General features: G+C 58.5%; 51 protein-coding genes and 2 pseudogenes (2 of these 53 cut by a window edge). 28 read left to right on the forward strand and 25 right to left on the reverse strand.

The genetic code is table 11. From position 1 onward, the window contains the following. The 4 genes from IB279_RS27035 to IB279_RS27050 all read left to right on the forward strand — a co-directional run. Window positions 1-1,620, forward strand: partial view of a decarboxylase gene (locus IB279_RS27035; RefSeq protein ID WP_034798734.1) — the 3' portion only. Its footprint begins 1,107 nt before the window's first position; the window shows 1,620 of its 2,727 coding nt (coding positions 1,108-2,727); its start codon lies off the left edge, out of view; its stop codon occupies window positions 1,618-1,620. 148 nt (window positions 1,621-1,768) lie between these two features. Continuing rightward, on the forward strand, window positions 1,769-3,460 hold the full coding sequence (gene aspT, locus IB279_RS27040; RefSeq protein WP_060609836.1) for an aspartate-alanine antiporter: 1,692 nt from the start codon (window positions 1,769-1,771) through the stop codon (window positions 3,458-3,460). A gap of 133 nt (window positions 3,461-3,593) precedes the next feature. Continuing rightward, window positions 3,594-4,763, forward strand: a complete 1,170-nt coding sequence (locus tag IB279_RS27045) for a porin (protein WP_089045952.1) — start codon at window positions 3,594-3,596, stop codon at window positions 4,761-4,763. Window positions 4,764-5,020: 257 nt separating this feature from the next. After that, entirely contained in the window at window positions 5,021-5,740 is a 720-nt protein-coding gene (locus IB279_RS27050; protein WP_090302440.1) for a hypothetical protein, read from the forward strand. A gap of 219 nt (window positions 5,741-5,959) precedes the next feature. Here the strand turns inward: IB279_RS27050 and IB279_RS27055 are convergent, their stop codons facing one another. From IB279_RS27055 to IB279_RS27065, 3 genes are all read right to left on the reverse strand, one after another. Further along, window positions 5,960-7,756 (reverse strand): adenylate/guanylate cyclase domain-containing protein, encoded by a 1,797-nt coding sequence (locus IB279_RS27055; protein ID WP_090302442.1) that lies wholly within the window; start codon window positions 7,754-7,756, stop codon window positions 5,960-5,962. Between the two features lie 389 nt (window positions 7,757-8,145). Further along, window positions 8,146-8,406, reverse strand: a complete 261-nt coding sequence (locus IB279_RS27060; RefSeq protein ID WP_082936617.1) for a DUF982 domain-containing protein — start codon at window positions 8,404-8,406, stop codon at window positions 8,146-8,148. Between the two features lie 120 nt (window positions 8,407-8,526). Next, window positions 8,527-10,473 carry an ABC transporter ATP-binding protein/permease gene (locus IB279_RS27065; RefSeq protein ID WP_246802148.1) on the reverse strand — a complete coding sequence of 649 codons (1,947 nt, stop codon included), beginning with the start codon at window positions 10,471-10,473 and terminating at the stop codon, window positions 8,527-8,529. A gap of 487 nt (window positions 10,474-10,960) precedes the next feature. On the opposite strand from IB279_RS27065, the pseudogene IB279_RS37390 reads away from it, so the two are divergent. After that, window positions 10,961-11,151, forward strand: a pseudogene (locus IB279_RS37390) (hypothetical protein). A 243-nt stretch (window positions 11,152-11,394) separates the two neighbouring features. Here the strand turns inward: IB279_RS37390 and IB279_RS27070 are convergent. After that, a complete protein-coding gene (locus IB279_RS27070; RefSeq protein ID WP_112772201.1) occupies window positions 11,395-11,568 on the reverse strand; it encodes a DUF1328 domain-containing protein in 174 nt (57 codons plus the stop codon). 582 nt (window positions 11,569-12,150) lie between these two features. Here IB279_RS27070 and IB279_RS27075 point away from each other — a divergent pair. Further along, complete coding sequence (locus IB279_RS27075) at window positions 12,151-12,642, forward strand: ferritin-like domain-containing protein (protein ID WP_034798750.1); 492 nt, start codon at window positions 12,151-12,153, stop codon at window positions 12,640-12,642. Window positions 12,643-12,884: 242 nt separating this feature from the next. Here the strand turns inward: IB279_RS27075 and IB279_RS27080 are convergent, their stop codons facing one another. From IB279_RS27080 to IB279_RS27095, 4 genes are all read right to left on the reverse strand, one after another. Further along, the gene (locus tag IB279_RS27080) at window positions 12,885-13,097 is read right to left on the reverse strand and encodes a hypothetical protein (RefSeq protein WP_060516716.1); all 213 of its coding nucleotides are present in this window, start codon (window positions 13,095-13,097) and stop codon (window positions 12,885-12,887) included. 895 nt (window positions 13,098-13,992) lie between these two features. Further along, window positions 13,993-15,027, reverse strand: coding sequence for a DNA topoisomerase IB (locus IB279_RS27085; protein WP_060609823.1), 1,035 nt, complete (start codon window positions 15,025-15,027; stop codon window positions 13,993-13,995). Beyond that, window positions 15,028-15,183 carry a DUF3309 family protein gene (locus tag IB279_RS27090; protein ID WP_034798754.1) on the reverse strand — a complete coding sequence of 52 codons (156 nt, stop codon included), beginning with the start codon at window positions 15,181-15,183 and terminating at the stop codon, window positions 15,028-15,030. A gap of 139 nt (window positions 15,184-15,322) precedes the next feature. Next, window positions 15,323-15,565: a DUF1236 domain-containing protein gene (locus IB279_RS27095; protein WP_234798887.1), complete on the reverse strand. Its 243-nt coding sequence runs from the start codon at window positions 15,563-15,565 to the stop codon at window positions 15,323-15,325. A gap of 265 nt (window positions 15,566-15,830) precedes the next feature. Here IB279_RS27095 and IB279_RS27100 point away from each other — a divergent pair, with 265 nt between their 5' ends. Together IB279_RS27100 and IB279_RS27110 are read left to right on the forward strand one after the other, a co-directional pair. Then, on the forward strand, window positions 15,831-16,052 hold the full coding sequence (locus IB279_RS27100; protein WP_082566427.1) for a BON domain-containing protein: 222 nt from the start codon (window positions 15,831-15,833) through the stop codon (window positions 16,050-16,052). A gap of 429 nt (window positions 16,053-16,481) precedes the next feature. Then, the gene (locus IB279_RS27110; protein ID WP_051659462.1) at window positions 16,482-17,099 is read left to right on the forward strand and encodes a response regulator; all 618 of its coding nucleotides are present in this window, start codon (window positions 16,482-16,484) and stop codon (window positions 17,097-17,099) included. A gap of 796 nt (window positions 17,100-17,895) precedes the next feature. Here IB279_RS27110 and IB279_RS27115 read toward each other — a convergent pair. Then, entirely contained in the window at window positions 17,896-18,216 is a 321-nt protein-coding gene (locus IB279_RS27115) for a hypothetical protein (RefSeq protein ID WP_146243023.1), read from the reverse strand. 791 nt (window positions 18,217-19,007) lie between these two features. On the opposite strand from IB279_RS27115, the gene IB279_RS38210 reads away from it, so the two are divergent. The 5 genes and pseudogenes from IB279_RS38210 (at window position 19,008) to IB279_RS38005 (ending at window position 22,804) form a co-directional block, all read left to right on the forward strand. Beyond that, a complete protein-coding gene (locus IB279_RS38210; RefSeq protein WP_034798762.1) occupies window positions 19,008-19,238 on the forward strand; it encodes a DUF2934 domain-containing protein in 231 nt (76 codons plus the stop codon). A 454-nt stretch (window positions 19,239-19,692) separates the two neighbouring features. Beyond that, window positions 19,693-20,283 (forward strand): DNA-3-methyladenine glycosylase, encoded by a 591-nt coding sequence (locus IB279_RS27125; RefSeq protein ID WP_060609820.1) that lies wholly within the window; start codon window positions 19,693-19,695, stop codon window positions 20,281-20,283. Between the two features lie 1,296 nt (window positions 20,284-21,579). Next, a pseudogene (locus IB279_RS27130) lies at window positions 21,580-21,714 on the forward strand (DUF2934 domain-containing protein); the annotation flags it as partial. 23 nt (window positions 21,715-21,737) lie between these two features. Continuing rightward, entirely contained in the window at window positions 21,738-22,163 is a 426-nt protein-coding gene (locus IB279_RS27135) for a CBS domain-containing protein (protein ID WP_192340073.1), read from the forward strand. 2 nt (window positions 22,164-22,165) lie between these two features. Then, window positions 22,166-22,804, forward strand: a complete 639-nt coding sequence (locus IB279_RS38005) for an HD domain-containing protein (RefSeq protein WP_063894978.1) — start codon at window positions 22,166-22,168, stop codon at window positions 22,802-22,804. Between the two features lie 31 nt (window positions 22,805-22,835). Here the strand turns inward: IB279_RS38005 and IB279_RS37405 are convergent, their stop codons facing one another. From IB279_RS37405 to IB279_RS27160, 4 genes are all read right to left on the reverse strand, one after another. Further along, window positions 22,836-23,675, reverse strand: coding sequence for a sigma-70 family RNA polymerase sigma factor (locus IB279_RS37405; protein WP_234824498.1), 840 nt, complete (start codon window positions 23,673-23,675; stop codon window positions 22,836-22,838). A gap of 598 nt (window positions 23,676-24,273) precedes the next feature. Beyond that, entirely contained in the window at window positions 24,274-25,146 is an 873-nt protein-coding gene (locus IB279_RS27150) for an alpha/beta fold hydrolase (protein ID WP_192340032.1), read from the reverse strand. A gap of 297 nt (window positions 25,147-25,443) precedes the next feature. Then, window positions 25,444-26,670 carry a low temperature requirement protein A gene (locus IB279_RS27155; protein WP_083523794.1) on the reverse strand — a complete coding sequence of 409 codons (1,227 nt, stop codon included), beginning with the start codon at window positions 26,668-26,670 and terminating at the stop codon, window positions 25,444-25,446. Window positions 26,671-27,652: 982 nt separating this feature from the next. Continuing rightward, entirely contained in the window at window positions 27,653-28,213 is a 561-nt protein-coding gene (locus IB279_RS27160; RefSeq protein WP_113135570.1) for an NADPH-dependent FMN reductase, read from the reverse strand. Window positions 28,214-28,366: 153 nt separating this feature from the next. Between IB279_RS27160 and IB279_RS27165 the strand changes: the two genes are divergently transcribed. From IB279_RS27165 to IB279_RS27185, 6 genes are all read left to right on the forward strand, one after another. Then, window positions 28,367-28,675: a hypothetical protein gene (locus IB279_RS27165; RefSeq protein ID WP_090299791.1), complete on the forward strand. Its 309-nt coding sequence runs from the start codon at window positions 28,367-28,369 to the stop codon at window positions 28,673-28,675. Between the two features lie 365 nt (window positions 28,676-29,040). Next, window positions 29,041-29,595 carry a biliverdin-producing heme oxygenase gene (locus IB279_RS37410; RefSeq protein ID WP_234852905.1) on the forward strand — a complete coding sequence of 185 codons (555 nt, stop codon included), beginning with the start codon at window positions 29,041-29,043 and terminating at the stop codon, window positions 29,593-29,595. Further along, window positions 29,582-32,182 (forward strand): HWE histidine kinase domain-containing protein, encoded by a 2,601-nt coding sequence (locus IB279_RS27170; RefSeq protein ID WP_246802149.1) that lies wholly within the window; start codon window positions 29,582-29,584, stop codon window positions 32,180-32,182. Before IB279_RS37410 ends, IB279_RS27170 begins: the two co-directional genes overlap by 14 nt. After that, the gene (locus IB279_RS27175; RefSeq protein WP_082566423.1) at window positions 32,175-34,319 is read left to right on the forward strand and encodes a response regulator; all 2,145 of its coding nucleotides are present in this window, start codon (window positions 32,175-32,177) and stop codon (window positions 34,317-34,319) included. The genes IB279_RS27170 and IB279_RS27175 overlap by 8 nt, the downstream gene beginning before the upstream one ends. Window positions 34,320-34,647: 328 nt before the next feature. Further along, window positions 34,648-35,283, forward strand: coding sequence for a BA14K family protein (locus IB279_RS27180; protein ID WP_113554079.1), 636 nt, complete (start codon window positions 34,648-34,650; stop codon window positions 35,281-35,283). 180 nt (window positions 35,284-35,463) lie between these two features. Continuing rightward, complete coding sequence (locus IB279_RS27185) at window positions 35,464-36,684, forward strand: FAD-binding oxidoreductase (protein ID WP_127890973.1); 1,221 nt, start codon at window positions 35,464-35,466, stop codon at window positions 36,682-36,684. Between the two features lie 77 nt (window positions 36,685-36,761). On the opposite strand, the gene IB279_RS27190 is transcribed toward IB279_RS27185, so the two are convergent. The 7 genes from IB279_RS27190 to IB279_RS27220 all read right to left on the reverse strand — a co-directional run bounded on the left by IB279_RS27190 (window position 36,762) and on the right by IB279_RS27220 (window position 40,630). Next, the gene (locus tag IB279_RS27190) at window positions 36,762-36,968 is read right to left on the reverse strand and encodes a CsbD family protein (protein WP_034803410.1); all 207 of its coding nucleotides are present in this window, start codon (window positions 36,966-36,968) and stop codon (window positions 36,762-36,764) included. A 246-nt stretch (window positions 36,969-37,214) separates the two neighbouring features. Then, on the reverse strand, window positions 37,215-37,814 hold the full coding sequence (locus tag IB279_RS27195; RefSeq protein ID WP_060530547.1) for a general stress protein: 600 nt from the start codon (window positions 37,812-37,814) through the stop codon (window positions 37,215-37,217). 21 nt (window positions 37,815-37,835) lie between these two features. Then, the gene (locus IB279_RS27200; protein ID WP_060530546.1) at window positions 37,836-38,156 is read right to left on the reverse strand and encodes a PepSY domain-containing protein; all 321 of its coding nucleotides are present in this window, start codon (window positions 38,154-38,156) and stop codon (window positions 37,836-37,838) included. Between the two features lie 169 nt (window positions 38,157-38,325). Continuing rightward, window positions 38,326-38,577, reverse strand: coding sequence for a hypothetical protein (locus IB279_RS27205; protein WP_034794901.1), 252 nt, complete (start codon window positions 38,575-38,577; stop codon window positions 38,326-38,328). A gap of 245 nt (window positions 38,578-38,822) precedes the next feature. Further along, on the reverse strand, window positions 38,823-39,275 hold the full coding sequence (locus IB279_RS27210; RefSeq protein ID WP_034794899.1) for a pyridoxamine 5'-phosphate oxidase family protein: 453 nt from the start codon (window positions 39,273-39,275) through the stop codon (window positions 38,823-38,825). Between the two features lie 81 nt (window positions 39,276-39,356). Then, the gene (locus IB279_RS27215) at window positions 39,357-39,764 is read right to left on the reverse strand and encodes a TIGR02588 family protein (protein WP_162741099.1); all 408 of its coding nucleotides are present in this window, start codon (window positions 39,762-39,764) and stop codon (window positions 39,357-39,359) included. A gap of 8 nt (window positions 39,765-39,772) precedes the next feature. Continuing rightward, the gene (locus tag IB279_RS27220) at window positions 39,773-40,630 is read right to left on the reverse strand and encodes a TIGR02587 family membrane protein (RefSeq protein ID WP_060608044.1); all 858 of its coding nucleotides are present in this window, start codon (window positions 40,628-40,630) and stop codon (window positions 39,773-39,775) included. 315 nt (window positions 40,631-40,945) lie between these two features. On the opposite strand from IB279_RS27220, the gene IB279_RS27225 reads away from it, so the two are divergent. The 7 genes from IB279_RS27225 to IB279_RS27255 all read left to right on the forward strand — a co-directional run bounded on the left by IB279_RS27225 (window position 40,946) and on the right by IB279_RS27255 (window position 50,514). Beyond that, window positions 40,946-41,971: a PAS domain S-box protein gene (locus IB279_RS27225; protein WP_192340036.1), complete on the forward strand. Its 1,026-nt coding sequence runs from the start codon at window positions 40,946-40,948 to the stop codon at window positions 41,969-41,971. Between the two features lie 376 nt (window positions 41,972-42,347). Then, window positions 42,348-45,794: a response regulator gene (locus tag IB279_RS27230; protein WP_051659320.1), complete on the forward strand. Its 3,447-nt coding sequence runs from the start codon at window positions 42,348-42,350 to the stop codon at window positions 45,792-45,794. Then, a complete protein-coding gene (locus IB279_RS27235; protein ID WP_034794888.1) occupies window positions 45,791-46,630 on the forward strand; it encodes a protein-glutamate O-methyltransferase CheR in 840 nt (279 codons plus the stop codon). The genes IB279_RS27230 and IB279_RS27235 overlap by 4 nt, the downstream gene beginning before the upstream one ends. Beyond that, a complete protein-coding gene (locus IB279_RS27240; RefSeq protein ID WP_034794885.1) occupies window positions 46,627-47,193 on the forward strand; it encodes a chemotaxis protein CheB in 567 nt (188 codons plus the stop codon). The genes IB279_RS27235 and IB279_RS27240 overlap by 4 nt, the downstream gene beginning before the upstream one ends. 8 nt (window positions 47,194-47,201) lie before the next feature. Further along, entirely contained in the window at window positions 47,202-48,260 is a 1,059-nt protein-coding gene (locus IB279_RS27245) for a response regulator (RefSeq protein ID WP_060516671.1), read from the forward strand. A 335-nt stretch (window positions 48,261-48,595) separates the two neighbouring features. After that, complete coding sequence (locus IB279_RS27250) at window positions 48,596-50,110, forward strand: sensor histidine kinase (RefSeq protein ID WP_113186970.1); 1,515 nt, start codon at window positions 48,596-48,598, stop codon at window positions 50,108-50,110. Window positions 50,111-50,145: 35 nt separating this feature from the next. Further along, window positions 50,146-50,514 carry a response regulator gene (locus tag IB279_RS27255; protein ID WP_210188555.1) on the forward strand — a complete coding sequence of 123 codons (369 nt, stop codon included), beginning with the start codon at window positions 50,146-50,148 and terminating at the stop codon, window positions 50,512-50,514. Window positions 50,515-50,843: 329 nt separating this feature from the next. On the opposite strand, the gene IB279_RS27260 is transcribed toward IB279_RS27255, so the two are convergent. The 5 genes from IB279_RS27260 to IB279_RS27280 form a co-directional block, all read right to left on the reverse strand. Then, a complete protein-coding gene (locus IB279_RS27260; protein WP_192340038.1) occupies window positions 50,844-51,416 on the reverse strand; it encodes a hypothetical protein in 573 nt (190 codons plus the stop codon). Between the two features lie 133 nt (window positions 51,417-51,549). Then, window positions 51,550-52,014, reverse strand: a complete 465-nt coding sequence (locus tag IB279_RS27265; RefSeq protein WP_060516660.1) for a transposase — start codon at window positions 52,012-52,014, stop codon at window positions 51,550-51,552. 274 nt (window positions 52,015-52,288) lie between these two features. Then, window positions 52,289-53,677, reverse strand: a complete 1,389-nt coding sequence (locus IB279_RS27270; RefSeq protein ID WP_113186968.1) for an aspartate aminotransferase family protein — start codon at window positions 53,675-53,677, stop codon at window positions 52,289-52,291. Between the two features lie 37 nt (window positions 53,678-53,714). Then, entirely contained in the window at window positions 53,715-55,211 is a 1,497-nt protein-coding gene (locus tag IB279_RS27275; protein WP_113186974.1) for an NAD-dependent succinate-semialdehyde dehydrogenase, read from the reverse strand. Window positions 55,212-55,329: 118 nt separating this feature from the next. Continuing rightward, a complete protein-coding gene (locus tag IB279_RS27280; RefSeq protein ID WP_034794810.1) occupies window positions 55,330-55,812 on the reverse strand; it encodes an Lrp/AsnC family transcriptional regulator in 483 nt (160 codons plus the stop codon). Between the two features lie 67 nt (window positions 55,813-55,879). On the opposite strand from IB279_RS27280, the gene IB279_RS27285 reads away from it, so the two are divergent. Both IB279_RS27285 and ehuA read left to right on the forward strand, forming a co-directional pair. Beyond that, window positions 55,880-57,301 (forward strand): PLP-dependent aminotransferase family protein, encoded by a 1,422-nt coding sequence (locus IB279_RS27285; RefSeq protein ID WP_244546835.1) that lies wholly within the window; start codon window positions 55,880-55,882, stop codon window positions 57,299-57,301. 122 nt (window positions 57,302-57,423) lie between these two features. Further along, window positions 57,424-57,671, forward strand: the 5' end (the start) of a protein-coding gene (ehuA, locus tag IB279_RS27290) for an ectoine/hydroxyectoine ABC transporter ATP-binding protein EhuA (RefSeq protein ID WP_034794806.1). It continues 538 nt past the right edge of the window; 248 of the gene's 786 nt are visible here — the first part of the coding sequence; its start codon is at window positions 57,424-57,426; its stop codon lies off the right edge, out of view.

Here is a 57,671-nt window from a genome sequence, read left to right on the forward strand (position 1 = left end):
GTGACGAACGGCACCTCCACCTCCAACAAGATGGCCGTGCAGGCCCTTCTGGCGCCCGGCGACATTGCGGTAGTCGATCGCAACTGCCACAAGTCGCATCACTACGGCATGGTGCTGACCGGCGCGCAGCCCTACTATGTCGAAGCGTTCCCGATGACCGAGTACTCGATGTACGGCGCCGTGCCGCTTGCGACGATCAAGCGAGCGCTTTTGACGTTAAGGGCGGAAGGGCGTCTGGACCGGCTGAAACTGCTCGACCTCACCAACTGCACCTTCGACGGGCACATGTATAACGTCAGGCGCGTGATGGAGGAGTGTCTCGCCATCAAGCCGGACCTCATCTTCCTCTGGGATGAAGCGTGGTCCGGATTTGCCCGATTTTCACCCTTCCTGCGGCCACGCACGGCCATGGGGGCAGCAGCGGATATCGAAAGCTGGTTGCAGGATCCGGCGTCGGTCAGTGCCTACGAAAAGCAGCGTGCGGACCTTGGCGATGAGCCGTCCGACGAAGCGCTGCTCGCCGCACGCCTACTTCCCGATCCGCGTCTTGTTCGCCTTCGGGTCTATCAGACCAATTCGACGCACAAATCGATGTCAGCGATCCGGCAAGGCTCAATGTTGCTCGTCAAGGATGTCGATTTTCATACCGTCGAAGCCCAGTTCCACGAGGCGGTGTTCACCCATGCCTCGACAAGTCCGAACCAGCAGCTGATCGCCAGTCTCGACGTTGCACGCCGGCAGATGGAGCTCGATGGGTATGGGTTGGTGATGAACGCGATCGAGATCGCTCTCAAGATCCGTCGGGCGATCAACGAACATCCGCTGATTTCGAAGTATTTCCGCGTTCTCGGTGCGGATGAGATGATCCCTGCGCAGTATCGCCAGTCAGGGTTCAAGGACTACCTGGCACCGGGTGCGACCTGGGCCACGGCGGTGAAAGCCATGAACGAAGACGAATTCTACCTCGATCCCACGCGTATGACGCTGGTATGTGGAACGGCTGGCTTTGACGGAACCCAATTCAAGGGGCTGCTGGCCAACGAGTACGATATCCAGCTGAACAAGACGTCGCGAAACAGCGTGCTTTTGCAGTCCAACATCAACAATACCCGCAGTGATATCGCGCATCTCGTTCGCGTCCTGGTCGAGATCTGCCGTGGTATCGAAAAACGGCTTGCCGATGGCGGCGAGGGCGAGCGGGCTGCCTTCGCTGCACGGGTAAAGTCGCTGATGACGGATGTGCCGGACCTTCCAAATTTCAGTCACTTCCACGCGTTGTATCGCGGTGACGCGGGACGCACGTCGCCCGAAGGCGACATGCGAGCCGCCTTCTTCCACGCCTATGATGCTTCGGTCTGCGAATACGTACCGCTGATCGGAGCCGAGTGCGACAAGCGGCTGAAGGAAGGTCCGGAAATGGTCTCGGCTAACTTCGTCATCCCCTATCCCCCGGGGTTCCCCATCATGGTGCCGGGTCAGGTCCTGACGCAGGAGACGATCGACTTCATGCGGAAGCTGGATGTGAAGGAGATCCATGGCTACGAGAAGGCAAGGGGTCTGAAGCTAGTCAAACCTGATGCAGTTGCGGCCAAGGCGAAACGATCGGCGAAAGCACGGTAGTGCCGGAGCTTGCACGGGTCCGCGGGCTGCTACCCGGACGAATTCGACCCCCCATGCTTTTCATGGATTGCCGGTTTGCATGGACGTTTGGCGTCGGCGGTAAAGCTGCCTTGGCCCTTGATTGAGGTGGGAGGGAGTTCGTCTGGTCATGATTTGGATCGAGCAATTCCTGGTCAAGTATCCTGAGCTTGCCGTATTCCTTGCAATTAGCATCGGGTATCTGATCGGCGGCCTCAAGTTCGGAGGTTTCAGTCTGGGTCCGGTCACCGGCTCGTTGTTCGCCGGTATCCTCATCGGTCAGTTCGCCGATGTTCCGATTGCCGGGATGGCGAAATCGCTGCTTTTTCTCCTGTTCCTTTTCGGTATCGGCTACTCGGTCGGGCCGCAGTTCCTGCAGGCCTTGAAACGGGACGGCATGAAGCCTGTTCTGCTTGCGGTGGTCGTCTGTGTGACCGGGCTGGTCACAGCCGTTGTGGTCGCGAAAATCCTCGGCTTGGATCCTGGATTTGCGGCCGGGCTTTTGTCGGGCGCGCTCACTGAAAGTCCGGCAATGGGCACTGCCACCGAAGCGATCAACGCATTGCCGCTGCCCGAGGCGGATCGCGCACGGTTTGTCGCCCACATCGCCGTGGCCGACGCAGTTTGCTACGTATTCGGCGCTGTTGGCGTCATCCTGTTTTGCAGCGTTGTCGGTCCAAAATTGCTTGGCATCGACCTCGTCGCCGAGGCGCTAAAACTTGAGAAAGAATACGGGATAACCCGAAAGGCCACCGGGGTCGCGTCCGCCTGGCACAGGTTCGAAATTCGCGCCTACCGGATAGCGGAGGGCGCGCCCATCGCCGGTCGATCGGTCGTCGATGCCGAGGCAACATTTCCGGAGCATCGACTATTCATTCAACGCCTGCGACGCGGGGGCTTAATCCTTGAGGCCGCTCCCGAGCTTGTGATTGAACCTGGCGATATCGTTGCGGTGTCCGGAACACGAGAGGTGCTGGTCACCGTCCTTGGTCAGCGCTCCGAGGAAGTCGAGGATCGTGAGCTGTTGGACGTGCCGATATCGGTGACCGACGTGTTGCTGACGAGCCCTGAACTTAATGGCCGAAGCATTGCGGATGTGGCGACAGAAGGCTGGACAAGAAGCCTCTATCTGCGAACGATCAGTCGTGGCGGCCAGGAGATTCCTCTGGCGCCAGGGATCACAGTGCAGCGCGGGGATATCCTTCGCCTCGTCGGCCCGGAACCGGTCGTGGTGAGCGCCGCCAAGCGCATTGGTGTCGTGGTCGCGCCGGCCACTGCAACGGACTTCCTGGTCCTCGGCCTTGCGATCTTCCTGGGCGGGCTTGTCGGCGTTCTCGTCACGTTTCCCATCGGAGACATGAGGATTTCGCTGAGCACCAGTGTGGGCACACTCCTCGCCGGATTGGTGGTGGGGCACCTGCGCACGCGCTTTCCACTTTTTGGTCGCATACCGGATGCTGCGGTGTCACTCATGACCGCGCTTGGTCTTGCCGCCTTCGTCGCGATGACTGGCCTTCATGCAGGTCCGGTATTTGGCCCCGCTATCGCGGAAGCGGGTGTCGGGCTCCTGGTCGGCGGCATGATCGTCACAATGGTTCCATTGATCGTAGGCCTTTACTTTGGACGCTACGTGCTTGGCATGAACCCCATACTGTTGTTGGGTGGACTAGCCGGCGCGCAGACCATGACGGCCGGCATGGCCGCCGTCCAGGACAGGTCGGGGAGCTCGGTAGCAGTCCTTGGTTACACGCCTGCAGTCCCTATCGGCCATATACTGCTCACCACATGGGGGACGGTGATCGTGGGTATCATCGCCGGATAAGAAGCCAATAATCTAATCGATCAGCGGCAAAACAAGTGCACGACGAGAATTTGCAACAGACTTCTAAAGTAAAGTGGCGAATACTGACTGCGGACCGACAAGGCGAATCGCCCGTGACTGAAAGGTGCTTTTGATGCGGCATGTATTACACGTAGTCTCACCCGCACTTTTCAGCGTGGCACTGGGGGTTGCGGCACCTGCTTCGGCCCAGGAGCCAGCAAAGCCGGCGCAGGCCAGCAAGGAAGCCGAGCATTGGATACCGAAGCTGCGGCTCGGCGACGACAATGCTTATTTCGAATTCTACGGTCAGATCAACAAAGGCCTGCTGAGCTACGATGACGGCGGGCAAACGGATAACTATTTTCCGGCCGACAATGGGAACTCGTCGTCACGCGCGGGCTTTCGCATCTACAGCCTCATGGAAAACGACTGGTCTTTCGGGGCCAATCTCGAATGGGAGTGGAACCCTTACTCGACAACCAATGTGAACCAGTTGAACGAGGATCACTTCGACTGGGGGACTGATCTGCTGCGCAAGGCGGAAATCTATCTAAATTCGAAGGACTACGGCAAATTCTGGTTCGGCCAGGGCAGCATGGCGTCGGATACGACCGCCGAGGTGGATTTGTCCGGCACGGACGTTGTTGGTTACTCGCTGGTGTCGGATATGGCCGGCGGACCGTTTTTCCGAAACTCCGACGGTACGCTGTCGACGGTCCGCGTAAAGGACGCGTTCACCAACTATGACGGCCTTAGCCGCAAGCTGCGCGTCCGCTACGACACCCCGGCCTTTGGCGGCTTCAGCTTTGCGACGTCGGTCGGAACACAAGTCGTTCCGGAGGAAACCGACGTCACCGTCTGGGACGCGGCGGTTCGATACAATGAGACCTACGACGCCTTCAAGGTCGCAGCTGCACTTGCCTTTTCAAGGCCCGGCGATGGCAACTCGATATACGATGCGTCCGTTTCGGTCCTGCATCTCGATACCGGACTCAGCCTCACCCTTGCAGCGGGCTACTCGGACAAGGAGACGGTTGATGGACGCTACGGCTACGTAAAGATCGGCTATCAGGCGGATATCTTCGATGTCGGCAAAACCGCGTTTTCGGTCGACGCCTATTTTGGCAAGGACATCGCGGGCAGGGGCAGCAAGAGCGATTCCTTCGGCGCGCAGATTGTCCAGAACCTCGACTATCTACAGACGGAACTCTACCTTGGAGCCCGGACCTATTCGCTCGACCAGGAGACCGCCGATCTTCAAGATAGCTTCGCTGTGTTGGGTGGCGCCAGAATAAAGTTTTAAGGAACAAACCGGCGAAGCAAGATCGGTCCATGATCTTTCGCGCCGCTTCCTTCTTCCGCCGCTTATTTCCAGGATCTCGTTATCTGAGCAAATGGGTGATGAATTGACCACTGCAGGGACTGGTGTCTGCACAGCATTGATTGCTGCCGCGTTCCTCGTTCCAAAAACGGTTTCGGCCGCAACCGCAGAGGCAGATATCGTCGCTCAGCTTGCGTCTTGCGCGGCTCGATTGGAAGCAGGCAGGAGCTACGAGAGCTATGTCGACGGATTTGCCGACGCGCGGGACGCTGAGTGGCGCGCTCGCGTTCATGCGCAGCAGGGTTGAAACGTCCGAAGCCGAGGAAAATGCCGAAACCCTGAAGAAGGAGTTTTCTGCCGATCTTGTGAATAGCCCGATGCAGGCCCGGTCCCGTGTCTCCGCGCTTGTCGATGAGTGTTTGGCGCAAACGGCTGCGGTTGAAGCGATATTCAATGGCGTTGAGACAAGCCGTGTCAACGAACTCGAGGCCGCAACAAATGCGCAGCGTGAAGCAACTGAACGCGCTGAAAGCGAAGCCGAAAGGGCGGAGCAGGCGGAGCGGCGGGCGATCGCTGCGGAAGCCGCGGCAGAGCGAGCCAAGGCCGAGATCGCAATCCTCAAGGAACAGCAACGCGAACGGCAGGAGGCAAAGGCACCCACGACCGAAAGGAGCGATCCGCGCGAGGAGAATGAGAACTCCGTCTCACTAAACGTGCGGGAGAACGTCCAGCGTGCACTTCAGGCAAATGGTTACACCATTTTTGAAAGCGCCGAAGAGATGGAGTGCATGTGGACCGGTTCAGCGCACCAGTGCAGGCGGCCAACGGGTGGAACCATGATCAGCGTCATGTCCAGTCCATACAGAGTCCGCATCCTGAATGCAGGCAGCTCGATCGACTGTTTGAGGTTTCGCGAAGGTGAATTGGTCGCGCAAGGCAATGGTGACGATTGCCGGTAGAGGGCCTTCGCAGCCCGGTTTCAGGCAACGCGCCCGGCTTCGCTGGCGTGTCGAATAAGGCACAGCCCGGGAGCGAGTTTCGATCGCTCGGACTGTCCGACCCAAGTGACGAGCGGAAGCTCTCGAATGGCATTGCCGCGGCCACTGAATTGCGAAGTGCTCCTTGACAGGGCGATTAGGCTCTCCTTTGGTCGGGCCAGCCATCGCCAGACTTGATACTCAAGCCGGTAAGCCGGCGAGGCGCAGGCCCTCACGCAGTCGATCTGCATCCTCGGCCCTTTGGAGATACAAAGCGTCCACGAGCCAATCTACATGTTCGCTTGGGCCGGCAGCCGGATCGCCTTGCCACAACGCGCTGACTGCTGCGATGCAAGCCTTGCCACACTGCTGCGCCTCTTCGAGACGCCCCAAGTGACCGAAGGCAGCCGCGCGCAAAGCCATGTACCGCGGGTGTCGCCGGCCTGGTGCGTCCAGTATTAGTTGTTCCAATAGACTGGCCGCCTCTTGGTAGCGCCTGAGCCGAAACATGATGTGCGAAAGATAATAATTATACCAGGGCGGGTGGCATGGGTTGAGTCGAAAAGCAATCTCGGCTGCGTGCAGAGCCAGTTCGGGCTTTCCGATGCACGATTGGACCCAGGCCCAGAAAATCTGGATCAGCGGATCGTTAGGGTTTAGGGTCCGGGCAAGGCCCAAATGCCGCTCGGCCCGCTCGAAGTCGCGCCACATCAAGCACATGTATCCGAAGGTGGAGTGCACCCGGGCATCGTTGGGGTCTTTCGCCAGTGCTTCTTTGGCCTGGTGAAACGCCTCGATCCGGTTCTCGTCCTTCTCTCGTGGTACTCCGACGCTCATCTCGACCGAACGATTGAGATAAATCCAGGCGAGGCCCGCATGGGCGCGGGCAAAGCCTGGATCGATCTGGAGTGCCTCTTCGAATTGTGCTTGCGCACGTGCTTGGGCCTCAGGCGTGAATACGTCGGAAAATCTATTCCCCTGGAGGAAGAGGTCATAGGCCCGAATGTCTTCCGGCTGACGTCGCCGGGCTGTCACCTCGCTATCTTGGATAATTCGTTGGGCCACCATTGCGACAATGCTCTGGGAGATTTCTTCCTGAAGGGCGAAGACGTCCTCCAGTGCGCGATCGTATCGTTCCGCCCAGAAATGGGCACCGCTTCCAGCATCAATGAGCTGGGCCGTGATGCGAACGCGCTCGCCTGCGCGACGGACACTGCCCTCGACGAGGTATCGAACCCCGAGCGAACGCCCTATCTCGCGAGCGTCCACATTTTTCCCCCGAAACGAGAAGGAAGAGTTTCGCGCGATGACCATGAGCTCGCGAAAGCGCGACAGCTCCGTAATTATGTCTTCGCTGATACCGTCGCTGAAATAGACCTGTTCGGGATCGCCGCTCATGTTTTCGAACGGCAAGACCGCCACCGTAGGTCTATCGCTCGACGCCCAGGCGACTTTCGCACCCTCAAGGACGTTGTCGAATACCAAGCTGTAAGTCCGCACCGGCCGTGAAATATTCTTCAGACGCTGCTCGCCCGCGAACTCGAACCGACAGTCGAGTTTCCCAGAGAGCTGGTCGTAGACTGTCCCGGAGATAAGGAGACCGCCTGGCGGGCAACACTGTTCCAATCGGGCCGCCACGTTGACACCGTCTCCCAAAAGGTCCTGATCATCCACCAGTACGTCGCCAAGATTGATGCCGATACGCAAGACAATCCGGCGCTCAGCCGGTATTCGCGCCTGCCAATCAGGCAATTGCTTTTGAACCGCAGCGGCGCAGGCTACAGCCTCGACGACGGAACCGAATTCGGCGATCAGGCCATCGCCCGTCAGCTTGAAGAGACGCCCATGATGCTGCGCCAAGAGAGGCTCGAACAGTCTCCGGCGCAGGTCCGTGACTGCCACGAGAGTTGACGCCTCGTCCAATTCGACGAGACGTGAATAGCTGACAATATCGGCAACGAAGATTGCCGCCAGTCTGCGTTCTCCGAGGATGCTCATCTCCTCGCCCCTTGCTGCCAATTGCTCTTGGCTACACAAACCGAACCCAACAACAATAGCCCAGCGACGCCTCTGCGGCCATCTCCTGATTTGGAGACTGTGCTGGTCGAAGAGATCTGGAAGCGTGTAGGACTCGAATTCGGAACGGGCGCCGTGATCGATTTTGATTCACCCTGGGTCGAATGCCCCTATCTGGCCCACCTTTGGATCTGAACGCGATTAAATCGATCAGGAAATGCAAGCCCCCTTTGCCGCCAGGCAAAGCCCATGCAATTGCTCATCGGTCTGTTCGCCGATATTCAGGTGGTCAATGATCTCAGGTCAATTTCGCGCGAGCGATGGGAAGAGCTAGCGTCGACGGCGAGGGGCAAAATCGCCGTCACTCGTGATCAGGGTTCCCGAATAGCAGGAACGTCGTCATCGAGGATCGGGAATGAACCTTCAATCGCTGCGCCAATGAAGGCTTTCCGTGACAGATCCAGCGCTTCGCCGCGCTCTAATGCGCCATGGCAGCGATTCCTTGCGCGTTCATAGAACCATCCGCCCTGGGGCAACTCACTCAGATATTGCAGGGCATCCTGTGGTCCGTGGATACACCGCTCGCCATTCACGCCAATCCTGACAGGATTATCCCAAATGATGGTTTGCATTTGCGTTGACTCCGGTTCGGCACAGAACGTCTAGCGGGAAGCATTGTTCCAAGCATCGCTTTGGTAGTTGAGAGACACGGGTTCGCCACGATGGTCACGTGCCGCCGACGCCTTGCCGCATCACCGAAGTGGGGCGTTCGTCTGCGCAGAACGCCACGCCGAAATAGACATCTTTTCAGCAATGCCTCCTTCAATCACCAGCACGCTATCGAAGAAATCAATTCCGCCCTCCGATTGGATCGAGGAGGTATCGTGCATAATGGCAATAACCGTCGCCTCCGGGCAATTCTCTTTGATCGCTTGATAAAACGCTTGCACCGCCTGCCCATCAAGAGCGCTTGTTGCCTCGTCAAGGAAGAGCAAACCCGGCTTCAGCAACAGGACTTTCGCAAGAACGAGCTTCTGCTTTTCACCCCCGGACAACAGCTTGTCCCACTGCTGCCCCTCGCGTCCCTCATCAAAGAGCTCCCCAGAAATTTCATGGAGCCCCGCTTCTTCAAGCGCCGTGGAAACCGCAGCGTCCTTATGCTCACGGGCGTCATCCGGAAGACAGACGAGATCCTTCAGGCAAACGCCCTGTAGTTTGACCTCCTGGGCCGCAAAGAGAGTTCGCAAACCGTCCGGCAACGTGATCTTGCCCCGACCGTGCGGCCAAAGACCGTTTATCGCCTTGAGAAGTGAGGTCTTTCCACTCCCCGATTCACCCATCACCAAAGTCCACTCGCCCGGAGCGAAATTGAGTTCAATGGCGGTCAAAAAGGGCTCGTCCTCACCAGTATGGAGGAGCTCGACCGAATGGATGGTCAAGCCGCCTTCTACGGCTTCCGCTATGGTATATTCAAACGCGGCGGGTCCACTTTGAGCATAGTAGTCTTGTGGTCGCTGCACCGTTTCTATCGCTTCCGCAAGCTCTGTTATGCGCCGCGCGTCCGCCCGCAGTGTCGCGATGTCAGGCATCGCATGAATAAACCATGAGCATTCGTTGATGAGGGCCGTCGCTAGTTCGGCACCGGTGACATAGTCTTGTAGGCTGATGGTCTTGTCGACATAGGGAAGCAGGCCCGGCGCGTAAGCCACGATGCGTGAGCCGATGAAATTATGCACCAGCTCAAAGCCCATATAGCCGGCGGTAATCCGATTGAGCCTCGCCCATGTGTAGTCAATATCTTGATACCGGCGCACATTGAGCGCCTTTTGCGCTGGCTCCCCTCTGATAACCGCAACGTGAAAACTGCGGCGCAAGAACTGGTTGAGTTCGCTGCGATAACTGCCTTCCGCCGATTGAATGCGTATAGACAGACCCTGAAGGATACCTCCCAGCTTGGCCGCAATGAATGTGTTGAGGGGCACGTAGATCGCAATCGCCAGCAGCGTCAGGAAGGCGCTGCCGTAGCCCCCAAGAACGTCAAGCCCTCGGATCGGGCTCGACGTTTCGATCAGCTTACCGCCAACGAACGCGAGCGATAGCACCACCCCGGCGATGCCGATGCCCAGACCGATTGCACCGCCGGTCATGCCCTTTATTGCTTCCTGCACCCGCTGATCGATGTTGTCCGGCGATGACGTGTTCCCTTCACCCGCTCCACCAAAGACATTTTGTTGCAAGTGGAAGTGGGTGTGACTGGAATCGAGAAGTGCCTGATTGAAGCGTTCATCCAACCACTGGCGCCATTTTCGGTGTAGGCTGGTCGAAAGGAAGTGACGGACCGCAGTAAACCCCGCGTCCCTTGTGATCGCGATCGCAGCAAGCGTCGCTGCGGTCTTTAGAAGCGACGCAGGCGTTGTCGGTACCGTAGGGTGGTGGAAATTCGCGATCCGATTGACCAATTCGCCTGAGGTCAGCGCGAACCATACGCTTGCCTGAGCCGACAATCCGGTAAGCAGCAGGATGAGAATGGTCAGGCCCCAAGCGTCTCTCCAGCGATTAGAGAGCCAGTAAGCGAGCAACAGCCCCCAGAAGCTACGCATCGAGGATACGGGGCTGCTTGGGCGCCGCCGTTTCTCGCCGAAGAACCGTTTAAACCGTGCTGTTGCCCGATGCGCCTTGCCGCGCACGACTTCACTCAAGCTCATCTTCCTGAATTGGAGTAAGGATCGGACTTGTCAAATGCTGATGATCTGATGGCCGACGAAAAGCAGGGTCCTTGCAAGCGATTTGGTCGCGACAGGTGATCAGGAGGATCTTAAGGCCGGCAGCCTACTCGCCGTAGGGCCGATAGCTAAGCGGCGACGCCGGAACGTGAGTTCAACATCGGAGGCCAGACATCAAGTATCGCTACGTCGTAGTCGGCAACCGCGCGGTGCTGGACACTGGCACTCGTAGTGTCGTTCAGATTATCAACTGAGGCTGCTGGACGAGTTACAGAGGCTTCCCTGCGGGAATCGGTCCTCCACTTCGGCGCAGCGGATTTTTCGAAAGTGTCCGGCAAGCGGGCGCAGTTTCTGTTGAGGCGGGGAGACCGCGCTTCTCGTCGTGAAACCTGATTTGTCCCACGGGACGTGGCACGGAACCTGTGCGCCGCTTTCTGGTTGGGTGGGAGGAGAGGAGTGGCATATGGGCATTGACAAACCGAAAAACGGTGCACCGGGCACCACCGACCAGTCTCCTCGTTGGGAGGCCCGGAGGAGAGCAGACCTCGGGGGTATCTCCCAGCGAAAGACGGACCAGATTCCGATCGCGACGCCGTGGGCGAAAACAACCGCGAACCGGAGCGTCCATCCGATGCGTTGAAGACAAAAAAATGAAGCGAAGGGCAATGCGTTCCTTCGCAGGCGGACGGAAAAGCAGCGGCGTTGCAAGCGCAAAACCAACTGCGTGACCGGGTCTAAGGATAGGCCATCGTCAGGCGCCGGGCCATAATACTCCGAAAAATAATGGGATGTGGGCTTTGACGAAAAATAGCCGGATCGCGCCGAGTAACAGCCAAATTCACAATCTTCAGGTCTCAGGACAAGGTTCTGCGCCGTCCTCGGCGCAGAACCTTCGCGCTAGAAGGCAATGCTTCCTGCCATGAAGGCAAGGACGAGAAACAGCACGAATATCGCCAGAGCGACGTAAAAGAGGATCTTCGCTATACCAGCACTTGCTGCAGAAACACCCGAGAAGCCAAGCAAGCCTGCTATGACCGAGATTACAAAAAATATAATAGCCCACTTTAGCATATGTTTCTCCCCGACGGCCGAAACGAATCATCTGGGCATTGAACCCGCAGCCGTGAGTATTGTTCCAGGCGCCTTTAAGTTGTGACGTCACGCCGGATCGGTGCAAACTCCTGGTCCAATCCATGCCGCAAGGCCGCGGCATCCCTGCTCTCTCTTCCGCCCGCCGATTTACTGGCTCTCGCGGCGGCAGTACGGTCACTGCCGCGCGCATCGTCAGCCATTTTTCGCGGAGTGTTATGCGCTCCTCTATCGCGCGAAGAGCCATGCCAACTGCCGCGACGACTTCTCCTTCGGCTTGGTCCGTTCCGGCGGGCAGCCGTCCAAGCGGGCAAACCAAGGCGGCAGTGAATTCCGCGAGACCGGATTTATGATCTTGGCACGTCCGCTGAAACCGGCTCGCCACTGCCCGAGATCGATTGGTTCTTTCCCGTGATTGCCGACGTATCCTTTGTTTGGCGGATCACCCGGCTTTGAGGTTTGCGTAAACCCCTCAAAGAGCGACTCGTGCTTTTTGTTCCACTGCGGAACCTTTGAAGCCGGACGGTGTTAGAACCGCTCCCCACCAAGGCGAAGGAGGTTGCCATGCCGGAGAAGACTTTAGACATGCTGTTTCACGAAACGTTGAAGGACATTTACTACGCCGAACGGCAGATACTAAAGGCACTGCCTAAAATGGCGCGGGCTGCGCAATCCCCTGATAGCAAGGCCGCTTTCGAAAAGCATCGCGATGAAACGGAAGGCCACGTGGAGCGTTTGCAACAGGTCTTCGAGATTATCGGCAAGCGCGCACAGGGTAAAACCTGTGAAGCTATTCAAGGCCTGATTGCCGAAGGCGAAGAAATCATCGAGGAGTTCAAGGGAAGTCCGGCCCTTGACGCCGGGCTGATATCTGCGGCCCAGGCGGTCGAACACTATGAGATTGCGCGATATGGCACCCTGAAGACCTGGGCCAAGCAGCTTGGGTTGGACGCCGCCGTCGCCTTGCTCGATCAGACCCTTCAGGAAGAGGGTGCGACTGACAAGGCTTTGAGCAAGTTGGCTTTGTCCGCTGCAAATATTAAGGCTGCAGCTTAACTTACGATATTCTAGGCGGAGGGCCGATGCGCCCTTCGCCCCCAGACCCCGTAACAGCTAGTCTTTTGTGATCTGATGGTTTGCCGCGTCGACCTTCTTTGATTTGGGCGAGCCGCGATAGCGCAAGAATATCCACTGCAACACAAGCATCAGCGTCGAAACTACAATCGCCGGTTCGGAAAATACTCGAACCAGGACTGGGCGTCGCTAAGCGCGACGATACTCGGCTCGGCGCCACGAAATCAATCGATCTTTCCCATGAGCGCGGTGCCGAGGCTGCCGAGAGCAAACGACGCCCCGAAGGCATATATCTGAAGGAAAAGAGCAACGGGCTCGATCGCACGATCATGACCGAGCGCGTGCGGGAAGCTAACGGCGATTACCAGTGCGGTGAGGGCTCCCAGTGCAAATCCAGACGACAAATGCCAGATGAGAAAACGTAATAGCATGGGCATTTTTCAACCTCCTTTATCGAAGAGGTGCCGGCGAGCCGAGCTCCCGTCTACCTTCCGTCGGCGCGGTCCGTGCATTCGGTGAACCTTGCCAGATGAGATTGTAGACGGACAAGCTTCTTGCGTTTTCCGGTTACAAGCGCTGAGCATTCGTTGGCCGACTGTGATGCCGTCGATCTAAAGCCCGAGCTCACTCAGTCATCAGCTTTGACCGAGCCAAACGGTTTCTTCGGCCAGACGACGCCGTCTGCATCGGAATCCGGTGTGTTGTGCGGGCTGACATCTCGCGCCGACGTGTCCATGCGCATCTCCGTGCACTCCTCGGCCAGCCAAACATACAAACCACAGTTTCGTTCCAGCGATTTGCGCCGCGGCTTCCCCGAATGAGGAACCATCTACGAAAGGGCGATTGGGAGCGAAGCTTCGTCGCCTCGTCGTCGTCGACGTTAGCACGCACGCAGTCCGGATATTGTCGTTGAGCGATATTGATCGAGAGCATCCTCACTGGCCTCGAAGGTCGCGACTGGGGTAGAGGAGCCTAGCCGACAAACCGGCATTGGCTGACGGCGGTCCGAAGGTGCAGCAGAAAAGGGGGAGGTACTGCCGCGGCTTGCGATATTGCTTTCCCCCGCGCGAGCCAAGAAGATGCACTCACCGGGATCGCGAACAGAGCAATCCAAAACTTGAACCACCGCGCATTGAGAGTAGGCCTGGTCATTTCAGGCTATGCGGCCCGGACTGAAACAACTCGATAAGCGGCGCCGCAGGAGTTTCGGCACGCGAGTCTTACCGCAAAATGGGCTTTCTGGTGCAGAAGCTGATCGACCAGACTCTGCGGCAAGCTTTGGAAATCTGATGAGGCTGCCATTATCCGCAGACTTAGGCACAATGGACAGCCCTAACCCTGTGCGTGCCGGGCGAGCCAATTAAGAAAGCGCAGGAACTGCATTTCGTCGGCGCGAAGTCCGGGTACGGCTTTTGCGTTTGGCCTTACCCGCGGGATTTTCTGCTCGGCTTGCGCCAGAGCGAGGACTGCCGGATGCACGTAGCTCTTACGGCAAACGGCCGGCGTGTTGTGCAGCGCCTCTGCCGCCGCGTTGCACATTTCTTTGATCGTCGGGCGTCGACCCTGAGCGAATGCTTGGCGAGCGGCAGAATATGCGGCAACGCTCCCAGCCCAAGTTCTGAACGTTTTGGCCGAAATTGGCGCCCCGCTGATCTCTGCGAGATAGCGGTTAAAGCGCCCCGACTCGATTGGCTCGGGTTTTCCGTCTTGCCCCACGGATACGAAGAGCTGGCGACCCGGGAGTTCGGCGATTCCCTCAAGTAAGCGTTGCAGTCGCGGATTTCTCAGCCGTCTTCGGATACGTTGCCCGCCCTTGCCCTTGAAGTTGAGCTCGATGCTATCGTCGGTAATCTTGAGGTGGCGCTTAAGAAGGGTTGAGGCGCCATAGCTCCCGTTCTCCTTCACGTATGTCGAGTTTCCAATGCGAAGGGGCGCGTGGTCGAGCAGCGCCGCAAGGGCAGCAAGTACGGTGAAAGGGTCGTCCACAGGCCCCTCCATATGCTTGCGGATCCGGCGTCGCAGGCGGGGGAGCGTTTTAGCAAAAGCTGGAAGCTGGCTGTATTTGGCGTTGCTTCGCATCTCCTGCCATGCTTGGTGATATCGATATTGCTTTCGACCACGCGCATCATAACCTGTCGCCTGCAGATGACCGTTTGGCTGCATGCAGATCCAGACGTTCTCGTAAGCTGGGGGCAAGCCAAGCGCTTGGATACGGGCAAGAACGCGGGAATCTTTTAGCTGTTCACCGTTCGGACGCCGATAGACAAAGCCGCTTGAGGAACGAAACCGGGTGTAACCCGGTTCAGTGTCGGAGACGTAGATGAGGTCGGCGCCATCGCCTACCTGCGGACTTTCCCGCCGGCTCAATCAGATCCGTCCCATCAGAAGGAGGATCACAAGAACGACCACCACCACACCCAGAACGCCAGACGGACCGTAACCCCAGCCGGATGAATGGGGCCAGGCCGGAAAAGCGCCGATGAGCAGCAGGATGAGAATGACTAAAAGTACGGTTCCAAGCATTTTGCGGTCTCCTTACACAGCGATAAAGTCGTTTTCGTCGGTTTGCCCCCGTACTTGCCGAGCGGGGGCTCTAGCATCGAAACTCGGGAGGAGGGTCATTTAAGGATCGCGATCACCGCGCGTCGTTGCCGATTGATCATCACCCCTTGGTCGTTTGAACGACATATCCATAGTCCGGCTGATCAGGAAACGTTTGGATTTCGACGGTATCAGGCAGACGGGTGCCTACAGCGATGTCGCCTTGATACACGTCCGAAGGGCTGCTCTGGTCAAGTAGGTAGGTTTGAGCTTCGCCCGGTACGATGACTGTTGCAGTTTGCGCAACGGCGCCGCCGCCGAAAGACAGGCTCGCCAGCAAGCTCGCCATGACGGTTCTCTTCATGATCAGCTCTCCTAGTTGTTCCCTCAAACCCGTTTTAGAGCATTTGGTTCCAATGCGCTCCCGGAGCGGCTGCATACCGCCTGACGCCAAAGGTCGGTGACGATGTCTCTTCGACGCGAGAGGTCACAGCAGCGGCTTTAAAGTCCTGGCGTCATGAGCACCTGCTTCAGCGTCTTGAAGGTGGGAGCTCTCGGAAGAGCTGCTAGACAAGGAGGATGAACGCGAGGAAGCAATTGGATGCCGCTACCGCGACCGTCGGGACTCGATGTCTTCCGACGTAGCGGTTGCTAGCGGCGAGGTGACGCTTGCGTGGGAAGTATCGAGCAGGCAGGCCAAACACCGGGCTGAAGATTGTGCCGAATTGTTCTCCGGAGTTCCCCACGTTCAGAACAACTTACGGGTCCGCTCAACGACAAAGACGGTGACCGTGCCCCTGGGCAACCCACCTGATAAGGTCGCACAGCCGCATTCGTTCGAGCGCCCCTGACCACAGCGGCGAGCGGCGTTCGGATTCATCGGATGCCCGGTACGCTCGCTGACTTTTCGTGACCCATTTGCCAGCGCAGGATGTCCTGGGGCTTGGAAGCTTGGCTTCTCGCTGTCGACAGCGTATCCTTCTTAAGCGCCGCCATAGGCGGCGAGGACGACCGAAAGAGCGGCATTCGGATAACCAAGGTTTGAGACGATGGCACCGGGAAAAAAAGCCGAGGATGAAAACGAGGAGTTGCTGGTAGGCGGTGTGGCGTCCCGACCGGTCGAGAGCGATGCGGTGCCAGTTGATGACGTACCGGATCGATTGCTGATCCTTGCCATTAGGCTGCAACGAGCCCTGGACAAACGGCAGGCGACGAAATCGATCAGCAGGCCCTCGCGCCGGAAACACTGAGGTGGTCAGAATGCAAAAGGATGGCTTGTGATGCCGGACCTGCAGCAATTGCGGGTGCTAGTTGCTGAGGACGAATTTTTTGTCGCAAATGATATCGCACTTTGGCTCGAAAAGGCCGGTGCGACAATAATTGGCCCAACGCCCACAGTAAAAGAAACGTTGAAGAGCCTTGCTCAGGCTTTCGACGTTCAAGTTGCTGTTCTGGATATTAACCTCAATGGCGAGCTGATCTTTCCCGTGGCGGACGAACTCGCGCTCAGATCGGTACCCGTGGTCTTTTTTAGTGGTTACGACGACATGAGCGTGCCCGAACGGTTCCGGTCGGCCGCACGGTTAAGCAAGTGTGCAGGCGCGTCGGATCTCGTAAATGCTGTCTTTGAGCAACACCTCCAAAATCTGTCAAACTTGGCGCCACTATATGTCGGACTAACCGATCAATCGGTCTGTGAACTTATACCGGAGCTGCGCTACAGGGCGCGGCTCCTGATGGCCGGAGCGCCTCCCGAGGCCGCCGACCTGCTCGTTGAGCGTACGCTTGAGCGCGCTATCGCGCTAGCCGGGACAAGGCGCAGGTCTCAGGGCCTCGATGCCTGGTTGCACGATTTATTGGCGGCCATCCATGACGAGAGCCCGTATGGACTGAATTAAGACATTTGACGCGGTGCGAAAGCCGTGATGGGTGTGAATGGGCGGCCGGATTTGGCGTTCTCTTCTCATCCGGCATGTCTTCGGGGTCGAGCTCCCTGATCGGGCGCGGCCCCTCGTTCGGCGGTGGTACAGGCGGCAATCGCTCGCCCGGATCGCGGGGTTGAGGGTTCACGTCCTTGCTCCTCGTTTCATGAGGAGAACAAGGTGCACTGTGCTTGGTTCCGAGAAGTTGCGCGTTCGATCGAGCTTGACGGCGAATACCGCGTCATAGCTTCGAAGGACTTTGACCGCATCCAACGACGCGATGACCTTATCCGGCACAACGTCCGCAAGTCCTCCGCCGCAACCGCAAGATTTGCCTGGCCCCTCCCTGGCCGGGGCGCAGACCCTTCAAGGCTATGTCGGGGTCAATTCGACTATGAGCGGAACCGCGCGGCCTCGTACCCATTTACCTGTTGGTATCGTTTGGGGTTAATTCTCCCTCGGTGCGCCCGAGCCTGACTGCCGGGTGGGGGTGCGGTCTGTCGGAACCGTGCCTTGCGGGCTCTCGGTGCTCGGAAGCTGTTCAGTGCTCCGCGGCTTTTCCATCGGAGCCTGTTGCGAGGGCTCTACCGATCCTGTTTGACTGGCGTCGGGCTGGCTCCATTCTACAAATCCCCATGCGAGCAGCGCCAGGAAAAGACTTGCGGCAAGCACCAGGAAAACACGGACACCCATTCCCGCCTGACGGGTTTCCCGCGCCGAGAACCTCGTCCGGTTAGCGCCGTGGGTCGTTCTCTCGGGTTCGCCTCGTTCATCAAGCTGCTCGGCCATCGCGTTTCTCCATTGCCATTTCCGTCAATGCCGTCCTCGGCTCGAAGGTCATCATCCCTTCGACCCGCCAGGCCGGGACAACGAATATCCAATCGCTGCCGTCGCCAAAGGTTCCCAATGGCGGCAGAAACGAGCGGCCGGTTCGCTGTATGCTGGGAGCGATATGGTGCTGCGGAGGTTTGAGCGAGCAGAGCTTCATTCGGGTAATCGTGTCCTGTCCCATCGCCCGCTGCACGAGAGTGCCTGCGACGAAAAACAAGATGAGCAGAAAAATATTGCCTCCAAGAGGTGCATTTCGAGCCACCAGATTCCCTTCTTTAGCGCGGGATATGGATGCTGGTTTTCCAGCCCGCTGTCCTTAACCGCCCTCGGCATAAGCACGAGATCGTCGATGAGGCGGGCACGTTCGTGCTCCGCCATCTCCGACCGCGGATCCTCAGAAGAGACGGGTGTATCGTAACCAGGACCCGGAAATGCGCGAAAAATGCCATAGGGCGGTCAGTTTGCGCGACGGCGCCTCAGCATCGGGCCGGTAGTGACCGCCGGTTTCGCCGGTTGCGATCTTATGGATGGCGTAAGGAAAATCGTCGTTCCAACTGAATGAAAACCTGGTCGGCCTGTGCGGCAGTCGATAAGGGATCACATCACGCCTGCGCTCCTCGTCTCCAACGACGAGAGGTGTCAAGCGAAATGAAGATTTGACCCCGCCTATTGCCTCACCCGGGGATGTTACTGACGTTGGGGGCACTGCGCCGTGGTGGGAGGATACGGGCGCGCGCTTCGTCCAGTCGCCATCGAGTATGATCTCCCCGGCTACGTCCACGCCCCAAGCCTGGACGGCATCGAGCCGCAGCCATCGAAGCCGAACTCGCTCAGCCAGTATACCGCATTCTCGAAAAATTACGGCCTAGGAACTCTGGCTCTGTCAAGGTCATCGAAACCCCCTTCAGCCCCCCGATTACATATTGGATAAGGATGCCCGGGTGCCTCGTCTGAGGCGGTGCCCGATGAATTCCTAGCAACCTTGTGCCTGCGCTGGAACAAACGCGACGGTATTCGGTTCAGTGATCAACGGCTGCAGGGAGGTACTTGAACATGAACGATAAAGACGAACTCATCCGGCGACGCGCTTACGAGATTTGGGAGCGTGAGGGGCGCCCCGAGGGCCAGGAGCGCCGGCATTGGGAGCAAGCAAGTAGGGAGATTGCGGAACATGAGCGTCTGCCTCCCAACAGTCAAACCGGGGATGATCAAACTGGCACCATTGTTGCTCCATCCACCGCGCCGCGCGGGGAAGCCGGGCGGCCGTCGGAGGACGCGGAGTAGTGTTCTTCCTACGACCTGACTGGGAAAGGACCTGGTATCGAAGCGGTGTCGGCGCATTGGGAAGAGCGATCGAAAGAGCAGGCGCTTGTTTCCTAGGACCCCTAGGCAATGCAGGTCTTCGTGCAGATCATTAGCATCGAAGTTTCCTGTGCGTGAGGTACACACGGGAAAGAGGCGGTGATTCCATCACCCGACGTGGCCAAATCGAATGGGCCTGGATGACGAAGCCGCTTATCGCCCATGCCAAGGCGCTGCTGTCCAAACCGCCTCTTTCGCTACGGCGCTGAATGAATCCGATGCCCGAAGCAATGGGTGCAGTCGCTCCTGCCGCTGTGGCCGGCAATGAGGGCCCCACGGCCTACGTATTCGAGTATCGAGACGGTTCTGGCACCAGCCGAACGCCGCCTTCGACAATGCCACGCCTTGAAGCAGTCCAAAAGATTAGCGAGTAAACATGCGACACGACCCCAACCAACTGGAAAGGATCACTCCAGCATTTTTTGGGCGCGATGCCGTTTCCGTCGCGGAGGCTTTGATTGGCGTCATTCTGGAAGTAAATGGGATCGGCGGCAAGATCGTGGAAACGGAAGCTTACGGGCGGGAGGATCCCGCCTCTCATAGTTACGTTGGAAAAACTGCCCGGAACAACGCGATGTTCGGCCCCGCCGGCACCGCTTACGTCTACCGGTCCTACGGTTTGCATTGGTGCCTCAACTTCGTCTGCGAGAACGCAAGCGCGGTATTGCTCCGAGCGATCGAGCCGCAAACGGGCCTTGGAACGATGCGGATCAGGCGCGGGACAGCCAGGGAAACCGTCTTGTGCGCGGGGCCGGGACGCCTTTGCCAAGCTCTCGGAGTGACCCGCCATCTTGACGGACGATCGCTCTTTGCGGCCCCTTTTTATCTCACTGTTGGGGAGGGCGAAACGGATGTCTGCCGAGGCCCTCGTATTGGGGTCACGAGGGCTGCCGACGTGCGGTGGCGGTTCGGAGCGCAAGGCTCTGCCTTTTTGAGCCACCCGTTTCCCGATCCCGTTCCAGTTTAGAACTGGCCGGGATTTTGCGGGGGCGTAGAGCTTCTCGTCATAAATGCTGGAAGATTTGTTCGATGTCTCCTTTCCAGATTTAGCCATCCCGATGATCCTCGAGAACGACTGAAGCGATTTGATATGCGCCCCAACCTGCAAATCCTGATTCCGCCCGCTCGCATTCTCGACAAGTGCACCTATTCGCCCGGGATCACGGGGAGGTTGGAAAGAACACTCGGGCTTGGAAGTGTCGGAACGGTTGTTGTTACAGGAGGCGAGCCGGACGTTTTCGTAATGGCGACGATGCTCGGCGCAATCGATCTTGGATACTAGGTGACCGTCTCGAAGGACGGCGTTTAAAGCTCGACCAAACAAACGACGCCTCTCTTCAGCTGCTTGGCAACGCTTCTGGGTCCAACTTGAGCTTGCGACCCTTAGGAGTGGCTCGGTCAATTAGGCGATATGAGAGCCGGCACGTGGGAAATGTCGGAACCATCAGACCCCCGGCCGGTTTGATCTTGATAAACGCCGCGCAGGTCGCCCCGGCAGATCGTTTTAGGCGGGTCGAAAGAGGATTTTACCAGTGATTATCGATCTCCAATCCGCACGTGCCACACGAGATGCTCCTGACCCGGACTGTGCCTCACATGATAGCCTTGGCCGGCCGATGTATCTTTACGGAGTGGAGTACTGGATGGACGACCGACTTTGGGCGTTGACGCTCGAGGCCTATTCGCTCGAGGACGCTGAAAGAAGAATGGGGGCAATCCATCAGGGGCTGATCTATGGGCAGATATACCGCAGTACCTGCTGAGCATTGCGTTCTACATAGCAATGAGCGCCTCCCGGCCGTCCCGACACCTCGCGGACGTGCCGGGTGATGCGCCGATCGTTCTGAACCAAAGTTACGCCGGACACGCTGCCGATCTCAGAGGCGTCGATCTAGGTGGCATCGGTGAGGCGGTCGCTGACAGCGTCCTGGATCTGGATGCCTCGGCGAACGAAGTCTCGCGGCCCGTTTCCTCGACTCCGGCCCCCCGCTTACCTTGGCGATGGCGTTTCCGGGAGCGAATATTTGTAATTGTCGCGTAGATCGACCTGCCGCTGGCGCAGATTGACCTCGCAGCGTCCGGATGCAATTCCAATCTTATGACTAGCAATAGCAACAGTCATCAAAACCTCCGCTCTCTTTCTTAACTGCCCAACGGGTTGCACAGCGAAACGTCGCGGCTCTGATTGTTCCGGTAACGGTCCGATAGTCCCCACCTGGAACAAATACGCGGTTGACCGGTTGGCCGTGGGTCAAAGCCTGAAGAACTCATTCGCCGGCGTGCCTATGAAATCTGGGCGAACGAGGGACGGCCGGAGGGTGATGTACCGACGAGAGAGCGCTCGCACGACCGAGCGGCGGAACAGACGGAACCAGAGGGCCGGACGGCCTATCAATGACCGTCATCGAGCGGAGTAGACCCATGCGAGTAGCTGACATTATGACCAAGGATGTGTGCGTTGCGAGCCCCGAGGATACCACCATCGCACTGGAAGGGGCCGAGAGCGGTATCGGCCTTCTTCCCGTTGGCGACAACGATCGGTTGGTTGGGATGATAACCTATCGGGCTTTCGCAGAGCGTTGTGTGGGTGACGGGCGTGACGATCGTGCGCGCGTGGCCGAGATCATGACGGCCGGCGTCAAATACTGCTTCGATGACCAGGAGGTGTCCGATGTTGCGCCCAACATGGGCGACGCGCAGAACCGGCACCTGCCGTTCGTTGACCGCAACAAGCGGCTTGTCGGCATCGTTTCGCTGGCTGACGCAGCGCGACGGGACCCTTCCCTTGCCGGGACAGGCTTGCGGAGCGTGACGAGCCCCGATGGGCTACATAACCGGACTCAGTAGCGATGGCCGGCGTCCGCGAACAGCGCCCCTCGTGGCGCCCTCCCGTTCTCTCTGCATCCGAGGAGCGTGTGTGGGCGAGAGAAGTCGCCCTTCACGCGCACGCGGGCCAATTAGACAAGGCTGGAGAACCCTATATCCGCCACTGCCAACGGGTGGCCGAGGCCGTTGACGGCGACAAAGCCAAGAGTGTTGCCTTTCTTCATGACGTTGTCGAAAAGGCGCCTGGCTGGACATCGGAGCGACTGCTTGATTCTGGCTTTTCCCCGGAGGTGGTGGCCGCCGTTGAAAGCCTGACGCACCGCACCGGGGAAACTAAGGATGCCTTAACGATCCGCGCTGCGTCAAACGCGCTTGCAGCTGTCGTAAAACGCGCCGACCTTTTGGACAATCTCTCCCAAGTGGAAAGGCAAGGCAAGGATGGGACGCAGTATAGGCGAAGACTGGTTCTGCTCGACGCTGCGGCAGCGTACGACGGTCATCGGGCGGAAAGTGAGTCCGCCGACCGAAAGATCGCCGCGTCATCAGCTCGGGGTGAGGCTGGCGAGATCCGCCGCGAAGCCGCCGATCGCGTTGCAAAACGACTTGCTTTGCTTTTGGGAATGGCAGCGGCCGCTTTGATCTATCTTGTTCTCCGGTTCTGAAAGATGGTCGTCAGCGGGGCGCAAGGCTCGATCACTCGAGGGGAACACCATTCATGCGATAGGCAAGTTCGTCGCGCGCACGGCTGAGCCTGCTCTTGATGGTGCCGATCGCACAATCGCACATATCAGCTGCCTCCTTGTAGCTGAGGCCGTATCCGGCAACGAGTACCAGTACTTCCCTGTGGTCGGGTGCTAGCCCCTCGAGGGCGGTACGCAACTCGCCATTCAACACGCACCAATCCTGCGGGGCCGGAATGGGAATTGGAAGGTCGGCGCAGTTGACGGCACCCGGCGCCTCGCGCTTACGCAGCTTGTACTGCGTGCGAAACGCGTTGTGCATGATTGTGAAAAGCCAGGATTTGAGATTTGTTCCAGGTTGAAAACCATCGATACCGCGCAACGCGCGAAACAGCGTTTCCTGCAGGAGATCGTCAGCCTCGAAGCTTGAACTGACAAAGGTTCGCGCAAATGCGCGCAAGGCCGGGATCAGATCGACCACCTGCGTCTCAAGCGGCCGCGTCTGATCGTCGAGAACTGGAATAGAAGGCATTGTAGCTGCCTTTCGGGGTTGCCGGATTTCAATGTTAGTCAATGCGTGGCCGACAATTAAGTTCCCTTGGGTTTTAAGGCAGCGCCGGCCGGGAACCAACGCCCCCTGCGCTTGTTTTTGTTTCGTGTCGTGGATGTGCCTGCACGAAGATCTTGAAGGCTGCTCGAACGGAAAGCGAGGTTCCCGATGGAAGCGCTTGAACTGCAACTGATGGCCCACCGCAAGATCCTGACCGCGCTTATGACGATCGCGGCAGGCGATCCGGATTACTGGCACAAATTGATGGAACACCTTCGCGATGACCTTGTCATCCAAGGCCACGAGGAAGATCCAGGTGTCGTGCCGGGAATGGCGTTCGCCTCCCAAAATGCTCTTAGCGAGGCGCTGAGGACCATTGTCAGCCGTGCCGAACTACGCGCCGGCGATCGGACTAGCTCGGAATAGCCAAGCTTCATTTCTTCAACCTGTTCGCGGTCGTCGGTCCCAGAGCAGTCTGATGCGCCGGCGACCACCAAGGAGGCATTCGGAATGATGGATTTGGAGGTTGACCGGCTTTGGAACGAGCCGGTGATACTGGATCGCGAGGGGCATTTGCTCCGGGTGCAAAGCACGCGGAGCTTATCTGTGTTGGAAAACCATTGGTCCCTGCACGAAGGGCCGGCATATGCGATGGCTATTGCCACCTGCTAGACGGGCTTTCTAGTGTCCAGGATGCCGGACGCAGCGCGTCGGGCATTCGTCGATGCAGCTGCATCACTAACCTTAAGATTGTAGATCGATGTGGCTCCAAGGCGTTTAACTGCCAGATGACAGCTTGTTCCAGCCGACATCTGCGCAGTCGCGGAGCCTCGCATCCTTTGAGCGTTAGTTGGAACGCACGGCGCCGTAAAAAGCGCGATTGTCGAAGCTGGCCGGCAGGTTACCGCCGATTGTGAATCCGCGCGAGAAAATCACGGATAAGCAGCGCTACCTGATCGAGGTGGGTCTCTAGGAGCCAATGCCCGCCATCGATGAAATGAAGTTCGGCGTCCGGCAAGTCGCGGAGATATGCTCGGGCAGATTTCTCCGGCATGTAGTGGTCGTTGTGTCCCCAGACGATGATGGCAGGGGGCTTATGGTCCGCCAAATATCCGCGGTGTTGCGGAAACCATGACCGGTTCTCCTTCAAACCTGCGATCAGGTTGACGGCGATTTCCTTCCGCTTTGGTGTCATGAGGGACCAATGCAGTTTCCATAGGTCGGGAGGAATGGCCTCTGCGAGACTAGGCTCCAGGTCGTTCAGGAACTCTTCCCGGAAAATCTCCTCGCTCACCGCCTCGGCCAATGCGCGTTTCATTTCCGGCAACGGAAGCGCCCAGGTCTTTTCAATGTCTGCATATTTGGGGCCCAAGGCATCTTCATAGGGGATGTCGCCGTTCTGAATGATGAGCCCGACGACGGATGCCGGCCGTAGAATGGCCATGCGAATTCCGATCGGCGATCCGAAATCATGCAGATACAGAACGAAGCGATCGATCTTAAGTGCGTCGATGAAGCTGCTCAGAAAGGCTGCGTATCCGTCGAAGCTGTAGTCGAAATCCTCCGGCGTCCCGCTGTAGCCCGCACCGGGGAAATCCGGAGCGATCAGGTGCCAGCGGTCGGAAAGCCGCGGCATTAGATTTCGAAACTCGTAGGATGAACACGGATATCCGTGTGGTAGCAAGACAACCGGAGCATCTTGTCGTCCAGCTTCCCGATAGAAGACCTCAATGCCGGCAACCATGATCCGCCGATGCCGTACCAGCGTGTCCATAGCTAATCCTCCACACGATGAGCTGACTGCTTTCGAAGGGCATCGACCGATCACCAACAAGCGCAGCCGCTCGTGACCGGGAGATAACTGGTACCATCGCCGGTTGTTCCCTTTCGGGGAACCGGCGAGCGAATATGCTGGATACCCGAAGGTTGCCGCAAGGGCGACAGCGCATTCAATTTCAATATCTTGCGCATATATCTTGAAGCGACAGATGATCCGCGCCCTAATGTTGCTGACGCCGGCGCGCCTTCCCAGTCTCGATGATCGGCTATGCCGGCCGTCTTCGCGCTCCGGTTATGCCGTCGAAGCCGAAGCACGACGCAATGCCAGATACTCCCAAATGGCAACGCCAAAGAGGGTCGCTGTCGCCAGAAACTGGAGATGATAATTGGCGGCAAGCGCAGAAAGCACTCCTGCAAGGGCAAGGATCGCGAACCCGACAATGTGCGAAATCGGGAACTGGTGCGCCGCGGCCAACTTTATCCAGATGTTGCCAGCCAAAAAAAGCGCCGGGCCTCCGAGTATCGCCAGAGCGGTTTGCATCGTGCTTTCATCTTTGGCATGGGACAGGCTGAAGTCCTCTCCGACTGCCGTCAGGATGACGCCAGAAACGATTGGCAGATGGCCGTATGTGAAGAGATTGAGCGCCAATGTCTCGGGTTTCGACGTAGCCTCCGCTTTGTTGGCGGCTTTTTCCTGGCCGTGATGGAAGTAGATCCACCACATGAAACCGGTGCTTAAAAACGCGCTGCAGAAGACAGCGAAGGTCATGTCGTCCGCCATGTGCTCTGCGGCGGAGCGGCCGGTCGTCAGGATCGTTTCACCGAGGCAGATGATTACGAACAGCGCACAACGTTCTGCCATATGCTTGCCAGAAACGTCCAACGTCTCGGGCGCTGATTTCCCCAGGCCAGGAAGATAGTACCGCAGGGCCGGAGCCAGATATTCGACGAGAAGAGCGGTACTCCAAAATGCAATTCGCGGAGTCGTCTCCATTTGAGAACCCACAAGCCAGAAGGCGCTTGCAAGGACTAGCCAGAGGGTAATCCGCAGGAACGTCAGGAAAGAGGCCGCATCGACGCGATGATAGGCGTAGAGCATGAAAAAGGAACGCCCTATCTGAATGGCGCAGTAGATCACCGCAAATGCAAATCCATGGTCTCCAAACGCGTCCGGCAAGGCGATAGCCAGCAGGATACCCCCAAACATCAGGAGAAAGAGCATCAGCCGTACTGGATCTTGCTCGGTATCGAGAAGGTTTGTAACCCAGGTCGAGTGAATCCAGATCCACCAGATCGCAAGAATGAGCAGCGCCGCCTCGACAAGGGCTGTGGGGCCGAAGTCGCTAGCAAGTGTCTTTGCGAGCTGGACCAAAGCGAACACAAAAACGAGATCGAAGAACAGTTCGGGAAAGCTTGCTCTGGTCTGGTCGGCGTCGGCCTTCCTTATCCATTGCTTTCCAGTTGCCGCCCCCTTGGCCTCTGTCGGTTCTGCCGCTCGATGTCGCGACGCTGGGTGCATTATTGTTCCTCCGCCCGAGATGGAGAAAGAGGTAGAGCGGGACGGAGTTCCAGCAATATCCCACTCGATGAGGAGAAGGCCTCTGAAGGGATTGGAGAGGAGCACGATTGCTTACAACTATTCCCCCTGTTCGAAGGGGCCGCTCGCTTGCAAAGCGGGGCGTTGATGATGCCCACTTCGACAGAAACCGCCCCTCGAGAGCCGTCCACACACTCCATTTCATGCGGGATCCGAACTAGAAGGCGCAAAGCGGTACTCTGGGTTGTCTAAGCGCTGAGCAGGGTCAACGATCTTCACGCGCCCACATTACAGTCACCGCGATACAACGCATATGCACGGAAGGCCTCGGTCTGCAGGTTAGAGCGCGTTGGATACAACCTGAGTTGCTACCGATATCAACACAGCCGCCAACGCGACCACGGTCCCAAGTCGCAAAGCCTTCATCCAACGTACCCGCGTGCCGTTCCAATCATAGCCCATTTTGCTCCCCTGTCGGGATCATGCCGCTTGGGAATGGTCGTCTCTTTTCCTGTCGAGGACGTAAAACGTTTGCGTCCTCGTGGAAACTAGCCAAAGGATCCCCAGGCGAGGCCTGTCGCTATGATTGGAGCGCCAGGCCTCTGGCCGTCTCCTCCCCGTCCGAAGACGACTGGTGCTCGCTATCACACCGCTTGCCGGAACTCTATTTGCCCATCCGGGCTAAACCCTGTGGCTAATGAGGATATCGCGATGAAATCCCTTGAGTGCAGATGAGTAGCTTGACAGGCATTAACCTGTGGGCTGAGAAATCGGCTCATCTGAATTGGTGCTTGATCGGGAAGTGGCCGCTACTGGTATGGGAGGCGGGAAGGGCGCGTTTTGCCACGTTCAGCTGCGCCGGGGAAGTGTTTGGGGCAGGATATTTCGCAGGAACAATAGCCTTTATGCGACTTTCGAAATACGGAGCCACAGCGCTCTGGGTTGTGGTCCGTCTCGCCGCTGGTCAAATAGCGATCACGTCAGGGACGTCCCCGTTCTGGCTTCGGCAAAACGATGCAAAATCCTTGAGGAATTTCTCCCCCGCCGGACGATGAGCGGGGTCCATGAGCTTTTCCATGATTGCGTCTGGCGTCTCCTTCATAACGGGAAGCCGGAAGAAAATCGTCTCGGAGAAATTTGAGCTTAATGTCAAAAGGACGGTGCGCAGCGCTGCGAGCATGTCGTCGCCTCGGTGCGAAGCGTGGATGAGGGCTATCGGTTTTGCGATTACGGCCTCCCCCGAGACAAGCCAGTCGATGGCGTTCTTGAGGCCTCCGGGAATGGTGCGAACATACTCGGGGCTGGAGATGATTAGCCCATCACTTGCCGAAATTTTCTCGACGAAGCGGATGACGCTTTCTGGGGCGTTTGCGCCCTCCAGATCGGGAGAAAAGATCGGCAGCTCACCAATATTATCAAAGACTTCAATGGTGATATCGGCTGGAGCGAGGAATTGGAAAGCCCTCAACAAGGCCGAATTGGTGGAAAGCCGACGCGTACTTCCTGAAATTCCTAGGATCCTCATTCCTCAAGGATAGTGAAAATTCCGCAGCCAGCAAGCCATCGTGGACGCGGCGCCGCTTTCAAAAGCACATTGTCAACGGTGAGGAAGGTAAAACGAGGGAACAACGGGCGGCCTTTCCTCGTTGAGAAAAACCGGGCGTAGGAGGACCAAACAATGAGTGACGAGCCGCGCGAACGCGATATTTTGTCGTTGAGTGACGACCCGCTGCCAAAGGCCGAGTTTGTTCTCAAGACACCACGCCTGGCGACGCAAAGAGAGCAGCTTGATGTGTTGCGGGCCGACGTGGCCCGGCTTGGCGAGCGCCTCATCGCCATAGCGGAGGGGACTTCCAGACTGGCGGCGCTCGAGGCGACCGTTGTTTTAGAAACGGTAGAAAGCGGTATCAGACGTCATCTCACGCCGGTTCTGATCACCGCGGGTGTTGCCGGTTATATCTGGAGCGCGTTCTTGAGGCGACGATAACTGTGCCCACCTGCTTTCTGCGACGGTGCAGCGCACTCGAAAAGACGTGGCTGAAAAAAGACGGTCCCCAAGGAGGGAGCCATCTTACACACGATCCGGAGAGATCCTGGATCGCTTGCGGGTGCATCAATAGAACCGCTCGATCATAGGAATTTTCCCATGCCTGCGCGGCCGTTTCGCTGAAAGCCGTTTTTCAGCCTTGGATGTTCGAGCGCCGTGCCCTTCACTCTCATCTCCAAAAACAGAACGCGATTGCCTTGTCGCAATCGTGGCCATGCCCTAGTTCTTGAAGCGATTTTAGTCTGGGGCCTGCCTCGGCCACGTGCCACAGAACGGGTCGTATTTTATGATTAGGCGGAAAATGCATGCGCGGAAGTGAACGCGTTGAATTGAGGAATAGGACGCGGGATGCACATCAGCGGGTAGACGCCGCGGTCGGCGAGCTCAGCACTATCGAGGACTATCGCCGGTACGTAGCGCGCGTGTTGCCGTTTCGTGCGACAATGGACGAAGCGCTGAGGAACGTCTCTTGGCCTGAAGGCTGGAATTGGCGACCATCAGGGGTTGCAGAGCTGCTTGCTCAGGACGCGTGCGATCTCGGCTTGGCACCGGCGCGCCGCATTCGGACTGATTTCGATTTTTCCGACCCAAGCGCGCTGCTCGGTGCCCTCTACGTGGTGGAAGGGTCGTCTCTCGGTGCGCGGGTCTTGCGTCAGAGGGCGTTGAAGCTTGGTTTCGATGAAACCTTCGGCGCGAAGCACCTTGTTTCGATGGCGAACGACACGACCCGATGGCCGTCCTTCCTGTCGCTCCTCGAACGAACCCGCGATTTTGACGTCGTTCGGTCTGCCGTCACGGCGAACGCCGTGTTTGCTCTCGCCCAAACTTGCTTTGAAAGTACATATCTTGTCGCAAGTTGAACCCGTCACCCTCGAGACTTGCGACAGGGAGCCCATTCATATCCCCGGGAGCATCCAACCGCACGGTTGTCTTCTGGCGTGCAATGTCGGGTTCACGACGATCGAACGCATATCGGCAAACGCTGCGAAGATGCTCGCCTGGGAGGGCAGCCTCCTTGGGCGGCCTCTTGTCGACGTGCTCGGCCCAAAGTTGTTGCATGATCTGCGCAATGCGCTTGCGGCCGCGGGAGCGGCCTCACGACCGGCCCTTTTGCTCGATGTCGCTTTTGGCGACCGCGTGTTCGACATTGCCGTCCACCTTCACAAGTCGGCCGTCATCATTGAGTTCGAGCCGGCGCCGTCGATCGGTCAGCCCTTGCATATCGCGCGCGAGATGATTGGCCGTATCAAGGACATCACCGACGTCGACCGTCTCGTGCAGCGCGCGTGCCGGATCGTTGCCGGTACCATCGGCTATGACCGCGTGATGATCTACCGCTTTGAGCAGGACGGATCAGGCAAGGTCGTCAGCGAAGCGAAACGCGCCGATCTTGAGAGTTTTCTGGGCCAGTATTTTCCAGCAAGCGATATCCCCCAGCAGGCCCGCGCACTTTATCTCAAGAACACCATTCGCGTCATTTCGGACGCGAGCGGTGCGCGCGTCCCGGTCGAGCCGGTTCTGGACGGATCCGGCGAACCATTGGACCTCAGTTTCGCGCACTTGCGCAGCGTTTCGCCCATCCATTGCGAATACTTGCGCAACATGGGCGTCGCCGCGTCGATGTCGATTTCGGTTGTTCTGGACGGCCAGCTCTGGGGGTTGATCGCCTGCCACCATTATTCGCCGCGCGCCCTGCCGATGGCTCAACGCGTTGCGCTTGAAGTGTTCGGCGAATTTTTCTCGCTGCACCTGAAATCTCTGAAGGAACGTCGCCGGGTTGCGGCCGTCGCCGGCACACGCGAAGCGCTCGACCGTTTTCTCATTTTGTCCTCCCATCACGAGGATGTGGGTGAGCTGTTGCGCCAAAGCCTGCGTGAATTCTCGCAGTTGCTGGCAAACGACGGCATCGGCGTCATGGTCGATGGCAAATGGGCGGGGATCGGCACCGCTCCGCCGGACGAAGAAAGAGCCGCTCTTCTGGACTTCATCCGCACTGTCAGCGAAGGGCGCGTTTGGGCGACACATGCCCTGTCACAGAAGTTCCCGGAGGCATCGGCCTACAGCGAGCGGCTTTCGGGCGTTCTCGCCATTCCCCTTTCGCAAACCGGCTCGGATTGCCTGGTGTTTTTTCGCAAAGAACTGGTCCAGACCCTCAACTGGGCCGGCAATCCTGAAAAGACCTATGAGGCAGGTCCACTCGGCGACCGTCTCACACCACGCAAGAGCTTTGCGATCTGGAAGGAGACAGTCCAGGCGCAGGCGCAGCCCTGGTCGGAGGCCGAGCGGGAAATCGCCGAGATCGTCCGGGTCGCGATCGTCGAGGTGGTGCTGCGACACAACGAGCTGATGGCGGGCGAGCGCCGCAAGTCCGAGGTTCGGCAGCGGATGCTGAACCAGGAGCTTAGCCACCGCGTCAAGAACATCCTCGCCGTCATCAAATCTCTGGTGACAAGCCCCCAACAGCACAAGAAATCGCTCGAAGAATATGTTTCGACGCTGCAGGGTCGCATCGAGGCGCTCGCAATCGCGCATGACCAGGTCGTGCGCGGAGATGGCGGCGGGATCCTGGCGGATCTCCTGGAGGCCGAACTCCAGCCTTACCGGACAAATCTGTCGACAATTACGCTCGAAGGTCCTGCCGTCTGGCTCGACAGCCGCGCTTTTTCGGTAATGGCGCTGGTGTTTCACGAGCTCGCGACCAACGCCGCCAAATACGGAGCGCTTTCGGTGACGGCTGGCGAAGTAGAGGTGCGCTGGACGATGACCGGCTCCGATTGCGACGTCTCCTGGCGCGAGCGAAACGGTCCACTCGTCACTCTGCCGTTACGCAGGGGATTCGGTAGTGCCCTCATCGAGCGCAGCGTCCCCTACGATCTTCATGGGCGCAGCTCCGTCCGCTTCGAACCATCGGGGCTTGAGGCAGAGTTCAGCATCCCCTCCCCACACGTCAAACTCACCGCGTTAGGTCCGACAATGGAAACATATACGGTCGGTACCGCCGCTCCCGAACAAAGCGGCCTTGGCCGTGCAAACCCCAGGGTTCTGATCGTTGAGGATCAGATGCTCATAGCGCTTGATCTCGAAGCGATGCTGTCGGACGAAGGGTTCTCGGAGGTTTCGACGGCGAGCTCCGTGCAGCAGGCCATGGCACATATCGAGAGGACTGCTCCGGAACTGGCGATTCTCGATATCAATCTCGGGCAGACCAATTCGTTCGGGATCGCCGGCGAACTCATGCGCAGAGGCACTCCATTCGTTTTTGCTACAGGCTATGGCGAGGGAGCAGAACTGCCGCCGGACCTTATCGGCGTGCCGATCGTGCGCAAACCCTACAGCAGAAATGCCATCGTCGGAGCGCTTTCACTGCTGTGGGACGAGACCCTGTCCAGAGACGCGCAAAGGGCAGTGACAGGAACGACGAAGGGAAAGACCGAAATCGATGTCTGACATCAAGTCGCTGTCTCGCGAGCAACTCGAAGACGAGATCCTGAGGCTGAGGGCCCTGTCGCAGGGAGGCGCCGCGCTGAAGGTCCATAACGCCAGCGACGACGACGCGCGAGAGGCACGCTATCGAGCCCTTTTCGAGGCGATCGACGATGGTTTCTGCATTATTGGCTTCATCGACGGACCACATGGTCCGCTCAGCGATTACGTACACCTTGAAGCAAATTCCGGCTATGGCCGGCATACAGGCATCTCGGACATCGTCGGCAAACGGCTTCGGGAGATTGAACCCGGCAACGCGGATGTCTGGTTGGACGTCTATGGCAGCGTGTTGCGCACCGGCAAACCAGTGCGCTTCGAGCAGGAGTTCAAATCAGTCGCCAGGCATATCGAAGTTTCGGCCACCCGCATCGAGCCGGCAGGCCTGCGCCAGGTGGCGGTCCTATTTCGCGACGTAACCGAGAGGAAGAAGGCCGAAGCGGCGCTACGCGAGAGCGAAAGCCACGCGCGCGATAACATACAGCGTGTGCAAATGGCGATGGCCGCAGGGGCGATCATCGGCACGTGGCTGTGGGACGTGCCTACCGATCGCTTTACGGTCGACGAAGCTTTTGCGACCGCGTTTGGGTTCGATCCGCAGCAAGGGCGCTCAGGCCTGAGCCTTGCCGATATCGTCGGCGCCGTTCATCCCGACGATCAGGAACGAGTGACGGCCTCGGTCCGAGAGGCCCTGGCAAAAGGCGGAGCCTATGCCCACCAATACAGGACGCGTCGCGAGGACGGGAGGTATCGCTGGCTCGAGGCGAACGGTCGCGTGGAATGCAGCAGTGACGGTGTTGCGCTTAAATTTCCGGGTGTCCTGATCGATATCGAGGAGCGGCGCGCGGTCGAAGCCGAACGTGACCATGCCCTTGCGGCCCTCCGCACGCTCAACGAAACGCTAGAGCAACGGGTAGAGGAACGCACCGCAGCCCTTGTCCAGGCGGAAGACGCCCTGCGGCAGGCGCAGAAGATGGAGGCTGTCGGGCAACTAACCGGGGGCCTGGCGCACGACTTCAACAACATCCTCGCCGGCATCAGCGGCAGCCTTGATCTGATGAAAACTCGGCTCGCCCAGGGCCGTGTGGGTGAGATCGACCGTTATATGACGGGAGCACAAGGGGCGGTGAAGCGGGCCGCGGGCCTAACTCAGCGCCTCCTTGCCTTTTCCCGCAGGCAGACGCTCGATCCGAAGCCGTCGGACATCAATCGCATCGTCGCGGGTATGCAAGATCTGATCAGCCGAAGCGTCGGTCCTGGGGTGGCGGTCGAGACTGTCGGAGCAGGAGGGCTGTGGACGGCCTTCGTCGATGTTGGCCAGCTCGAGAACGCTCTGCTCAATCTTTGCATCAACGCTCGCGACGCGATGCCGGATGGTGGACGCTTGACGATCGAGACCGGCAATCGGTGGCTCGACGAACGCGCTGCGGCCCAACGTGGATTGCCGCCGGGGCAATATGTCTCCTTGTGCGTCAGCGACACCGGTACGGGCATGTCGCCGGATGTGGTCGCCCGCGCCTTTGATCCGTTTTTCACGACGAAGCCGATCGGACAGGGGACGGGGCTTGGCCTTTCCATGGTCTACGGTTTTGCCGGCCAATCCGGTGGTGCCGTGCGCATATACTCCGAAGTGGGCAAGGGCACGATGATCTGCATTTATTTGCCCCGCCACGCGGCCGAAGATCATAGCTCCGACATACCAGCCGACGCGGGGCCCGCGCCTGCAGCGACCGGAGTTCACACCATCCTAGTCGTGGACGACGAACCCCTGGTCAGGATGGTCGCGGTCGAAATTCTCGAAGAGCTGGGCTACGAAGTGCTGGAGGCGAGCGACGGCCCTTCCGCCCTTAAAATGCTTGATGCACGCCCCACAATCGATCTTCTGGTTACCGACGTCGGGCTGCCGAACGGCATGAACGGACGGCAGCTTGCGGATGCGGTGCGCGTCCAGCGTCCCGGTCTTAACGTACTCTTCGTCACAGGGTATGCGGAGAACGCAGTACTCAACCACGGGCACCTCGACCATGGCATGGAAGTGGTCACCAAACCCTTCACAGCTGACGTGCTGGCGCGGCGGGTCGAAAGCTTGATCCGCCAATGACAACTGGGTCTGGCGCGCCAGGCTTGCTGCATTTCGCCGATGGACAGCCAACTGCGCTCAGCTGACGGGGACCACCGGGCAATCTGCAAGTCCGCGCTCATTTCAGGAGTTTCGAAGTGCTCGATAACCCTCGTTCTGGTCAAGCTACGCCCTTGGTCTGAATTTCCGTCCGACCAAAGCCCGTAAGGGGAACAAAAAATCAACCTCCGCATTTAGCTGTCGGCGACGACGGTCGTCGCGGCAAGGCGTTTTCGTTGGAAATTCAATCGCTTTCGATTTCGCGCTGATACCAAAAGGCATTCCCAGTGACGGGCAGAGGAGCAAAACCATGAAAGCGATCGGATCGCTGGCATTTGGCATCGCATTGTCCGTTTGCGCCAGCGCCGCGGCTGCGTCCGTCGCCTCACTCGTGCTGGCCAAGCCCACCGAACCTCCTCTGCTGAAGTCGGCTTCGGCTCCAGATCTTTGGACCGCAACACCGGTCCGGATCGACCGGAGCCAGCAGAACTACCAGCGTTTGCCGCCCGTCTATTCCACTTACGTCACGAACCCGGTTTCGGCGAAGCGAACATCGGGGCGTCTGGCACTCACCGCTCCAACCTTGGTGACCTCCCATACCGGCCTCTCGACAGCCCACCGCGATTGGTGCTCAAGCCGCTACCGGTCCTATAACCCCGAAACCAACGCGTACCGCTCATACGGTGGACAAATACGAACGTGCCAGTCGCCTTACGCGGTCATGTACCCGATCCACAAAGACCGGACGGCGCAAATCGATCGGCGGTTCGTGGGCTACGCGACGGCCGAATCGCGTACCGTCTCGTGTACCGTCCGCTATCAGTCGTATCGAGCCGATGACAACACCTACCAGCCCTACAACGGCCCTCGAAGGCACTGCCTTTATCCATCCCAAGATGCGCGCCTCGAAGCGAGCAACAGCGTGCGGCCCGTGTCGGGGCGATGAGCAGCCCGCAAGTCAACTGCGGCACGAACATTCTTCGGCGGCACCGGCCTCTCCCGGGCGTGCGTTGCGACGGCTGAGGCATTCAAGGGATCGCGATCCCGATGGATAGCGAGAGTAAAGCGGAAGAATGAGCGTTCGTCCGGCTATCCAACCTCTACCGGAACATGGAGATGCAAAGAGTTGGAGAAAATCACGCGAAAGCGCAAATTGCGGTCCAATCGGCCACTGTGGTCCAACACGCGTCATATCAAGGTTGTCGCGCAAAGTCGCATCTCCGTTGACAAAGTCGATGTGTTGATCGTCGGCGCCGGCATCGGAGGGGCGCTGATGGCGTTGTCCCTTGCCAAGCGAGACATGAAAATTCTCGTCGTCGACCGACGCGGCCCGGTACAAGGCAGCACTTTGGCGAGCACTGCGATGATCCAGCACGAGATCGATGTGCCGCTCCACCAGCTCACCTCGATGATTGGAAAGGACAAGGCGCGGCGCGCATGGCAACGCTCCGCAAGAGCAGTGGAAACACTGATTACGCTCGTCGATAATCTTGGAATCGACTGTGGCTTTGAACGAAAGAAGTCTCTTTATCTGTCCGGCAATGCCCATGGTGCCCGAGCGCTTCGCCTGGAGACTGACGCACGTCAGAGCGCTGGCATTTCAGCAAGGTTTCTCAAGTCTGCTTGCTTGCGCGAAGAGTTCGGTCTCAATCGGACTGCGGCAATCGAGTCCGATATTTCTGCAGCCGCAAATCCGGCGCAATTGACAGCCGGCTTGTGGCGCAAAGCCCAGAGGGACGGTGTTTCGCTCATAGGCGACACGGAGATTACCGACGTACGCAGCGTTGAAGGATGGAACGCCGCTGCGACCTCGACAGGCGAAATCATACTGGCCAAGCACGTTGTGTTTTGCACGGGCTACGAGTTTCTCGACGTCGTGGCCCACCAAGGCCATCGGATGGTATCCACCTGGGCGCTTGCGACTAAGCCGCACCATCCACGGCCTGACTGGCTTAAGAACTATGTTCTTTGGGAGGCATCCGATCCATACCTCTATTTTCGCTCGACCAAGGATGGTCGCCTGATTGTTGGAGGGGAGGACGAAGAAAGCGCCACCGCATTTGCGGACCCTATCAAGCTTAGAGCCAAATCCCAGATCTTGCGCGCAAAGCTGTCGGCGCTCCTGGAAATACCAATCGGCGAACCGGATTATCTTTGGGCCGCGCCTTTTGGCATTACCTCTGACGGATTGCCGCTTATCGGAAACGTTCCGGGGCTGGAGAATGTCTATGCTGTGATGGGTTATGGGGGCAATGGCATTACCTACAGCCAGATCGCTGCGGAGGTCGTGTCGTCAGAGATTTTGGGCTACCGCGACCCAGATAGCGAATTGTTTGCCTTTCGCTGAGCTTTGAAGCCAGGCAGCAAGCAGAAAGGCCGCCGGAACGGCGGCCTTTGAAGATAAAGAGTGGAGGTAGCTTTGGATCAATGGAAACGCTGGTTTGAATACCAGTCGTCGATATCTTTCCTCGCCTGATCCTTGGCATATCCATAACGCTCCTGGATCTTGCCTTCGAGTTGCTCGCGTTTACCGTTGATCTGGTCGAGGTCATCGTCGGTGAGTTTGCCCCACTGCTCCTTGACCTTACCCTTAATCTGCTTCCAGTTGCCTTCAACACGGTTCCAATCCATTTTGGGGACGCTCCATTGCTATTTCAGGTACATTTCTTGAACGAGTGAGCTACGCACTTGTTCCGTTATTTGTTGAGACGAATGATGGTGCTGTTTGTCGGGCCCGGCTCTATGAACCTCGAGACAGTTTAGCCGACTGCAGGCCCTGCCTCGTTGGTTTAGGCAATGCTTATCCGTTGCCAGCGGCATTATGCCGGTATGCCGGCAACGGATGAATTTAGGACCCGAGAAGACGCCTTGGGGACATCAGCGCCTGTAGCGCCGCCGCTCCTGTTCAACCTCATCGGGCGTATAGGGAGCGAGCGTCGGATCAAAGCGCCGCCAGCCCTGCTCGGAATAAGAAGCTCGACGCTGCACCGGGTCGACCCAGCTACCGCGGCGTAGGATCGCTTCGGCATCCGCCTGGAGCGCGTCGTCGACCCGTGCCGTGACGACCGCGCCACCGCGCCGTACGCCTTCCGCATAGACATGGGCATGTTCTTCCGGAACGCCCGAATCCGTCATCGCTCCGATAATCCCGCCGGCGGCACCACCTGCTACCGCGCCGGCGGCAGCACCCGCCGCGGTCGCGGCAAGCCAACCGGCTGCGACCACCGGACCGACACCCGGGATGGCCATGACCCCAAGGCCAGTCAAAAGGCCGCCAATGCCACCGACCGCAGCGCCGACACCGGCGCCTGTCCCAGCGCCTTCAGCCGCGTTGCTTTCGTTTGCAGTGCCGTACCGATCCCCAACATTGTTGGAAACGATGCTGATGTCGTCCGACGGCACGCCGCGATCTTCAAGGGCTGACACAGCGGCGCGGGCGTCCGAATAGTCGTCAAAAAGTCCACTAACGGTTTTCATGGGGATTTCCTCGTTCTGGAGTTAGTTGGCAACAATGTTGCCCTGGTAGTCGAGCGCGACCTGCATGGATTTGCCGTCCTTCGAGGCAGTTGCGCGCCAGACGCCCTTGTCGTCGAGCTTTAGACCGGTCACATCGGTGTAGCCGGCGTCAGTAAGGCGATCCTTGGCCTGTTCTTCAGTGAAACTGTTGGCGCCGGCGACGGGCGCTGTTGGATTGGTGGTGTCTGGTGTTGCCACGGCAGGCGTATCACCATCTGCTGTAGCCGGAGGTGTGGCGGTCTGCGCGAGCGCGCCCAAACTCGATACGCCGAGGAAGACCGCGGCGAGCAGGATATTTTTCATGATTCTGTTCCTCGTTTCGATCCTCGGGATGCGGGCATCCGGAGGAAAAATTTGAGATCATAAGAGCCACATCTCCGTTCGTTTCGACCCGGTGAGCAGCATGATGGATTATATGCAGCAGACTGAGGGAACACTGCGCTTCAGCATCAATGCTCCCTTCGGACGGACTTTACATGGCGTCCATGCCCTTGATGGCATTGTCGAGATGCGACGTGCATTTCTCCATGTCGTTCGCCATCATGGCATCTCTCGCCATGGTGAGTTCCTTGGTGGACTCGATCTTTTTTGCGCCGTCGGAGATTTGCGCGACTTGCTGTTCGGCCTTAGCGATTGAAGCTTCATCGCAAACGACCTTTTGCTGTGCCAGAGCGGGGCTGGCAAATGCCGCGATGAGGGCGAAAGTAGCAATCCGTTTCAGCATTTGTATGTTCTCCATTGGGCCGATACGACACCGGCGTTCACCGCCATTGAACGGCAAAACGGGTCGTTCTGTTCCGTTGATAGCGGGCCGAAAAGCGAAGTTTTTTCAAGGAACATCCAAGCGTTTGGTGCGTTAGGAGCGCGTGCAACTGTGGGTCTAGATGTGCGCTTTTTATGGGCTTTTGGCCGCCTTCAGAGTGAACAGCGAGCGCGGGTGCCGGTGCATAGGACGGAGGGCTTTGCGCGCTAGTCTTGTGGGTGGTCGTCAGGGGCGAAGATGCTCCCCGTCTCATCGCCATCCCAGTAGGTGACTTTCGACGCGTGAACCTTGATCATTAAAAGACCGGGGGTGTCCACGCCTTGGGGAAACCATCTTTCAAGCTCGCTCATCCAATGCTCGGCAAACGTCTGCTTGTCACCCACGAGCGAAGCATTCCCTTGGATTGCAATGAAAATACCGGGTTTGCCGAGAAGGCTCGGACGAGCGGTGTAAGTCAGGGCTACCTTCGGATCTGCCTTGATCTCGGTGATTTTTTGTGACTGCTCAAAGCAAAAGAACCAGGTGTCCCCCCTATAGTCCACGTCGCCATTGTTGCTCATTGGTCGACTGGAGATGGTTCCGTCTGCCTTCTTTGTCGAAAGCATGCCGAAGTCGATATTCTTCAGTTCGTTGGAGATGTCGTTGAGCGTCAAAGTCATCGTGCACTCCCGTTGGCGTTCAGGTCCTAACCGCGAGAGCACAAACAGGTTCCTTGACACCGCCCTGGCGCACGTCGTCGGTCACGGTTCGCTGAAACCGGTCGCGGAAACACGGGAGCGACCTGCAGGATCGTTGCGAAAGATCAGTCCACCCCGCGCCTTCGATCGCGCCGGCACGTAGTCAAGCGTGATCTCCGCGGTCTCTATGACATTATCGTTGTCGGTGATTTCGCCACGTACGACGACGGCGGCCGCCGTTCGGTCGGCTGCATTGTTAACATCGAACATGACCAGATATCCGCCAGCACTCCCCGCGCTGCTGACGATCGTCACCGAGAGGTCCGGAGGCCCATCGGCCTGGGTTGCAGCCTGATAGCTGATCCAGCCAATAAGCGCCGTGATCAGGATGGCGGAAACCGCACCGGTCGTCCATTCGATCCAATGCGCTCGACGATTTTCAACGGAGCCTGGTTTCGGGGACTTTGCCATCACGTTACCTACAGAATGAGGCGCGCTGCGGCTGCGCCGATTGCGCTCGGGAAGGCGAGGACAGCCGTGGCGACAATCGCTTGTGTTGGATCGAGGCCGTCCAGCCGATGAAACGTCCATAGGCAATAGAGGCTGATCGCGAATGCGATGACGTAACCCGGCGTTGTGAAGCGGATAAGGGCATGCCAGCCAGGTGTGTTCTCATCGAGTTCATGGCCGCCTATGAAAGACAGGGCGTAGACGAAGCCATGCATCAGCAGGATCGACGCCAAGATTGCGGCAATGGCGTGCCACAGCGACATCTTAAAGGATATCAGGATCATTTCTTCGGTTGGGGCGACGTTGAGACCGAGAAACAGAGCCCCAACGACCATCATAAAAAGTTCGCCACCGTAACCATCGCCCCGCGTCTCGCCGATCGGATCCTTCTCGTCCTCGCCGCTTTCGGTTCGTGTCCCCAGTTCGCTGCGGCCGAGCAAGGCGCCAATGCTGGCTGGGACCGCCTGAATGGCGATCATTCCAAGCACTTCTGGCAGGGCCTGGCCAATCTTTAGGACGCCAATCATGAAAAGAACAAAGACACTCGCCGCGATACCCAGGCAGTATGCAATGCTTGCGTCTCGCAGCGCTTCGCGCCACGTCGATACATTTTCAAAGCCGATCCGACGCGCAAGGAGGACAAGCAGCGGAATGTTGACCACAAGCAAAATAAGCAGCCGGTCGCGGTCGATGTAGAGGCCGAGTTCCCACATTTCCATCGTGAGGAACATAGGCAGCGCAAAAAGCAACGCGCCGGCGAAGCCGCGTGCGAGGCCCTTCGCGAAGCGGCCATGGTCAAAATCGGCCCGCGTCCCGCCCTTGGTCATCTTTCCCTCTCAAGGTTGCTGTCGGCCTCGCAAGGACGCGGCAGCATTTCTCTGACAGAGGTAACGTCGAGAGACAGCGCAAGTTCCTGATGTCCAGCCGGCCGGTCCAGCCCCTCAATGTCGGCGTTTCCTTGCTTGCATCGATCAAGTGCACATCGAACCCGTTCAGCCGTCCGCACTCCGGTGATCGCGACCGGCGCGTAGCGCTCATGCTTTCGTTGCTCAGGGCATTGGAACAATAACAACGTCCACGTCTTTCCACGGGGTTGGTAGCCCTTGGGAAAGGGAATGTTCGTGAAGTTGGAGCAGTAAGCTATGCCCTTGGGTTCTTTCGACAAGGCGGGGAGTGAAGATATCTTGCGAGCGAGGCTTGCGGCCATTGTGGAGTCGTCCTTCGACGCCATCGTCAGCAAGGATCTCGATGGTACCGTGCGAACCTGGAACGGCGCAGCCGAACGCATGTTCGGCTACTCAGCCGAGGAGATGGTCGGGCGATCAATCCTGACGATCATACCCACTCATCTTCACGACGAAGAGCGAGATCTGCTGCAGCGCCTGCGCAAAGGTGAAAGGATTGAACCGTTCGAAACCGTCAGGCAGCGCAAGGACGGCAGCTTTGTAACCGTTTCGCTGACGATCTCCCCGATCCGCAACTCCAAGGGCCGCATCATCGGAGCATCCAAGGTTGCGCGCGACATCACATCCGCAAGGGACCGTGAAAGGCGAATTCGCCTGCTGCTGCGGGAGGTCAACCACCGGGTCAAGAACCACTATGCCATCATTCTTTCGATGATCCGGCAGAGCAGGAGCGAAGAAACGGAACCTGCGGTTTTCCAGAAGGACCTTGAAAACCGCATATGGGCCCTCTCGGCATCCCACGACCTGATTGCGTCGGCAGATTGGCAAGCAACAGATCTAAGAGGCCTGGTCGAAAAGCAGATCGCAGCGTTTCATGCTGAAGCGTTCTGTCAGATTTCTGGCCCGGGCATCGCGCTTGCCCCAGCTGCAATCGAAAATCTTGGGATGGCGATCCACGAGTTAGCCCTTCATTCGTCAAAGGGCGGCGTATTGCGGTCGCGTGCCGGCACGATTTCAATTACCTGGGCGCTGGCCACTTCCCCGGCAGGCCTTGCCTTTTCGATGTCTTGGGATGAGCACCCTGGCCCTGAAGGTCGCGACTATCAGTTGCCGCGCTCGGGTTTTGGCGCGGTCGTGCTAAAGAGGACAGTGCCGCAGGCCCTAAACGCCAAGGTGGAATCCGCCCACGGAGACGGATTTGCCCGGTGGCGGTTGGTCGGGCCCGCGGACCGCTTCCTGGAGTGGCCGCGCTTCTCTCTGTGAAATCACTGCAGTGACCACTGTGCACTGTCACCAAAATGTGACAGGCGGTGCCTGGCGAGAATGAGGTGGCGGCAGGGAGATGGAAAAAGAACGAGGGAGCCATAGTTAGAGCTCGCAAATTCAGCATTCCGCGGTTTAGCGGGAAAGGTTTTGGGGCAGACGGGTGAACAAACGGCCTGTTATTTCAAAAGTTTGTACGCTTCGGCGGGCAGGTTTGATAATGCAACATAGAATCAGCGCGAATCCGTCAGGGCTGGTCGAATTCCGACTTCGGCAGGAACCGCCGCTGAACCAGAACGTCTTCGCAATCCAGCCACGCACCGTCAGCACACGGTCGCTGTTTCCACTCAATGCTTGCTCTTTCCTCGGAGTCTGAATGTCCGCCACCGCAACCAGAAGATCGAGCTTGAGTTCGCGCTCGTTCCGCGCGCTTTTGGGCCTAGAAGCGGGCGTGGCCCTCGGCCTGGCAGGCACCCTCTTCTTTTTTGTCGCAAGCAGCGTCGTTGCCTATCTCAATCTGGAGGCCCTGCAACGGGGCAACGAGAGGATTGTACAAACCCACGTTGCCATTGTTTCTCTCGACGAACTGCTGTCGCTTGTTCAGGATGCCGAGACCGGTCAGCGTGGGTTTTTGTTGACCAATAGTGGGGGCTACCTTGCCCCCTACAACGCGGCAGTTCGCGCCATTCGGCCAAAACTCGATCAGATCGGTCAACTGACTGCGAGCAATCCGGGCCAAAGTCAGCGGCTGGTGGCTCTCAGGCAACATGTGGACGCCAAGCTCGCGGAACTCGGGGCGACCATCGATCGGAGACGGGCCGACGGTCTTGAGGCGGCGATTGCGATGGTAAACTCCGATCGCGGCAAGATCGAAATGGATGCCGTCCGCGCGCAGATTGCGGCCATGTCGGGCGCTGAGCTGGAAGTGCGCCTTGATCGATTGGCCGAAATGGAGAATGCGCAGAAGACTGCGCGGCTCAGCACTCTGCTTTCTGGTCTTCTCGGAATTGCTTTGACCGCAGCAATCGCCCTCCTCATTCGCAAGGCCACGATCGTCCGCCGAAGGGATGAATGGCTTCAGGCTGGTCAGGTCGGGTTGGCGTCGGCGATGATGGGCGATCAGTCGATCGAGCAGCTGAGCAAAAGTATTCTCGACTTCCTGGCGCCTTACGCAGGCGCCATTGCCGGTGCGATCTTCATTCGCGGTGATGGTTCGTTCCAGCGGGCTTGTAGTCGTGGCGTTCCGCCCGAGGCGAACTTGCCAATGACGGTTCGACCCCGCGAAGGCCTCTTGGGTCAAGCGGTTGCGGAAGGGGGTTCAATCGTCGTCGACGATGTCCCGGATGGTTACCTGGCCTTCGGTTCCGGGCTTGGGATGGACAAACCACGCCATCTCGCGATCCAGACCGGAAAGGTCGATGGTTCAGTGAATTCGGTGATCGAGCTCGGCTTTCTTGGGCCAATCGACGAGACCATCGTCACCTTTCTTGACCGCGCATCGGAGGCTATCGCGATTGCCGTGAAGGCAGCGACCTATCGCGGCCAGCTTCACGACCTGCTGGAGGAAACGCAACGGCAGTCCGAAGAGTTGCAAACGCAAAGCGAGGAGCTGCGCGTTTCAAACGAAGAGCTTGAAGAGCAGGGGCGGGCGCTGAAGGAATCTCAGGCGCACCTCGAGCAGCAGCAAATTGAACTTGAGCAGACCAATGCTCAGCTGGAAACACAAGCCCAGCGGCTTGAGGCTCAGCGCGACGAGCTGGAGCGCGCGAACGTATCGATATCGGCCAAGGCGAAGGAACTAGAGCAGGCAAGCCAATACAAATCCGACTTCCTTGCCAATATGTCCCACGAGTTGCGCACGCCGCTGAACTCTTCCTTGATTTTGGCCAAGCTGCTTGCGGACAATCCCGACGAAAACCTGACTGAGGAGCAGGTGAAGTTTGCCAAGACGATCCAATCCTCGGGCAATGATCTCTTGAACCTGATCAACGATATTCTCGATCTCTCCAAGATCGAGGCCGGGCATGTCGAAATCCGGCCGGAAACCGTTTCGCTCGAGCGACTGGCCGGCAACCTTCGTCAGGTGTTTCTGCCGCTGGCGACCGAGAAGAAACTCGGGTTTTCCGTTGAACTTGCTGAGGAATGTCCGCTCACTATCGAGACCGATCCGTTGCGGCTTGAACAAATTCTCAAGAACTTGCTTTCAAATGCGATCAAGTTCACCGAGACCGGCAAGGTCACCTTGGTGATTGGTTCGGTTGGCGAGGGCAAGGTTAGCTTCTCCGTCAGCGACACCGGAATCGGAATTGCACAGGAACATCAGCGGGCGATCTTCGATGCCTTCCACCAGGCCGATGGCACAATCAGCCGTAAGTATGGCGGCACCGGGCTCGGCCTTTCCATCTCTCGGCAACTGGCGCGGCTTTTGGGCGGAACGATCGTGCTTCAAAGCCAGGCGGGACGGGGTAGTACGTTTACCGTTACCATCGGGGAACGGTTCGATGTGGCCAAGCCGACAGCTCTTGCGCCAAGTCCAGGAACGCTCGCAACGACGGTCACGGCGCAAAAGGCAGGTACGGTTACGCCCAGGCCGATCCGCCGGATCGACGACGACCGAGATGTTCTGACAAATACAAAACGCGTGCTGCTGGTAATCGAAGATGATGACACTTTTGCCGGCATCGTGCGTGATCTGTCGCGGGAAATGGGCTTCCAGGCAATTGTCGCGGCAACCGCCGAAGAGGCGCTTTTGCTTGCGAAGGAATTCATGCCAAGCGCCGTCGTGCTCGATATAGGGTTGCCGGACCAATCGGGCCTCGCCGTCCTCGACCGGCTGAAGCATGATGTCTTGACCCGTCATATCCCGATCCATGTCGTGTCGGGGAGCGATCACGCCGAGAGTGCCTACTCTCTCGGGGCTGCCGGTTATGCCATCAAGCCCGTCAATCGAGAAGAACTGTTGAAGGTTCTGCAAAAGCTCGAGGCGCGGTTTACGAAACAAATGCATCGCGTCCTGGTCGTCGAGGACGATCCGGTGCAGCGCGAAGCGGTGGCAAAACTGATCGGCACGCAGGACGTCGAGACGGTGACCGCCAGCACCGCCGCCGAATGCCTTGACCTCCTGAAGCACCAGACTTTCGACTGCATGGTGCTTGACCTGTCGTTGCCTGACGCGTCGGGATATTCGTTGCTGGAGACGTTGAGCTCACAGAGCGCTTATGCCTTCCCGCCTGTCATCGTCTATACTGGACGCGAACTCTCGGCGGATGACGAGCAGAAGTTGAGGCGCTTCTCGAAGTCGATCATCATCAAGGGGGCAAAATCCCCCGAGCGACTGCTCGATGAAGTGAGCCTGTTCCTGCATCAGGTGATATCGGAACTGCCGGACGAACAGCAAAAGATGATCCGCAAGGCGCGCAACCGCGATGCGCTGTTGGAGGGGCGTCGCATTCTCGTGGTGGAAGATGATATCCGAAACGTCTACGCGCTAACCAACATTCTTGAACCGCGCGGTGCGATCGTCGAGATCGCGCGCAACGGCCGCGAGGCACTGGAGGTTCTCGAAAAAGCTTCATCTGGCCCCGGGCGCCCGATTGAGCTCGTGCTGATGGACGTCATGATGCCTGTGATGGATGGTTTGGTCGCGACCGCTGAAATCCGAAGGAACCCGACTTGGAAGAAGTTGCCGATCATTGCGCTGACCGCCAAGGCAATGCCGGACGATCAGGAGCGCTGCATTGAGGCTGGGGCGAATGATTACATGGCCAAGCCGCTGGACGTCGACAGGCTGCTGTCGCTGGTGCGTGTATGGATGCCCAAATGAGCGAAGCCACCGCCGTTGAAAAGGTAGAAGACATCGAAATCCGGTTGCTGCTGGAAGCACTGTTTCTCAAATACCACTATGACTTTCGCAACTATGCGATGGCCTCGATCAAGCGCCGCCTGAAAAAGGCGCGCGAACAACTGGGGTTCGATACTTTCTCGGCGATGCAGGAGGGACTTCTGCACGATCAGGCAATGCTGCCGCAATTGCTGCGTTTTCTGACCGTCCAAGTGAGCGAGATGTTTCGCGATCCGAGTTACTTCCAGGCGATCCGGGAAAAGGTCGTTCCCCACTTGAGGACCTACCCTTCCTTGAAGGTGTGGATTGCTGGCTGCAGCAGCGGCGAGGAGCTTTATTCGCTGGTTATCCTGTTTCGCGAAGAAGGCCTCGAAGATCGAACGATCTTCTATGCCACTGACATCAGTCATGAAGCGCTGGAGGCGGCCGAGGCCGGCGTCTATGCACTCGACAGGATACAGCTTTTCACCGAGAACCATCGCAAATCGGGTGGAAAATCATCGTTGTCGGACTACTATCAGGCGGCATACGGCAAGGCGCTGTTCGATAAGACCTTGCGCCGCCATGTCGTGTTTTCGGATCACAGCCTGGTGACCGACGCCGTTTTTGCAGAAATGCACCTCATATCGTGCCGAAACGTCATGATTTACTTCGACCGCGCGCTTCAGGACCGCGCGGTGGGTCTTTTCAAGGACTCGCTCGCTCGCAAAGGTTTCCTCGGGCTCGGCGCCAAGGAGAATTTGCGCTTTTCCCTTCATGCCGATGCGTTCACGGATTTCGTGCGTGAGGAGAAGATCTACCAAAGGCGTGTCGAATGACGCCAGCAAAAGCTCAAGCGGTGATCATTGGCGCTTCGGCGGGGGCTGTCGAAGCACTTTCGGCAATCCTGCCGGCGTTGCCGCGAAGCTTCCCGTTGCCCGTGATCGTGGTCGTTCACGTTCCATCCGACAGGCCGAGCCTTATGGTCGACCTGTTTCGTGCAAAGTGCCGGTTGCCTGTCGAGGAGGCCGAGGACAAACAGTCGCTCGAGGCCGGCACGATCTATTTTGCACCGCCGGACTATCATCTGCTCGTTGAAACGGACAGGAACCTGTCCCTTTCCTCTGATGAGCCTGTCCTCTTCTCCCGCCCGTCAATCGACATACTTTTCGAAAGTGCTGCCGATGCCTTCGGGCCGGATCTTATCGCGATTGTCCTGACCGGCGCCAACCGAGATGGGGCAGACGGCCTGGCGGCTGTCCACAATGCAGGCGGAACGGTGATCGTGCAAAACCCCGAAGGCGCTCACGCTCGCGCCATGCCGGAAGCTGCAATCCAATCATGCCCGAGCGCCCTCGTCCTGTCGCTCGATGCCATTGCCGAATACTTGAAAGAGGTCTGAGAACAACTATGGAGCCCGTCCCGTTTCTACTGGTCGATGACCTCGAGGAAAATCTCATATCGCTGGAGGCACTGCTCCGCCGAGACGATCGCCTTCTCATGAAGGCGCGGTCCGGCGATCAGGCGCTTGAGATCCTGCTTCGACAAGACGTGGCGCTCGCGCTTGTCGACGTTCAGATGCCGGGTCTGGACGGTTTCGAACTTGCCGAGTTGATGCGCGGCAACGAACGCACGCGACACATTCCCATCATCTTTGTGACTGCGGGTATTGCAGACGGCCGACGCCGTTTTCGCGGCTACGAGGCTGGCGCGGTGGACTTCATCCAAAAGCCGATTGAACCGGACGTTCTGTCAAGCAAAGTCGACGTGTTCTTCGAACTGTACCGGCAAAGGCAGCAACTCGCCGCTCAACGAGATGAACTCGCTGCCCAGGCGCAGGCGCTCAAGCAGGCAGCGGAGCACAAGGATATTCTGCTGCGGGAAATCAATCACCGCATCAAGAACCTATTCAGCCTCACTGCCGGGTTGATCTCGGTGAGCGCCAGGCAAGCCACAACCGTTTCCGATCTAGAGGCTGATCTACGGTCGCGGCTACACGCACTGTCTCGCGCCCACGAACTTACGCTGCCCGACCTTGTCGGGGAGGACGATCGCGGAGATATTGCGACGACGGTTGTGGCTCTGTTGAAGGCGATCGTTGCGCCACACGACCACGCTCACGGCTCTCGAATCCTGATCTCCGGAACGGACGCTCCCCTCGGCGACAAGGCACTGACGTCAATGGCGCTCCTTCTGCACGAACTGACCACCAACGCTGTCAAGTATGGTGCCCTTTCCGGCCCTGCGGGGCAATTGAGCATCGACCTTTCGACTTTCGACGAAGAACTTCACGTCAAGTGGAGTGAACACGGATCACATCCGTTGTCCGAGAGCTCCGAAAGGACGGGATTTGGAACAACGTTGGAGAAAGCGGCAATCTTGGGATTGAACGGATCGCTGGCGCGAAATTGGCGGACAGATGGGCTTTGTCTGGCGCTCCGCATCCCGCTAGCTAGTTTAAAAAACTGATCGGTCCCCGCAAGGACGCTTGACGCACTTTTGTTTGTGGTGTGCTGGCATAAGGCTGCTAATCGAGCAGTTTACCGGGGTTAGTGCCCATTCCCGGTTGCTCCTAAAATCGGTACTCGCCGACGTCCCATTTAATAGGTTAATCGCTCATTCTATAAGGGCGCGCGACCAGAGATATTCATTCGCCCTGCGGACGGGACTCGACGCTGCTCGGGCTTGAATTCCGGTCTGCCTGCCACACCTAAACTTTACCCGGGCCTGCGGAAATATAAACGCTCGTTGTCGCAGTCCCTATCGAAACCGAGCCCGTACGGGCTCGTCCCAGCGGGGCGCATATGAGCCAACGTGAACCTGCCGACGACACGCCCTGGATTAAGAAGGCCGACGAGTTGGAGGCGCTGTTCCAATTGACGGACGGACTATACCGCGCAGAGTCCGAGACCGATGCTTTCGATGCGACATTCGATGCGATCGAGCGGGCGCTGGGATGTTCGCGGGCTTCGATCCTGCTTTTTGACCGCCACGGAGTGATGCGATTCGTCGCTTCCCGCGGGCTCTCGGAGGACTATCGTCGGGCAGTTGATGGACACTCGCCGTGGAAGCCGGGAGATCGAGATCCTATTCCCATTTTCGTAAGCGACTTAGAGCTTTCTGACGAGCCTCAGGCGCTCAAGAACGCCATACGAGGGGAGGGTATCCGCTCCCTCGCATTCATTCCTGTGACCGTCGATGGCACCGTCGTTGGCAAATTCATGACCTACCGCGACGTCGCTCACGTCTATACCGCTGACGAAGCCACCCTGTGCCTCACTATCGCCCGGCAACTCGGGTTCAGCATCGAGCGGAAGCAATCGGAAGAGGCGCATCAACGTGCCGAAGAGGGACTTCGCCGCACCAATGAACGGTTGCGTGTCATCCTCGACAGCGCGAGCGAATATGCCATCATAACGCTCGACGCCGACGGACGGATCGCAAGCTGGAACAGTGGCGCTGAACGCCTTTTGGGCTATCTCGACAGCGAGGTCCTTGGTCTCTCCGGCAGTATTTTCTTCAGTCCTGAGGATCGAGCCTTGGAAATCCCACAACAGGAAATGCGAACCGCGGCCGAAACGGGACGTGCCGCGAACGAGCGTTGGCACTATCGCAAGGATGGGTCACGGTTTTGGGGCTCAGGTGTCATGCTTCGTGTCGAGGAGAGCGGGCCTGATCGCTACCTCAAGATCTTCCGGGATCGAACAGAGGAAAGAAGGGCGGAGAAGAGGCAGAAGCTCTTGGTGGGAGAGCTCAATCATCGGGTGAAGAACACCCTGGCTACCGTGAATTCCCTCGCGGAGCAAACATTGAAAAGCTCCGAAACGCCCGAGGCGTTCGCCCAGGCTTTTAACACTCGTCTGCTCGTTCTTGCCAAGGCGCACGACTTGCTTACACGGGAGGCTTGGCAGGCCGTAAACCTGAGCGATATCGCTCAAACGGTTCTTACCGCTTGGATTGAGGACGGGCGCGTCTCGATCCAAGGCGCTGCGATCCGCATCGATCCGAAAAAAGCTCTGGCGCTTTCCATGGCGTTCAACGAGTTGCTGACCAATGCGATCAAACACGGTTCACTTTCGAACCAGGTTGGTCGGGTCGCATTATCATGGCAATGCCAGGAGGTATGCAGCATTCTTTGGGAGGAGCGCGGCGGACCTCCGACGTCTGAACCGGACCGCCAAGGGTTCGGTCTACGGGTTCTAAACCGAGGTCTAGCCCACGAACTCGGATATCCGGTCGAACTGCGGTTCGAACCGGATGGCCTCAGATGCACAATGAGCATGGATTTCAGTAGCAAACAGCCCTCGGGAGCGCAGTAAAGTTGACAATTTCAACAACATTGGCGGGACGTCGAGTGCTCGTCGTTGAAGACGAAATGCTGGTGGCGATGTCAATCGAGGACACTCTGCTTGCGGCTGGAATGCAGATTGTGGGCCTTGCTCCGACTGTGGATCGGGCGCTGCAATTACTTAACGACGCGACGAAAATCGACGTCGTCGTGCTCGACATGAACCTCCAGGGACACAGCGGGCTTCCCGTGGCTGACGCGTGTTATCAGCAATCGATTCCGTTTCTTGTCCTAAGCGGATATGGGACGTCGGCCTTGCTTGGGACCAGCCACACAGCTCCAGTTCTCTCCAAGCCGTTTTCGAACTCTGTCCTGGTGGAAGCGCTGGACGCGGTACTTGAGCAGAAGAACGGGGAGGCATCTTCATCCGTGTGATCAGAATGAATGCCCTGCCCCGAGATCAACATCAGAGTAGCCTGCCCGTCCTTTCGGCCTCCTCTGGTGCGATTGCCTAACGTCATTTGGCGCGATGGTGGCTCTTGGCCTGCACCGGCTTACAGATCGGCAATGTCGCCCTGCTCGCTGACGGGGGGGGGGCGTCTGTTTCCATGACCGTCGCAGGCCACTCCAAAAGAAGGCCAGCGCAGCTCCGAGCTCCGTCGACGTCATCGAGGAAGGATCTACAATCTGTGTGCCATCGACACGAATGATCGTCACTTGGACGCGGGCCGTCGCGGAACTCAGCGTCAACGAAGGAGCGGAAACTAAAACCGTTCCAGCATCTTCTTGAGAGTTACGTTCTGCGCACGGAGTTGTTCCCCCAGCAGTTTTCGGAGGCGGCTGTTTTCCGCATCAAGTGAAACCAACTCTTCCAAGAGCATCGTTGGCGCCAATCTCGACTCCAGATCCAACTGTTGCTCTGTAGGTTCCGAAGCGGTCCTCGGGGAGGGGCGGGGAGGATGCTTCCCGCTGGCGCGTTTCGGTAAACCGCGGGTCCTGGCGACAGTGAGCGGGCCGATTGCGGTCTCGCGAGCTTCATCAGCGACATTGGAAATTAAATGCGCCGCAGCGACCTGGTCAGCCACCTCATTCGCCGGCTCGGGCGCCGTGATCACGGCCGGTTCGTCAACAAAACTCGGGACATGAGCATCAGAGGCGGGATCAATGCCGCCGTCGGCATTCAATTCTTGACGGCCGAACAGATGAGCCGCTTCGTTTTCAACCTCGCGCGCAAGGGTCTTGAGATCTGTGTTGCCCCAGATCGAACCCGCTTGCACTTTTGGCTGACGGCGGCCGGACTTGAACTCAACAACGAACCTGCGTTGTGGCGTTTTCATATAGTTTAAACCCAATGTAGATCGACGTGCTGCGGCATGATCGGCTGCACAACGTCGGGTGCAACCTCGCATCTCAGCCGCGCGCCAAAGGAGCGGTGGAGCCACAGCGCTCAGCGCGTGGCTTCTCCGGGCCTCAATCTATGCCAAGCCTCTTGCGCAGGTCGGCATTCTCAGTGCGCAGTTTTTCCGCCAGGAGTTTTCGCAGCTTCTGGTTCTCGGCGTCGAGCTTCACCAGTTCGGCGAACTCGTCGCTGGCCGACGCGGGCTTTTTGCTCGTCTTATCATCCGCCTTTAAGCTACCCTTCCAATTATAGTAGGTCTGCTCGGATATTCCTGCGCTTTTAATCGCATCTTTGATCGTGCTCGTGCCGTCTGCGACCTGGGCCCCGATCTGCCTCAGCTTCTCGAGTTTATCTTGTTCGCTGAACTTACGGGACTTGGTGGGTTGCGTTGATGCTGTTGCCTTCGAAGTCGCCCGTGTGGTTTCCCCAGCCGCTTTCTGACGCTTCGTCGCGCTTCGCTTTGCTCGCTCGGGTGTGTGCACAGTCGTTGCGTCCTCCGCAACCAGGGTGGTTGGCGTCGTGTTTTCGTCAGGCATGAGTGATCCCTTTTTTATGGTCGCCCTTTTTTCAACCGAGTGAAGACCAGAGTCAACATTACTTGCCGGTCGATTTTTGGTGCCGATCCAATAGGGTATACGGATTGGCTAGATGTTTTCCATGCCGGAACAGCTCGACGTTAGACCCGAGGGTCGAGATCGGCGTTCGCCAATAGGGCTTCCATTGCACTGCTGGCTCAACGGTTGTCGATGGGGCGGCGTAGCACTTCCCCATCGACAACAAGGTTCAAATTGCGTGTATTGGCATCTGCACTCATCTTGCCTTTGCTTTGCCAAGGACAGATGTGACGGCCTCGACCGCCGCTTTCACCACAACATTGGCCTCATCCTTTGTGAGGCAAAGCGGTGGCGCAAAGCCGAGGATATCACCTTGCGGCATGGCCCGCCCGATGACGCCGCGCTCAAGCAGGGCAGCCGCAACTTGCGGGCCGATCTTCTTTGCCGGATCGAAAAATACCCGGTCGTCCTTATCCTCGACGAACTCAATTGCGGCCATCAGGCCATCGCCACGTATTTCGCCCACATGTCTGTGGTCAGCGAGTGCCTTCGTCAGTTCAAAGCGGAAATAAGCGCCCGTGCTGTCGGCATTTTCAACCAGGCCCAACTCGTCGATCAGTTCGAGGTTGGCGACCCCCGCGGCCGCACAGATCGGATGGGCGGAATAGGTCCAGCCATGGCCGATCGCGCCCAGTTCGTCAGATCCTTGCACCAGCACCTGCCACATCTTATCCGATACGATCGTGCCGGAAAGCGGCGCGTAGGCCGAGGTCAGACCCTTGGCAATGGTGATGAGGTCGGGCTTCATGCCGTAGTGGTCCGATCCGAACATGGTGCCGAGGCGGCCGAAGCCGGTCACCACCTCGTCTGCGACGAGCAGGATGTCGTATTTTTCGAGCACAGCCTGGACCTTCTGCCAGTAGCCCTTCGGCGGCGGCACGATGCCGCCAGTACCGAGGATCGGCTCGCCGATGAGGGCGGCGATCGTCTCCGGTTCTTCCGCAAGGATCATCTCCTCGAGCTTGTCGGCGCAATATTGCGAGAACTGCTCTTCATCCATCGAGCGATCGGGGCGTCGGAAGAAGTAGGGTGCTTCGGTGTGCAGGATCGGCGCGCGCGGCAGGTCAAAGGCGTTGTGGAATAGATGCAAGCCGGTCAGAGAGCCCGTCATGACGCCGGAGCCGTGATAGCCGCGCCAGCGGGAGATGATCTTCTTCTTTTCCGGCCGGCCAAGGATGTTGTTGTAGTACCAGATCAGCTTGATGTTGGTCTCGTTGGCATCGGAGCCTGAAAGACCGAAATAGACGCGGCTCATGCCCGCCGGCGCACGATCGATGATCATCTTGGAAAGCGTGATCGACGCTTCCGTACCGTGGCCGACATAGGCGTGATAATAAGCAAGGTTCTTCGCCTGCTCGGCGATCGCGTCTGCGATCTTCTGCCGGCCGTAGCCCACATTGACGCAATAAAGGCCAGCAAAGGCATCAAGGCTCGTCCTGCCGCTGGTGTCGGTAATATACACACCTTCGCCGCCGCCGATCACCCGGGTCGGTGTTTCACCACGCGCATGCATGCCCATATGCGTGGAGGGGTGGAAGAAGTGATCACGGTCCCAGGCGCTGAGTTCGTTGCTTTTTTCGAGCATGGTCTTTCCTTTCGCGTATGAAATGTGGCGCCTGCGCTCAGGCGGCCGTATCGATGCAGAGATATTTGAGTTCGGTGAAGGCCTCGATGCCGTGGCGGGAGCCTTCGCGGCCAAGGCCCGACTGTTTCCAGCCGCCGAAGGGGATCGGTCCACCGGTGATTTTCACCCGATTGATCGCGACCATCCCGTACTCCAAAGCCCGTGCAAGACGCATCTGGCGCGCGCCGTTTTCGGTGACGACATAGGCGATGAGGCCGTACTCGGTGTCGTTTGCCCGGGCGACTACTTCGGTCTCGCTGTCGAAGGCGGTGACCGCGGCAACCGGGCCGAAGGTCTCCTCACGCATGATCAGCGCATCGCCCGGTACATCCGTCAAAAGGGTCGGCTCGAAGAACAGAGCGCCTGTCTTGTGGCGCTTGCCGCCCGCCAGCAGCTTTGCGCCGCGCTTCAGCGCATCGGCGACCTGTTCTTCCACCTTGGCGATGGCACGCTCGTGCATCAGGGGGCCGATCTCGGCGTCTGGTTCGAGGCCCGAGGCAACCTTCAGCGCTTCGATGCGAGCCTTGAAGGCCCGCGTGAAGTCCGCAAGTGCAGGGCGCTCGACATAAATGCGGTTGGCGGCGAGGCAATCCTGCCCGGATGTGGCGAACTTCGCCGCCATTGCGATGTCGGCAGCCTTCTCGATGTCGGCATCGGCAAAGACGATCAATGGTGCATGGCCACCGAGCTCCATCACCATCCGCTTCATGGTGTCAGCGCACTGGCCCGCAATCAGCTTGCCGATTTGCGTCGAGCCGGTGAAGCTCATGGCGCGAATACGCGGATCGGCATTCATGCGGCCGACGATCGTGGCGGCATCGCCGGTCACCACATTGAAGACGCCTGCGGGAAGCCCAGCCCGCTCGCCAAGTTCGGCAAGGGCGAGCGCTGAAAGCGGCGTTTCGCTGGAGGGATGCGCAACGACCGTGCAGCCGGCGGCAAGGGCAGCTGCGGCCTTCCGGGTGATCATGGCTGAGGGGAAGTTCCACGGCGTCACGATCCCGACGACACCCAGCGCCTCGCGCCGCACGATCATTTCGGCTCCGGGCAGATGGCTGGTGACGCTTTCCGCATTCAGCCGCTTTCCTTCCTCCGCGTACCATTCGACGAAGGAGGCCGCGTAGTCGATTTCACCGCGCGATTCGGCGAGTGGTTTGCCCTGTTCCAGCGTCATCAAGAGCGCAAGGTCCTCGCGCGCCTCCAGTATCAGGTCGTGCCACTTGCGAAGAATAGCGGAACGCTGCTGCGGCAGCATGCTGCGCCAGGCGGGCAGTGCGTCACTCGCCGCCGAGATGGCTTCTGCGGCCTCATCGGCACCAAGGGCTGCGACCCAGGCAAGCGTCGCCGACGAGGCAGGGTCCGTCACCTTGAAGCTTGCGCCGTCGCGGCTAGCAATCCAGCGCCCCCCGACATAGGAGAGCTCCCTTAAGAGGTGCGGATCGGCAAGGCGGGCAAGCGCGTCGTGAAAGGTCGTGCGGGCAAATACGGCGGTCATGGCAGCCTCCTCTTGGTGTCTGGAGGGAGTCTGCCAGAGGGCGAGGGACAGATTGTCCATTGCCGGGGTGGGCGTCAGAGACTTTGGCTAAAGATTGGCCCGGCCGTAGACAATCTCTCTATTCGGAAGGGGGAAGCAACGTCTCGAGTGGAAGCACGGTCTCCTCCTTCACCGTCTTGGTGACGATGTAGGTGAAGTAGCGGTCGATGCCGAGCTCACGGTCAAGCAGGCTGTCGACAAGGCGCTGGTACGCATCGATATCACGCGCCACGATCTTCAGGATGTAATCGACGCCACCGCCGACCGACCAGCAGGCCACGATTTCGGGCGTTGTCGCGACAGCCCGTTCGAAGCGTTCGAAATCCACTTGCCGATGATTGGCGAGCGTCACCTCCATCATCACGCTGGCAACAGGCGCAACGCGTCGCACCGCAACACGCGCGTGATATCCCGTGACGATGCCGGCCCTTTCCAGCTTGCGCAGGCGCAGCCAGCAGGGCGTTGGTGATAGACCCGCCCGTTCCGCCAGCGCCAGCTTGGTGATGCGTCCGTTCTGCTGGATCGCCTCCAGGATACGCAGGTCGATGGCGTCGAGTTTCATTCGGGGCGCCCTCCGGGCGGGGATCGTGTCAAAGCGGAGGAAAAGACAATGGGAAACCATTTTGGCATTGTCAATTGAACTGATTTTGAGCACTGTCGAAATCATGACAAATTGGCGACCCGACATATCCCAGTTGCGCCGGCCGGCCTATCTCTCCCTCGCCGAGCAGATCGCCCGCGCCATCCAGGAAGGGCATCTGCCGAACGGGACGCGCCTGCTGCCGCATCGCAAGCTCGCCGACGACCTGAAACTTTCCGTGCAAACCGTCAGCCGCGCCTACGACGAACTGATCCGACGAGGGCTCATTTCCGGAGAAATTGGTCGCGGTTCCTTCGTGCAGACAAGGCCGAAGGAGCCTGAGCCACCCTACCTGCCGGAGCGTCTTGGCGAACTGGTGGATCTCTCGATCCTGAAACCTGTGTGCGAGCAACTCCATCTGGAGCGCATGCGCGCAGCCTTCGGGTGGCTGGCGGAGAACCTGCCGTCAAGTTCGGCGCTTTCCTTCCGGCCGAATATGGTTTTCCCGCGCCATCGCACCGTCGCGGCCGAGTGGCTGTCGCGGTGCGGTCTCGATGTATCGCCCCTCAATATCAGTCTGACGAATGGCGCAACCTCAGGCATGACGGTGGCGCTGATGAGCGTCGCTCCGCCGGGCTCGACCGTTGCGACCGAGGCGATCAGCCACCACACGCTCGTGCCGCTTTCCAGCTACCTTGGCCTTCATCTCGAGGGCTTGCCGATCGATCGCGAAGGCATGATCCCCGAGGCGTTGGATGAAGCTTGCCGCACCGGCGTGATCCGCGCCGTCTTTCTCCAGCCCTCGGTGATCAATCCGACCGCGGCGTTGATGGGGCCCGAGCGCCGGCAGGCGCTTGCCGAGGTCGCACGACGCCACGATATCGCGATCATCGAGAACGACATCCTGGGGCCGCTTGTGGAAGGTCGGGCGCCGCCGATTGCGGCCTATGCGCCGGAGCGCACCCTCTACGTCACCAGCTTCACAAAGATCACGGTACCGGGCCTGCGCATCGGCTATCTTGCCGCTCCGGATCGCTATGTCGCAGCGGTTGCCAACCGCCATCTCGTCTCCAACTGGATGGCGACGCCTTCAATCGCCGAGATCGCAACACTTTGGGTCAGCGACGGCACGGCGATGGAACTCGTCAATTGGCAGCGCCGGGCACTTGGCGTTCGTCACGCGATCGCCGAGGATGCGCTTGCGGGCTTGCCCTATTATAGCCATCCGCAGAGCCTGCATGTGTGGCTACCCTTACCGGAAGGGCATGCGGAGGAAGGGTTCGTATCCCAGGCGCGTCTGCGCGGTGTCGCTATTGCGCCCGGCTCTTCGTTCCGCACGGCCGACCAGGGTTGGCAGCCGGCGGTGCGCATTTCGCTCGGCTCGACCACCGAGCAGGAATTGCGCACCGGACTTGGCATTCTCTCCTCACTCGCCAGCGGAAATCCAGAAGCGCTGTTGCTCGCGATTTGAGTGAACTGCCTTGCAAATGGGCGATGTCAGAATAATTGTACTGATATTATTATTGACATTGACATGATTTTGTTTGCCGCGCATCGTTGCTCCATCACTTGTCTCAATAGGGAGAGACATGCATGGCAGCGCCGATCATCCGCATCGACAACATCACCAAACGCTACGGTCCCTTGACCGTACTCGACGGTTTGTCGATGGACGTGCTGCCGGGCGAAAAGCTGGCGCTTATCGGTCCCTCCGGATCGGGCAAGACAACGATCCTGCGCATTCTCATGACATTGGAGGCGATCAGCGGCGGCCATATCGAGGTCGACGGCGACCAGCTCTATCATATGCCGAAGAACGGCAGCCTCGCGCCGGCCGACGA

The organism is Ensifer sp. ENS06, from assembly GCF_014852205.1.
In the GTDB taxonomy this organism is placed as follows: Bacteria; Pseudomonadota; Alphaproteobacteria; order Rhizobiales; family Rhizobiaceae; genus Ensifer; species Ensifer adhaerens.

Coding starts and splice junctions, on each gene's coding strand:
- IB279_RS27180 (WP_113554079.1), top strand. CDS start 34,648: ATGAAAGCGATCGGATCGCTGGCATTTGGCATCGCATTGTCCGTTTGC.
- IB279_RS27080 (WP_060516716.1), bottom strand. CDS start 13,097: ATGCCCATGCTATTACGTTTTCTCATCTGGCATTTGTCGTCTGGATTT.
- IB279_RS27215 (WP_162741099.1), bottom strand. CDS start 39,764: ATGGCAAAGTCCCCGAAACCAGGCTCCGTTGAAAATCGTCGAGCGCAT.
- IB279_RS27265 (WP_060516660.1), bottom strand. CDS start 52,014: ATGCCTGACGAAAACACGACGCCAACCACCCTGGTTGCGGAGGACGCA.
- IB279_RS27245 (WP_060516671.1), top strand. CDS start 47,202: ATGGAGCCCGTCCCGTTTCTACTGGTCGATGACCTCGAGGAAAATCTC.
- IB279_RS38210 (WP_034798762.1), top strand. CDS start 19,008: ATGAACGATAAAGACGAACTCATCCGGCGACGCGCTTACGAGATTTGG.
- IB279_RS27235 (WP_034794888.1), top strand. CDS start 45,791: ATGAGCGAAGCCACCGCCGTTGAAAAGGTAGAAGACATCGAAATCCGG.
- IB279_RS27165 (WP_090299791.1), top strand. CDS start 28,367: ATGAGTGACGAGCCGCGCGAACGCGATATTTTGTCGTTGAGTGACGAC.
- IB279_RS27175 (WP_082566423.1), top strand. CDS start 32,175: ATGTCTGACATCAAGTCGCTGTCTCGCGAGCAACTCGAAGACGAGATC.
- IB279_RS27050 (WP_090302440.1), top strand. CDS start 5,021: ATGTCGACGGATTTGCCGACGCGCGGGACGCTGAGTGGCGCGCTCGCG.
- IB279_RS27090 (WP_034798754.1), bottom strand. CDS start 15,183: ATGCTTGGAACCGTACTTTTAGTCATTCTCATCCTGCTGCTCATCGGC.
- IB279_RS27210 (WP_034794899.1), bottom strand. CDS start 39,275: ATGACTTTGACGCTCAACGACATCTCCAACGAACTGAAGAATATCGAC.
- IB279_RS27160 (WP_113135570.1), bottom strand. CDS start 28,213: ATGAGGATCCTAGGAATTTCAGGAAGTACGCGTCGGCTTTCCACCAAT.
- IB279_RS27220 (WP_060608044.1), bottom strand. CDS start 40,630: ATGACCAAGGGCGGGACGCGGGCCGATTTTGACCATGGCCGCTTCGCG.
- IB279_RS27240 (WP_034794885.1), top strand. CDS start 46,627: ATGACGCCAGCAAAAGCTCAAGCGGTGATCATTGGCGCTTCGGCGGGG.
- IB279_RS27190 (WP_034803410.1), bottom strand. CDS start 36,968: ATGGATTGGAACCGTGTTGAAGGCAACTGGAAGCAGATTAAGGGTAAG.
- IB279_RS27155 (WP_083523794.1), bottom strand. CDS start 26,670: ATGCACCCAGCGTCGCGACATCGAGCGGCAGAACCGACAGAGGCCAAG.
- IB279_RS27055 (WP_090302442.1), bottom strand. CDS start 7,756: ATGAGCATCCTCGGAGAACGCAGACTGGCGGCAATCTTCGTTGCCGAT.
- IB279_RS27060 (WP_082936617.1), bottom strand. CDS start 8,406: ATGCAAACCATCATTTGGGATAATCCTGTCAGGATTGGCGTGAATGGC.
- IB279_RS27280 (WP_034794810.1), bottom strand. CDS start 55,812: ATGAAACTCGACGCCATCGACCTGCGTATCCTGGAGGCGATCCAGCAG.
- IB279_RS27225 (WP_192340036.1), top strand. CDS start 40,946: ATGCCCTTGGGTTCTTTCGACAAGGCGGGGAGTGAAGATATCTTGCGA.
- IB279_RS27110 (WP_051659462.1), top strand. CDS start 16,482: ATGCCGGACCTGCAGCAATTGCGGGTGCTAGTTGCTGAGGACGAATTT.
- IB279_RS38005 (WP_063894978.1), top strand. CDS start 22,166: ATGGCCGGCGTCCGCGAACAGCGCCCCTCGTGGCGCCCTCCCGTTCTC.
- IB279_RS27075 (WP_034798750.1), top strand. CDS start 12,151: ATGCCGGAGAAGACTTTAGACATGCTGTTTCACGAAACGTTGAAGGAC.
- IB279_RS27205 (WP_034794901.1), bottom strand. CDS start 38,577: ATGCTGAAACGGATTGCTACTTTCGCCCTCATCGCGGCATTTGCCAGC.
- IB279_RS27195 (WP_060530547.1), bottom strand. CDS start 37,814: ATGAAAACCGTTAGTGGACTTTTTGACGACTATTCGGACGCCCGCGCC.
- IB279_RS27070 (WP_112772201.1), bottom strand. CDS start 11,568: ATGCTAAAGTGGGCTATTATATTTTTTGTAATCTCGGTCATAGCAGGC.
- IB279_RS27045 (WP_089045952.1), top strand. CDS start 3,594: ATGCGGCATGTATTACACGTAGTCTCACCCGCACTTTTCAGCGTGGCA.
- IB279_RS37410 (WP_234852905.1), top strand. CDS start 29,041: ATGCGCGGAAGTGAACGCGTTGAATTGAGGAATAGGACGCGGGATGCA.
- IB279_RS27270 (WP_113186968.1), bottom strand. CDS start 53,677: ATGCTCGAAAAAAGCAACGAACTCAGCGCCTGGGACCGTGATCACTTC.
- IB279_RS27250 (WP_113186970.1), top strand. CDS start 48,596: ATGAGCCAACGTGAACCTGCCGACGACACGCCCTGGATTAAGAAGGCC.
- IB279_RS27100 (WP_082566427.1), top strand. CDS start 15,831: ATGTCTTCCGACGTAGCGGTTGCTAGCGGCGAGGTGACGCTTGCGTGG.
- IB279_RS27275 (WP_113186974.1), bottom strand. CDS start 55,211: ATGACCGCCGTATTTGCCCGCACGACCTTTCACGACGCGCTTGCCCGC.
- IB279_RS27260 (WP_192340038.1), bottom strand. CDS start 51,416: ATGAAAACGCCACAACGCAGGTTCGTTGTTGAGTTCAAGTCCGGCCGC.
- aspT (WP_060609836.1), top strand. CDS start 1,769: ATGATTTGGATCGAGCAATTCCTGGTCAAGTATCCTGAGCTTGCCGTA.
- IB279_RS27125 (WP_060609820.1), top strand. CDS start 19,693: ATGCGACACGACCCCAACCAACTGGAAAGGATCACTCCAGCATTTTTT.
- IB279_RS27135 (WP_192340073.1), top strand. CDS start 21,738: ATGCGAGTAGCTGACATTATGACCAAGGATGTGTGCGTTGCGAGCCCC.
- IB279_RS27150 (WP_192340032.1), bottom strand. CDS start 25,146: ATGGACACGCTGGTACGGCATCGGCGGATCATGGTTGCCGGCATTGAG.
- IB279_RS27230 (WP_051659320.1), top strand. CDS start 42,348: ATGTCCGCCACCGCAACCAGAAGATCGAGCTTGAGTTCGCGCTCGTTC.
- IB279_RS27095 (WP_234798887.1), bottom strand. CDS start 15,565: ATGAAGAGAACCGTCATGGCGAGCTTGCTGGCGAGCCTGTCTTTCGGC.
- IB279_RS27200 (WP_060530546.1), bottom strand. CDS start 38,156: ATGAAAAATATCCTGCTCGCCGCGGTCTTCCTCGGCGTATCGAGTTTG.